43 protein-coding genes, 3 tRNA genes and 1 pseudogene are annotated in these 45,625 nt (G+C 71.7%); 16 read left to right on the top strand and 31 right to left on the bottom strand.

Annotated features, from left to right (window positions below; translation table 11 throughout):
- The first annotated feature begins 284 nt into the window (after window positions 1-284).
- Window positions 285-1,304 (top strand): adenosine deaminase, encoded by a 1,020-nt coding sequence (locus tag ACFY04_RS32450; RefSeq protein WP_030767260.1) that lies wholly within the window; start codon window positions 285-287, stop codon window positions 1,302-1,304.
- Here the strand turns inward: ACFY04_RS32450 and ACFY04_RS32445 are convergent.
- From ACFY04_RS32445 to ACFY04_RS32400, 10 genes are all read right to left on the bottom strand, one after another.
- Window positions 1,294-1,710 (bottom strand): hypothetical protein, encoded by a 417-nt coding sequence (locus ACFY04_RS32445; RefSeq protein WP_030011236.1) that lies wholly within the window; start codon window positions 1,708-1,710, stop codon window positions 1,294-1,296. The two genes, ACFY04_RS32450 and ACFY04_RS32445, sit on opposite strands and share 11 nt — an antisense overlap.
- Before the next feature lie 16 nt (window positions 1,711-1,726).
- Window positions 1,727-2,866 carry a UDP-N-acetylmuramate dehydrogenase gene (locus ACFY04_RS32440; RefSeq protein ID WP_389122292.1) on the bottom strand — a complete coding sequence of 380 codons (1,140 nt, stop codon included), beginning with the start codon at window positions 2,864-2,866 and terminating at the stop codon, window positions 1,727-1,729.
- A complete protein-coding gene (locus tag ACFY04_RS32435; protein WP_389122268.1) occupies window positions 2,863-3,261 on the bottom strand; it encodes a DUF3291 domain-containing protein in 399 nt (132 codons plus the stop codon). The genes ACFY04_RS32440 and ACFY04_RS32435 overlap by 4 nt, the downstream gene beginning before the upstream one ends.
- A gap of 41 nt (window positions 3,262-3,302) precedes the next feature.
- Window positions 3,303-4,748 carry an MFS transporter gene (locus ACFY04_RS32430; RefSeq protein WP_389122290.1) on the bottom strand — a complete coding sequence of 482 codons (1,446 nt, stop codon included), beginning with the start codon at window positions 4,746-4,748 and terminating at the stop codon, window positions 3,303-3,305.
- 78 nt (window positions 4,749-4,826) lie between these two features.
- Entirely contained in the window at window positions 4,827-5,396 is a 570-nt protein-coding gene (locus ACFY04_RS32425; protein ID WP_389122266.1) for a TetR/AcrR family transcriptional regulator, read from the bottom strand.
- 218 nt (window positions 5,397-5,614) lie between these two features.
- Window positions 5,615-6,043, bottom strand: coding sequence for a MaoC family dehydratase (locus tag ACFY04_RS32420; RefSeq protein WP_389122263.1), 429 nt, complete (start codon window positions 6,041-6,043; stop codon window positions 5,615-5,617).
- A gap of 1 nt (window position 6,044) precedes the next feature.
- Window positions 6,045-6,497, bottom strand: a complete 453-nt coding sequence (locus ACFY04_RS32415) for a MaoC family dehydratase N-terminal domain-containing protein (RefSeq protein ID WP_189733406.1) — start codon at window positions 6,495-6,497, stop codon at window positions 6,045-6,047.
- Window positions 6,498-6,634: 137 nt separating this feature from the next.
- Window positions 6,635-6,799 (bottom strand): 50S ribosomal protein L33, encoded by a 165-nt coding sequence (gene rpmG / locus ACFY04_RS32410; protein ID WP_003956487.1) that lies wholly within the window; start codon window positions 6,797-6,799, stop codon window positions 6,635-6,637.
- A gap of 88 nt (window positions 6,800-6,887) precedes the next feature.
- Window positions 6,888-6,960: transfer RNA gene (locus ACFY04_RS32405), tRNA-Met, on the bottom strand.
- A 47-nt stretch (window positions 6,961-7,007) separates the two neighbouring features.
- Window positions 7,008-7,080, bottom strand: a tRNA-Thr gene (locus tag ACFY04_RS32400).
- Between the two features lie 344 nt (window positions 7,081-7,424).
- Here ACFY04_RS32400 and ACFY04_RS32395 point away from each other — a divergent pair.
- Entirely contained in the window at window positions 7,425-8,693 is a 1,269-nt protein-coding gene (locus ACFY04_RS32395; protein WP_389122260.1) for an amidohydrolase family protein, read from the top strand.
- A 53-nt stretch (window positions 8,694-8,746) separates the two neighbouring features.
- Complete coding sequence (locus ACFY04_RS32390; RefSeq protein WP_389122258.1) at window positions 8,747-9,403, top strand: SDR family oxidoreductase; 657 nt, start codon at window positions 8,747-8,749, stop codon at window positions 9,401-9,403.
- Between the two features lie 66 nt (window positions 9,404-9,469).
- Here the strand turns inward: ACFY04_RS32390 and ACFY04_RS32385 are convergent, their stop codons facing one another.
- From ACFY04_RS32385 to ACFY04_RS32375, 3 genes are all read right to left on the bottom strand, one after another.
- Entirely contained in the window at window positions 9,470-9,892 is a 423-nt protein-coding gene (locus ACFY04_RS32385) for a DUF3574 domain-containing protein (RefSeq protein WP_389122255.1), read from the bottom strand.
- Between the two features lie 169 nt (window positions 9,893-10,061).
- On the bottom strand, window positions 10,062-11,027 hold the full coding sequence (locus ACFY04_RS32380; protein ID WP_389122253.1) for a hypothetical protein: 966 nt from the start codon (window positions 11,025-11,027) through the stop codon (window positions 10,062-10,064).
- Window positions 11,028-11,300: 273 nt separating this feature from the next.
- Window positions 11,301-11,382 (bottom strand) — tRNA-Tyr (locus ACFY04_RS32375).
- Between the two features lie 200 nt (window positions 11,383-11,582).
- Here ACFY04_RS32375 and ACFY04_RS32370 point away from each other — a divergent pair.
- From ACFY04_RS32370 to ACFY04_RS32360, 3 genes are all read left to right on the top strand, one after another.
- A complete protein-coding gene (locus tag ACFY04_RS32370; protein WP_030009008.1) occupies window positions 11,583-12,071 on the top strand; it encodes a YajQ family cyclic di-GMP-binding protein in 489 nt (162 codons plus the stop codon).
- Between the two features lie 204 nt (window positions 12,072-12,275).
- Window positions 12,276-13,703, top strand: a complete 1,428-nt coding sequence (locus ACFY04_RS32365; protein ID WP_389122251.1) for a SulP family inorganic anion transporter — start codon at window positions 12,276-12,278, stop codon at window positions 13,701-13,703.
- An 18-nt stretch (window positions 13,704-13,721) separates the two neighbouring features.
- Window positions 13,722-14,957, top strand: a complete 1,236-nt coding sequence (locus tag ACFY04_RS32360) for an APC family permease (RefSeq protein ID WP_389122248.1) — start codon at window positions 13,722-13,724, stop codon at window positions 14,955-14,957.
- Here ACFY04_RS32360 and ACFY04_RS32355 read toward each other — a convergent pair.
- The 13 genes from ACFY04_RS32355 to ACFY04_RS32295 form a co-directional block, all read right to left on the bottom strand.
- Window positions 14,941-15,474 (bottom strand): SMI1/KNR4 family protein, encoded by a 534-nt coding sequence (locus ACFY04_RS32355; RefSeq protein WP_389122246.1) that lies wholly within the window; start codon window positions 15,472-15,474, stop codon window positions 14,941-14,943. The two genes, ACFY04_RS32360 and ACFY04_RS32355, sit on opposite strands and share 17 nt — an antisense overlap.
- A 120-nt stretch (window positions 15,475-15,594) precedes the next feature.
- Complete coding sequence (locus tag ACFY04_RS32350; RefSeq protein ID WP_030009012.1) at window positions 15,595-15,987, bottom strand: YccF domain-containing protein; 393 nt, start codon at window positions 15,985-15,987, stop codon at window positions 15,595-15,597.
- Window positions 15,984-16,847: a zinc metalloprotease HtpX gene (gene htpX, locus ACFY04_RS32345; protein ID WP_389122288.1), complete on the bottom strand. Its 864-nt coding sequence runs from the start codon at window positions 16,845-16,847 to the stop codon at window positions 15,984-15,986. Before htpX ends, ACFY04_RS32350 begins: the two co-directional genes overlap by 4 nt.
- A 201-nt stretch (window positions 16,848-17,048) precedes the next feature.
- Window positions 17,049-18,581 (bottom strand): NADH-quinone oxidoreductase subunit N, encoded by a 1,533-nt coding sequence (locus tag ACFY04_RS32340; protein WP_389122243.1) that lies wholly within the window; start codon window positions 18,579-18,581, stop codon window positions 17,049-17,051.
- Window positions 18,578-20,131 carry a NuoM family protein gene (locus ACFY04_RS32335; protein WP_389122286.1) on the bottom strand — a complete coding sequence of 518 codons (1,554 nt, stop codon included), beginning with the start codon at window positions 20,129-20,131 and terminating at the stop codon, window positions 18,578-18,580. The genes ACFY04_RS32340 and ACFY04_RS32335 overlap by 4 nt, the downstream gene beginning before the upstream one ends.
- Before the next feature lie 38 nt (window positions 20,132-20,169).
- Window positions 20,170-22,197, bottom strand: a complete 2,028-nt coding sequence (locus tag ACFY04_RS32330; RefSeq protein ID WP_389122241.1) for an NADH-quinone oxidoreductase subunit L — start codon at window positions 22,195-22,197, stop codon at window positions 20,170-20,172.
- Window positions 22,194-22,541, bottom strand: coding sequence for an NADH-quinone oxidoreductase subunit NuoK (nuoK, locus tag ACFY04_RS32325; RefSeq protein WP_389122238.1), 348 nt, complete (start codon window positions 22,539-22,541; stop codon window positions 22,194-22,196). Before nuoK ends, ACFY04_RS32330 begins: the two co-directional genes overlap by 4 nt.
- On the bottom strand, window positions 22,541-23,149 hold the full coding sequence (locus ACFY04_RS32320; RefSeq protein ID WP_389122236.1) for an NADH-quinone oxidoreductase subunit J: 609 nt from the start codon (window positions 23,147-23,149) through the stop codon (window positions 22,541-22,543). Before ACFY04_RS32320 ends, nuoK begins: the two co-directional genes overlap by 1 nt.
- On the bottom strand, window positions 23,146-23,751 hold the full coding sequence (locus ACFY04_RS32315) for a NuoI/complex I 23 kDa subunit family protein (protein WP_389122233.1): 606 nt from the start codon (window positions 23,749-23,751) through the stop codon (window positions 23,146-23,148). Before ACFY04_RS32315 ends, ACFY04_RS32320 begins: the two co-directional genes overlap by 4 nt.
- A complete protein-coding gene (locus ACFY04_RS32310; RefSeq protein ID WP_389122230.1) occupies window positions 23,751-24,716 on the bottom strand; it encodes an NADH-quinone oxidoreductase subunit H in 966 nt (321 codons plus the stop codon). The genes ACFY04_RS32315 and ACFY04_RS32310 overlap by 1 nt, the downstream gene beginning before the upstream one ends.
- Complete coding sequence (locus ACFY04_RS32305; RefSeq protein WP_389122228.1) at window positions 24,713-26,074, bottom strand: NADH-quinone oxidoreductase subunit C; 1,362 nt, start codon at window positions 26,072-26,074, stop codon at window positions 24,713-24,715. The genes ACFY04_RS32310 and ACFY04_RS32305 overlap by 4 nt, the downstream gene beginning before the upstream one ends.
- On the bottom strand, window positions 26,071-26,679 hold the full coding sequence (locus ACFY04_RS32300) for an NADH-quinone oxidoreductase subunit B (protein ID WP_189733430.1): 609 nt from the start codon (window positions 26,677-26,679) through the stop codon (window positions 26,071-26,073). Before ACFY04_RS32300 ends, ACFY04_RS32305 begins: the two co-directional genes overlap by 4 nt.
- Entirely contained in the window at window positions 26,670-27,077 is a 408-nt protein-coding gene (locus ACFY04_RS32295) for an NADH-quinone oxidoreductase subunit A (RefSeq protein ID WP_030012240.1), read from the bottom strand. Before ACFY04_RS32295 ends, ACFY04_RS32300 begins: the two co-directional genes overlap by 10 nt.
- Before the next feature lie 147 nt (window positions 27,078-27,224).
- Here ACFY04_RS32295 and ACFY04_RS32290 point away from each other — a divergent pair, with 147 nt between their 5' ends.
- The 7 genes from ACFY04_RS32290 to ACFY04_RS32260 all read left to right on the top strand — a co-directional run bounded on the left by ACFY04_RS32290 (window position 27,225) and on the right by ACFY04_RS32260 (window position 37,022).
- Entirely contained in the window at window positions 27,225-28,439 is a 1,215-nt protein-coding gene (locus ACFY04_RS32290; protein ID WP_389122225.1) for a sensor histidine kinase, read from the top strand.
- 447 nt (window positions 28,440-28,886) lie between these two features.
- Complete coding sequence (locus ACFY04_RS32285) at window positions 28,887-30,188, top strand: sensor histidine kinase (RefSeq protein ID WP_389122223.1); 1,302 nt, start codon at window positions 28,887-28,889, stop codon at window positions 30,186-30,188.
- A gap of 249 nt (window positions 30,189-30,437) precedes the next feature.
- Complete coding sequence (locus ACFY04_RS32280; RefSeq protein WP_373042948.1) at window positions 30,438-31,097, top strand: LuxR C-terminal-related transcriptional regulator; 660 nt, start codon at window positions 30,438-30,440, stop codon at window positions 31,095-31,097.
- Window positions 31,098-31,248: 151 nt separating this feature from the next.
- A complete protein-coding gene (locus ACFY04_RS32275) occupies window positions 31,249-33,192 on the top strand; it encodes a 2-oxoacid:acceptor oxidoreductase subunit alpha (protein ID WP_389122221.1) in 1,944 nt (647 codons plus the stop codon).
- Complete coding sequence (locus ACFY04_RS32270; RefSeq protein ID WP_389122218.1) at window positions 33,185-34,255, top strand: 2-oxoacid:ferredoxin oxidoreductase subunit beta; 1,071 nt, start codon at window positions 33,185-33,187, stop codon at window positions 34,253-34,255. Before ACFY04_RS32275 ends, ACFY04_RS32270 begins: the two co-directional genes overlap by 8 nt.
- A 254-nt stretch (window positions 34,256-34,509) precedes the next feature.
- Entirely contained in the window at window positions 34,510-35,457 is a 948-nt protein-coding gene (rarD, locus tag ACFY04_RS32265; protein WP_389122217.1) for an EamA family transporter RarD, read from the top strand.
- A 248-nt stretch (window positions 35,458-35,705) separates the two neighbouring features.
- On the top strand, window positions 35,706-37,022 hold the full coding sequence (locus ACFY04_RS32260; RefSeq protein WP_389122215.1) for a M28 family metallopeptidase: 1,317 nt from the start codon (window positions 35,706-35,708) through the stop codon (window positions 37,020-37,022).
- Between the two features lie 30 nt (window positions 37,023-37,052).
- Here ACFY04_RS32260 and ACFY04_RS32255 read toward each other — a convergent pair whose 3' ends face one another.
- The 4 genes from ACFY04_RS32255 to ACFY04_RS32240 all read right to left on the bottom strand — a co-directional run bounded on the left by ACFY04_RS32255 (window position 37,053) and on the right by ACFY04_RS32240 (window position 40,223).
- Window positions 37,053-37,469: a hypothetical protein gene (locus ACFY04_RS32255; RefSeq protein ID WP_389122212.1), complete on the bottom strand. Its 417-nt coding sequence runs from the start codon at window positions 37,467-37,469 to the stop codon at window positions 37,053-37,055.
- Entirely contained in the window at window positions 37,466-37,669 is a 204-nt protein-coding gene (locus ACFY04_RS32250) for a ribbon-helix-helix domain-containing protein (protein ID WP_223835884.1), read from the bottom strand. The genes ACFY04_RS32255 and ACFY04_RS32250 overlap by 4 nt, the downstream gene beginning before the upstream one ends.
- Window positions 37,670-37,775: 106 nt before the next feature.
- The gene (locus ACFY04_RS32245) at window positions 37,776-38,990 is read right to left on the bottom strand and encodes an outer membrane lipoprotein carrier protein LolA (RefSeq protein WP_389122210.1); all 1,215 of its coding nucleotides are present in this window, start codon (window positions 38,988-38,990) and stop codon (window positions 37,776-37,778) included.
- A gap of 222 nt (window positions 38,991-39,212) precedes the next feature.
- Window positions 39,213-40,223 (bottom strand): polyprenyl synthetase family protein, encoded by a 1,011-nt coding sequence (locus tag ACFY04_RS32240; protein ID WP_373042855.1) that lies wholly within the window; start codon window positions 40,221-40,223, stop codon window positions 39,213-39,215.
- A 211-nt stretch (window positions 40,224-40,434) separates the two neighbouring features.
- On the opposite strand from ACFY04_RS32240, the pseudogene ACFY04_RS32235 reads away from it, so the two are divergent.
- Window positions 40,435-40,789 (top strand): annotated as a pseudogene (locus ACFY04_RS32235) (MFS transporter); the annotation flags it as partial.
- Window positions 40,790-40,964: 175 nt separating this feature from the next.
- Entirely contained in the window at window positions 40,965-42,968 is a 2,004-nt protein-coding gene (locus ACFY04_RS32230) for a CocE/NonD family hydrolase (protein ID WP_389122207.1), read from the top strand.
- A gap of 152 nt (window positions 42,969-43,120) precedes the next feature.
- Here the strand turns inward: ACFY04_RS32230 and ACFY04_RS32225 are convergent, their stop codons facing one another.
- Window positions 43,121-43,939: a Cof-type HAD-IIB family hydrolase gene (locus ACFY04_RS32225; RefSeq protein ID WP_389122205.1), complete on the bottom strand. Its 819-nt coding sequence runs from the start codon at window positions 43,937-43,939 to the stop codon at window positions 43,121-43,123.
- Window positions 43,940-44,278: 339 nt separating this feature from the next.
- Here ACFY04_RS32225 and fahA point away from each other — a divergent pair, with 339 nt between their 5' ends.
- Complete coding sequence (gene fahA / locus ACFY04_RS32220; RefSeq protein WP_389122203.1) at window positions 44,279-45,502, top strand: fumarylacetoacetase; 1,224 nt, start codon at window positions 44,279-44,281, stop codon at window positions 45,500-45,502.
- The last annotated feature ends 123 nt before the right edge of the window (window positions 45,503-45,625 follow it).

Here is a 45,625-nt window from a genome sequence, read left to right as displayed (position 1 = left end):
AGCCCCGCCGGCGATCGAGGCGCGGGGTCCGGGGCGGAGCCCCAATCCTTCGGCCCCGCCGCCACCTCCAGCCCCGCCGGCGATCGAGGCGCGGGGTCCGGGGCGGAGCCCCAATCCTTCGGCCCCGCCGCCACCTCCAGCCCCGCCGGCGATCGAGGCGCGGGTCCGCGCAGCGCCCGGAGGGCTCCCGCGCAGCGGCCCCGGCCCCCGCTCACGCGTTCGCGCAAGCCCCCGATCGGTAAAACCCCCTCCCGCCGAGCGCAGCGGTACGGCAGGATCACCAGATGGAGCACGCACGCGATCTCACGCTTCTGCCCAAGGCCCACCTCCACCTGCACTTCACCGGGTCGATGCGGCCATCGACCCTGCTGGAGCTCGCCGACAAGTACGGCGTGCGCCTCCCCGACGCCCTCACGGCCGGGGAGCCGCCCAAGCTCCGCGCCACCGACGAGCGCGGCTGGTTCCGCTTCCAGCGGCTCTACGACGCCGCCCGCTCCTGCCTGCGCGAGCCCGACGACATCCGGCGCCTGGTCCGCGAGGCCGCGGAGGAGGACGTACGGGACGGCAGCGGCTGGCTGGAGATCCAGGTGGATCCCACCTCCTACGCCCCCCTGCTCGGCGGGATGATCCCGGCCGTCGAGATCATCCTCGACGCCGTCGACGCGGCCTCCCGTGAGACCGGCCTCGGCATGCGGGTCCTCATCGCGGCCAACCGCATGAAGCACCCCCTCGACGCCCGCACCCTCGCGCGCCTCGCCGTCCGCTACGCCGACCGCGGCATCGTCGGCTTCGGTCTCTCCAACGACGAGCGCCGCGGCATGGCCCGCGACTTCGACCGGGCCTTCGCCATCGCCCGCGAGGGCGGCCTCCTCGCCGCACCGCACGGCGGTGAGCTCACCGGTCCGTCCTCCGTCCGCGACTGCCTCGACGATCTGCACGCCTCCCGCATCGGGCACGGGGTGCGGGCCGCCGAGGATCCCCGGCTGCTCAAGCGGCTCGCCGACCGGCAGATCACCTGCGAGGTCTGCCCGGCCTCCAACGTCGCCCTCGGGGTCTACGAGCGGCCCGAGGACGTCCCGCTGCGCACCCTCTTCGAGGCCGGGGTCCCCATGGCGCTGGGCGCCGACGACCCGCTGCTCTTCGGGTCCCGGCTCGCGGCCCAGTACGAGATCGCCCGCCGCCACCACGCCTTCACGGACGCGGAGCTCGCCGAGCTGGCCCGCCAGTCGGTGCGCGGCAGCGCGGCGCCCGAGGAGGTGCAGGCCAAGCTGCTGGCGGGGATCGACCACTGGCTCACCGGGTGAGCCGCAGGTCCCCCTCGTAGCAGTCGGCGCGTACCCGCCCGCCGTCCAGGAAGCCGATCTCCAGGTGGGTGCGGCCCTGCTCGGGCAGGGCGAACTCGGCGACCGAGGCGACGGTCTCGCCAAGGTGCCGCAGGAAGGGGTGGTCGCCGAGGTCCTCACCGACCTCGATGCGGCCCCACTCCCCCATGTCGTACGCCGCGTGCGGGGTGGCGGACTCGACGATGAGGCACTGGTCGGATCCGGTGGTGATCCGGATGGTGTCGCCGATGCTGTCGATCAGCCAGACGTCGAGGGGCGCCTCGGAACGTTCACCGTCGCTGATGTGCCAGGACGCGACGACTCGGCTGAGCGTGCGCCCCACGAGACGGGTGGGGTCCGTACCGGCCCCGTGCAGGGGACAGAGCATGGGCGGCCGGGGCTCCTCAGATGCTGACGCCGACCGTCACCGGCTCGTTGACCAGGGTGACGCCGAAGGCCGCGTGGACGCCCGCGACGACCTCGCGGGCCAGGGTGAGGAGGTCCTCGGTGGTGGCCTCGCCACGGTTGGTGAGGGCGAGGGTGTGTTTGGTGGAGATGCGCGCCGGGCCGGTGCCGTAGCCCTTGGTGAAACCGGCCTTGTCGATCAGCCAGGCCGCGCTGGTCTTCGTACGGCCGTCGCCGGCGGGGTACGCGGGCGGGGCGGTGTCGGGGCCGAGGCGGTCCTGGGCGCGGGCGAGGAAGGCGGCGTAGGCCTCGTCGGTCAGGATCGGGTTGTGGAAGAAGGAGCCGGCCGACCAGGTGTCGTGGTCGGCGGGGTCGAGGACCATGCCCTTGCCGGCGCGCAGCCGCAGCACCGTCTCGCGGGCGGTGGCGGCGGGGACCCGGTCGCCGGCCTCGACGCCGAGGGCGCGGGCGGTCTCGGGGTACTTGATCGGCGCGGACAGGCCGCCGGCGTCCTCCAGGGCGAAGCGAACGCGCAGGACGACGTAGCGGTCGGGCTGATCCTTGAAGGTGCTGTTGCGGTACCGGAAGGCGCACTCGGCGGCGCTCAGAGTGACCGTTTCGCCTGTGGTGCGGTCGTAGGCGACGACCTCGGTGATCGTGTCGCAGACCTCCTGGCCGTACGCACCGACGTTCTGGATCGGGGTGGCGCCGGCCGAGCCGGGGATGCCCGCGAGGCACTCGATGCCGGCGAGGCCGGCTTCGACGGCGCGGGCGACGGCGTCGCTCCAGTTCTCGCCCGCGGCGACCTCCAGCCGCGTCCCGTCCAGGTCGAAGCCGGTGGTCGCGATGCGCAGGGCGATGCCGTCGAAGCCCCGGTCTCCGATGACCAGGTTGCTGCCGCCGCCGATGACCAGGAGCGGGGTGCCGCTCTCGTCCGCGGCGCGCACGGTGGCGACGACCTCGGCGTCGGTGGTCGCGGTGACCAGGCGGGCGGCGGGACCACCGAGACGGAAGGTGGTCAGCGGGGCGAGGGGGGCATCGTGGAGTTCCTGCACGTGGACAAGAGTACGGTCCGTGCCCCTCGCATCCCTGCGGGGCCACGGACCGTACTCACTCGTCCCCCGTACCGGCCGGGTCAGTAGCCCGTCTTCTGCTCGGCGAGGCGGCGTTCTGCCTCGGCCCAGGTGAGGGGGAGCTCGTCGGCCCGCACGGTCCAGTAGGTGAAGGCCGATTCCTTCATGTACGCGCTGGCGGCGCGGGAGCTGGCGCGGTGGGGCTCGCTGCGGGCGAAGCGGTAGAGCGCGTCCCGGTCCTCCCAGGCGGAGAGGGTGAGGAAGGTACGGCTGAAGACGCGGGCGCGCAGGGCGACACCGTGGGCACCGGGGGCCTTGCGGAGCTGCAGGATGATGCCGGGCGCCTTGAGGAAGAACCTGACGGCGCCGGCGAGCGTGGCGGTCTCGAAGCGGGAGGCCATGACGTAGACCTCGGCGTCGGGGGCGGCCTGGGTGGGCGTGGACCAGGGGATGTCGGGCATGGCGGGCGCTCCTTGGCGGTCTGGGTCGGGTCTGGGCGGGGTCAGCCGGCGGCGGGGACCTTCTCCGGGACGGGAGTGGTCCCGCTCGCGAGCACCGGGGCGGCCTTGGCCTTGCGGGGCACGAGCAGGGCCAGGGCGGCGGCGAGGGCGACCGCGCCGGCGCCGATCCACAGGGCGGGGATGGTGCCGTCGGTGAAGGCCTGCGGGGATTCGTAGCCGCCCTGGGAGGAGAAGACGGAGGCCAGGACCGCGACGCCGAGGGCTCCGCCGACCTCGCGCAGCGCGTTGTTGGTGCCGGAGGCCTTGCCCTGGTCGGCCGGGGCGACGGTGGACATCAGGACGTTGGCCGCGGGGGCGAAGTAGAGGGCCATACCGATCCCGCTGAGGATCAGCGGCGGGAGCTGGGCCGCGTACGAGACGTCCGCGCTCAGGATCGCCGCGAACCAGCCGAGACCGAGGGCCTGGAAGGCGAGCCCGGCGGCGACGACGGGGCGGCCGCCGATGCGGTCGGAGAGGATCCCGGCCAGCGGGGCGATGATCATCGGCATTCCGGTCCAGGGGAGCATGCGCAGACCGGCCTCGGTGGGCGAGTAACCGGCGACGCCCTGGAGGAACTGGCTGAGCAGGAAGATCGAGCCGAACATGCCGAGGAACATGAGCAGGCTGGCCAGGTTGATCCCGAGGAAGCCGCGGTCACGGAAGAGCCGCATGGGGAGCATGGGGTTGGCGTTGTTGAAGCCGTGGTGGATGAAGCCGCCGACGAGCGCGCTGCCGACGATCAGGCCGGTCAGGACGGGGGCGCTGGTCCAGCCCTCGGAGTTGGCGTTGACCAGGGCGTAGACGATGCCGAAGAGGCCGCCGCTGATGAGCAGGGTGCCCGGGATGTCGAGGCGCGCGCCGGGGGCGGTGGACTCGGCGAGGCGCAGGCGGGCGAGCGGGATCAGGGCGAGGCCTATCGGCACGTTGAGCCAGAAGATCCACTGCCAGGAGATGTGCTCGGTGAGGCTGCCGCCGATGAGGGGGCCGCTGGCGACGGCGAGGCCGGTGACGGCGCCGTAGATCCCGAGGGCCATGCCGCGGCGTGCGGCCGGAACGGCGGCGGTGAGCAGGGTGAGCGTGAGCGGCATCATGATCGCCGCGCCGACGCCCTGCACGGCGCGGGCGGCGATGAGCGCGTCGATGCCGGGCGAGAGAGCGGCCGCGGCGGAGGCGCCGGTGAAGACCGCGAGGCCCGCGATGAACAGCCGGCGGCGGCCGAAGCGGTCCCCGAGGGCGGCACCGAACATGAGGAGGACGGCGAAGGTGAGTGTGTACGCGTTCACCGTCCACTCCAGGTCCTCCAGCTTGCCGCCGAGGTCCTCACGGATGGCGGGGAGGGCCGTGGTGACGACCAGGTTGTCGAGTGCGGCCATGAAGCTGGCCACGCCGGTGAGGACGAGGGCCCAGACGGCGGGCCCCCGGAGCTTGGTGTCTTGCGTCTGCACGATGTCCCCCTGCGAATTGTTAGTTATTGCTGACTAACTTTCATGGCCATGAAAATGCGCGCGAGCAGATCGCGCGCGCCCTCACTTCTCCAGACGGCGCTTGGCGCGCGCCGTCGGATAGAGCCCCTCCCAGACCCGGTGCTCGGGCGGGAAGCCCATGGCGGCAAGGGTGTTGATCAGCATTCCGTACGCCATGAAGGTCGTGGTCTCGCCGATGTCCCCGCCGAAGGGCACGTGGACCGTGTCCCAGAGCTCCATCCAGCCCTTGCGCACGAGCTCGCCGAGCTCGTGGTCCCCGGCCGCCTCGGCGGCGGCGACGGTGACGTACATCTGGAGCTGCATCTGGAGCTTGTCGGGATCCTCGGCGATCAGCCGGGTGTAGGCGTTCGCCATCGCCTGCGTGGCTTCCTCCCCCTGCAGCCCTTCGGCGGCGGCGGCGAAGAGGTCGCGCGTCTCCCTCAGGCAACGCTCGGCAGCGGCCAGGAAGATGGCCTGCTTACTGGGGAAGAGCCGGAAGAGATACGGCTGCGAGACACCCACCCGCCTGGCGATCGCCTCGGTGGAGGTCCCGTAGTAACCCCCACGCGCGAACTCATGCACCGCCGCGCGAATGACGCTCTCACGCCGCTCGTCTGCGCTCATCCTGACCATGAGGCAAAGTTAGTGCTCAATCACTAACTATGTCAAGGGGTGAGGTCGGGGCGGGGGTGGGGCGGGCGGGTCTCCCGACCCCGCCCGGCCGACTCCCCACACCCGCAGCCCCGTCACACCTCCCGACACCGCCCGCTCCCCCACCCCCGACCCCGCCCAGCAAAAAGGGCGGAGGCGCCATCCAGGTGCCCCCGCCCCGCCTGCTTCGCTTCGTCGGCTCAGGCCAGTTCGACCACCGCGCGGGACATGCCCAGGACCTTCTGGCCCGCGCTCGTGGCCGTCAGGTCGACCCGGACGCGGTTGTCGTCCAGCTTCGCGGCGACCTTCGCGGCGACCTCGATCAGCCCGCCCTGGTCGTCGTTGGGGACCACGACCGGCCTGGTGAAGCGCACGCCGTACTCGACCACCGCGCCCGGGTCGCCAACCCAGTCGGTGACCACGCGGATCGCCTCGGCCATCGTGAACATGCCGTGCGCGATCACGTCCGGCAGTCCGACCTCCTTGGCGAACTTCTCGTTCCAGTGGATCGGGTTGAAGTCGCCCGAGGCGCCCGCGTACTGGACGAGCGTGGCGCGCGTCACGGGGAAGGACGCCGCCGGCAGCTCGGTGCCGACCTCGACGTCGGAGTACTGGATCTGCGCTGCCATGTCAGGCCTCCTCGGGGGCGCGGGAGACGAGCTTCGTCCACGCCGTCACCACGTGCTCGCCGGTCTCGTCGTGGACCTCGCCGCGGATGTCGATGACGTCATTGCCCGCGAGCGATTTCACGGACTCGATGGTGGAGACCACCGACAGCCGGTCACCGGCACGCACGGGGCGGGAGTACGCGAACTTCTGGTCACCGTGCACGACGCGGCTGTAGTCCAGTCCCAACTGCGGGTCTTCGACGACCTGGCCGGCGGCCTTGAAAGTGATCGCAAACACGAAAGTCGGCGGAGCGATCACATCGGGGTAGCCGTACGACTTCGCGGCCTCGGGATCGCTGTAGACGGGATTGGTGTCACCCACCGCAGCCGCGAATTCGCGGATCTTCTCCCGGCCGACCTCGTACGGATCGGTGGGCGGGTAGCTCCGCCCCACGAAGGACTGGTCGAGAGCCATGACTCACTACCTCCTGTTGAAGGGACACGAATGACGCAAGAACAAAGACAGGAACGGGCACGGAAACGACACAAGGCCGCCCCCCAATGAAGGGGACGACCTCATGACGGTGCCTGTTATTCGAGACTTCGCTAGGGTCAGCGGGTCTCGCGGTGCGCGGTGTGCGAGTTGCAGCGCGGGCAGTGCTTCTTCATCTCAAGACGGTCCGGGTTGTTACGCCGGTTCTTCTTGGTGATGTAGTTCCGCTCCTTGCACTCCACGCAGGCCAGCGTGATCTTCGGGCGGACGTCGGTGGCAGCCACGTGAGTGCTCCTTGACGGAAATTGGGACGGATGAACGCATACAAGAGTAGCCGACCGGGAGACCGACCCCGCAATCGGCTACTGTGTGTAGCGGCGACCGGACTTGAACCGGTGACACAGCGATTATGAGCCGCTTGCTCTACCGACTGAGCTACGCCGCTTTGATGTGATCAGCTCCCACCCGAGGGTGGGGAACCTCTCTCACCAGAGCCCCAATGCGGAATCGAACCGCAGACCTTCTCCTTACCATGGAGACGCTCTACCGACTGAGCTATTGGGGCGAGCGATGAAGACATTACACGGTTGCCTGCCGATCGCCCAAATCCTTTGCGGGGACAGGGCTCCGAGGGGGTTCGCGCGCCGCTCTCGATCAACCCACCGATCACTTCCGCCCCACTTCTCGGGCGGATTGTGGGCGGGCTCACACTCCGGCGCCCGCCGATCGGAGCCCTGGAGCCCGTCGGGGCGCACGCGCGGGCGCTCCGGCGCGTGGCACCACAACCGGTACGACTATTGCGCTCTTCCGCGAAGCGGGGTGCGCCGCGCCCTAGGCTCTGAGCACGCTGCGTGATCTTGGGCCGCGGGCCACGGCTCCAGGAACCGCCCGAGCCACCGCAGGAGCGCGATGTCCGACAGCCAGCCGCAGCAGCCGTTCCAGTCCCCCCGCGGCGGAAACGGCAACGCGGCCGCAGCCGAGGCCACCACCCTGCTGCTCGCCGGGGCGCGCCTCACCGACGGCCGTACCGTCGACGTCCGTCTCGGCGGCGGCCGGATCCAGGCCGTCGGCACCACCGGCAGCCTCCCGTCCCCCGCGCCGGCCAGGGTGGACCTGACCGGCTACCTGCTGCTCCCCGCCCCCGCCGAGCCGCACGCCCACGGGGACACCGCGCTGACCGCCGATGCCGAGGGGCCCGTCTCGTACGCCCCCGACGAGGTCCAGCGCCGGGCCACCGAAGCCGCCCTGCTCCAGCTCGGCCACGGCGCCACCGCGGTCCGCTCCCACGTCCGCATCGGCGACGTGCACGGCCTCGGCCCCATGGAAGCCGTGCTCCAGGCCCGCCGCTCCCTGCGCGGGCTCGCCGACCTCACCGCCGTGGCCGTACCCCGGCTGCTGACCGGGGTGGCCGGCGCGGACGGGCTGGCCATGCTGCGGGACGCGGTCAAGATGGGCGCCTCCGTGATCGGCGGCTGCCCGGACCTGGACCCGGACCCGACGGGCTTCCTCGAGGCCGTCCTGGAGCTCGCCGACGAGCACGGCTGCCCCGTGGACCTGCACACGGACGGTGACGACCCGGGCCGCCTCGCCCGGCTCGCGGCGATGGCCGGCGGGCTGCGCCCCGGAGTGACCATCGGACCCTGCGGCGGGCTGTCCCGGCTCCCGATGGACGTGGCCGCCCGCGCCGCCGACCAGCTGGCCGCGGCCGGCGTGCGGGTCACCTGCCTGCCCCAGGGCGACTGCGCGGCCCTGGAACGCCGCGGCCTGCGCACCGCCCCCGTCCGGCTGCTGCGGGCGGCCGGGGTGCGCGTCGCGGCCGGCAGCGGGGCGCTGCGGGACGCCGGGAACCCCGTCGGCCGCGGGGATCCGCTGGAGGCCGCGTACCTGCTGGCCTCCCAGGGAGGGCTCCGGGCGGCCGAGGCGTACGAGTCCGTCAGCGGCTGCGCCCGCGAGGCCATGGGCCTGCCGCAGGTCCGGGTGGAGGCCGGGTTCCCGGCGGAGCTGCTCGCCGTACGCGGGGACCGGATCGCGGGCGTGCTGTCCCTCGCCTACAGCCGGATCGTGATCCACCGCGGGCGCGTGGTAGCCCGTACGAGTGCCGTACGGGAGTACTGCGACTCCGCCGTCGCGGTGGCTCTGGACCTGCCCCGGCAGGGCCGTACGGAGGCGGGGCCCTGAAGTTCGGCGTCCGCTCGCGGGCGTCGGCGCCCGGCTCGTCGTACGGTCGGGTCATGCGCATCGTCATCGCGGGTGGACACGGTCAGATCGCGCTGCGGCTGGAGCGCCTGCTCGCCGCGCGCGGGTACGAGGTCGCGGGCATCGTCCGCGACCCGGCACAGGGCGACGACCTGAGGCAGGCGGGCGCCGAGCCGGTGCTCTGCGATCTGGAATCGGCCTCGGTGGAGCACGTGGCGGGGATTCTGCAGGGCGCGGACGTGGCGGTGTTCGCGGCCGGTGCGGGCCCCGGCAGCGGGATTGGGCGGAAGGACACCGTGGACCGGGGCGCGGCCGTGCTGTTCGCCGACGCCGCCGAACGGGCCCGCGTACGGCGCTTCCTGATGGTCTCTTCGATGGGCGCGGACGCGCACCACGGGGGCGACGAGGTCTTCGACGCGTACCTGCGGGCCAAGGGCGATGCCGATGACCACGTACGGACCCGGCTGGGCCTGGAGTGGACCGTCCTGCGCCCTGGTTCGCTGATCGACGACGCCGGGACGGGCCTGGTGCGTCTGGAGGCGCAGACGGGCCGCGGGGCCGTCCCGCGCGACGACGTGGCGGCGGTGCTGGCCGAGCTGATCGAGACGCCGGCGACGGCGGGCCTGACCCTGGAGCTGGTCTCCGGTTCTACGCCGGTACAGGTGGCCGTGAAGGACGTGGCGGGCAACTGAGTCCGAGGCCCCGGCAGTCCGGCGGCCCGGCAGTCACGCGCCCCGGCGGCCGGGCGGCCCGGCCGTTCAGAACCCGGCGCTGACCTTGTCGTCGGACCGGCCGACGGAGTCCTGCTGGTACCGGTCCTCGTACGCCTGCCGGATCCGCTCGATGCGCGTGCTGCGCTCGTCGGCCTCCTTCTCGGGGTAGAGCAGGACCACCTCGTAGGAGGTCTCGTGGACGATCTTGCCGTCCTGGCCGCGCCACTGGCCGTACCCGTCGTGGAGGGTCAGCCCCTCGGGGAAGGCGGGGGTGATCTCCAGGTCCAGGAACCGCATGAACTCGCGTTCCTCGACCGGGTCGCGGCCGTCGGCCCGCTGGGTGCCGAAGTACAGCCGGGTCTCCTGGTAGGGCTCCCCCACGTCCGTGTGGAGGGCCGCTCCCACCAGAGCCGGAATCCCTGCGCCGAGCAGGGCCATGAGCACCCCGCCGCCGACCTTCCCGCGCATGTCAGATGTCCATTTCACCCCTGGTGAACGAACAGGAGCCGCCGACGTTGCGGCCGTGGTCGGTGCGTCGTCGGGCGATGGCGGGCGACGGCGGGAAGCCCGCCCGTCCGTGGTGGCGGGCGGGACGGGCTTCCGGTCGGTGCTGTGGTGCGGCAGTGCGGAGGTGCGGCTACCAGTAGATGACCACGTAGCCGTCGCCGCCGTCCTTGCCACGGGAGCCGGAGTTGCCGATGGCCCGGTTGGTGCCGCCGCCGCGGCCGCCGTCGCCGCCCACGGCCGTGCCGTCCGGGAGCTGGACGATGCCGTCCGCGGTGCCGCCGCCGGTGCCGTCGGCGTTGCCCGGGTCACCGTTGCGGTTGACGCCGCCCGAGGAGCACGTTCCGCTGCCGCCCAGGCCGGGCGTGCCGGGCTCGCCGGGACCGCGGTCCGCGGCGCCGCCGCCCCCGCCGCCGGTGCCACCGGTGGCGGTGAGGAGCACGGTGTTGGTCGACGCCACGGTCAGCGACGTGGTGGTGCCCGCGGTGCCGGCGGTGCCGTTGGCACCCGGTGCGCCGCCGAGGCCGTTGGCGCCTCCGGTGCCGACGTCCACTCCGTAGTCGGCCAGGGGGGTGACCGGGATGACGCACCAGGTGAAGCCGCCGCCACCGCCGCCACCGCCGTGGCCACCGGTGTTGTTGCGCGCGGCGGCGGCACCGTCCGCGTCCGCGGTGCCATCGGCCCCTGTGGCCGGGGCGTTCGGGTTGTTCGGGTTGTTCGGGTTGCCACCGCCGCCACCGTTGTTGCGCGCGGAGCCGCCGCCACCGCCGCCGCCACCGCCGGCGCCCCATGCCTGGACGAACACCGACGTGACGCCCGGCGGCGGGGTGAAGGTGTTGTCCGAGGTGAACTGCCGCAGGCCGTGGATGACCAGGGGGGCGTGCTTCTTGTGCTTGTCGTGCTCCGACAGCGCGTGCTTCTTGCTGTCGGCGGGCTTCGTGTTCTGGTGACCCGCCGGCTTGGGCCCGTCCGCAGACGCGGCCGGAGCCAACGCGATCAACTGGCCGGTGAGGGCGGCCGCAGCGGCGATGGAGGCGAGCAGAACCCGGGAACGCCCCCGGGGCCGTTGAATCGTCGCCGACTGATGGTTCAGGTTCATGGCTTCCTTACCCGCCGGTGCCGAGGGCTGCCGCGGGATGCGATGGGAGGGGTGCGTGCGTCACGCGCCGCCCATCCGACCTGGCCACGGCCTCGCCGTGGCGATGGCACGGCCGGGGCTGTGACCCAGTCAGGTGAGTAGTTCATCTGACCGGAGCAATTTCGAGGAGCGGTCCCGCCCCGTGTCCGGGCCGCGGTCGCGGGCACGGTGGCCCGGGAACGAAAGAACCCCCGCTCACTGTGATTCCACAGATGAACGGGGGTTCCACTCGCGTGGCGGCGCCAGGGTTCGAACCTGGGTAGGCTGAGCCGGCAGATTTACAGTCTGCTCCCTTTGGCCACTCGGGCACACCGCCAAGATTTGCTGCCATTTTTTCCGCCTTGCGGCGGCGCTCCCTGGCAACGACGTAAACGATACCTGATGACCGGGGGTGCTTCACCACCGGATTGATCAGCGCTGCGGGTGGGCGCGGTGGCTAGGCTTTGCCGAGCGGGCCGGGCATGTCCGGCCGCGCCCTCCGGGGTGATCACAACCGATTTCAAGGAGCCACAGCACATGGCCGACTCCAGTTTCGACATCGTCTCGAAGGTCGAGCGGCAGGAGGTCGACAACGCCCTCAACCAGGCCGCCAAGGAGCTCTCGCAGCGCTACGACTTCAAGGGAACCGGCGCCACCATCGCCTGGTCCGGCGAGAAGATCCTGATGGAGGCGAACTCCGAGGAGCGCGTGAAGGCCGTCCTCGACGTCTTCGAGACCAAGCTGGTCAAGCGCGGGATCTCGCTGAAGGCGCTGGACGCCGGGGAGCCGCAGCTGTCCGGCAAGGAGTACAAGATCTTCGCCACGATCGAGGAGGGCATCTCCCAGGAGAACGCCAAGAAGGTCGCGAAGATCATCCGGGACGAGGGTCCCAAGGGCGTCAAGGCCCAGGTCCAGGGCGAGGAGCTGCGCGTCAGCTCCAAGAGCCGTGACGACCTCCAGGAGGTCCAGGCGCTGCTCAAGGGCAAGGACCTGGACTTCGCGATCCAGTTCGTGAACTACCGCTGACCCTGTTCCGCGACACCTGCGAGCTGCCCCACGCCGGCCCGGCGGTCTTCACCGACCGCCGGGCCGCGGCGGTTGTGAAAGGGGTGTGTGCGGGGCGTGTGCGGCGCACGCGCCACCGCTGACTTCTGTGGGCACTTGGGGCGCGATGAGTGCGCCCACCACGCTGGATGTCATCACATCACCGCGTGGCAGGGGGGTTCTCGCATGCCTTGGGCCGGCACGTTTCGTGATGACTTCGGGGCGTCCGTGGTCGTCGCGCTGGTCGCTCTACCCCTGTGCGTCGGGGTGGCGGTCGCCTCCGGAGTGCCGGCCGAGCTGGGGATCGTCACCGGGGTGGTCGGCGGGCTGGTCACCGGGTGGTTCCGCGGGAGCTCCCTCCAGGTGAGCGGGCCCGCGGCCGGTCTCACCGTACTCGTCTACGAGGCGGTGCAGGCCTACGGTCTGCCCGCGCTCGGGGTGCTGGTCCTGGCCGCCGGGGTGGTGCAGCTGGGCATGGGGATGCTGCGGCTCGGGCGGTGGTTCCGGGCGATCTCCGTCGCCGTCGTGCACGGGATGCTGGCCGGGATCGGGCTGGTGCTGATCTCCGGGCAGCTGTACGCCCTGGGCGGTGTGGAGGCTCCGGGGCAGACCCTGGCGAAGTTGCGCGGGGTGCACGAGCTCGGGGCGCAGGCCGACTTGGCCGCCGTGCTGCTCGGGGTCGGGACGATCGCCGCCGTGGTCGCCTGGCGCCGGGTGCCCGCCCGGCTGCGGATCGTGCCCGGGGCGCTCGTCGGGGTGGCTGCCGCCACCGCCGCGGCCGTCCTGCTGCGGCTGCCCGTCGAGAAGGTGCGGGTGACGGGCGTACTGGAGGCCGTGTCCCCGCCGGGCTGGGGCGACTTCGGGGTGCTGGCCTCGGTCGGCGCGGCCGGGACCGTGGTCGCGCTGGCGCTGATCGCCTCCGCCGAGACGCTGTTCAGCGCGGCCGCCGTGGACCGCATGCACGACGGGCCGAGGACGGAGTACGACAAGGAACTCATCGCCCAGGGCGTGGGCAACAGTGTGTGCGGGCTGCTCGGCGCGCTGCCGATGACCGCGGTCATCGTGCGCAGCGCCGCCAATGTGGAGGCCGGGGCGCGGACCCGCGCGGCCAGGGTGCTGCACGGTGGCTGGCTGCTGCTCTTCGCGGTGGCGTTTCCCCGCCTTCTGGAGAGCGTGCCGCTGGCCGCGCTGGCCGGGGTGCTGCTGCACGCGGGCTGGAAGCTGCTGCCGGCCAGGGCGGTGGCCGCGTTGTGGCGGACGCACCGGGGCGAGGCGGTGGTGCTGGTGGTCACGGCCTCGGCGATCGTGGTCACCAATCTCTTCGAGGGGGTGCTGATCGGGCTGGGGCTCGCCGTCGCCAAGGCGGCCTGGGAGACCTCCCACGTGCACATCGAGGAGGTGTGGGAGGACGAGGAGCTGTGCGTGCAGGTCTTGGGGAACGCCAGTTTCCTGCGGCTTCCCAAGCTGCTCGACGCCCTGGACGCGCTGCCGCACGGGCAGCCGGTGCGGCTGGATCTGAGCGGGCTGCGCCACCTGGACCACGCCTGTCTGACCGCTCTGGAGGGCTGGGAGCGCACGCGGGCGCCACTGACCGGCCGGGAGGGCGTCATCTAGCGGGGTTACCCTCCGCCCGTGGAAAACGAGTTGAAGCGCACTCTGGGGGTGTCCGACGCCGTCGTCGTCGGACTCGGCGCGATGGTGGGCGCCGGTATCTTCGCCGCCCTGGCTCCCGCGGCGCAGGCGGCGGGTGGCGCCCTGCTCGCCGCTCTGGGCGTGGCGGGTCTCGTGGCCTACTGCAACGCCCACTCCTCGGCGCGGCTGGCCGCCCGCTACCCGGCCTCCGGCGGCACGTACGTCTACGGGCGCGAGCGGCTCGGGCCCTTCTGGGGATATCTGGCCGGCTGGGGATTCGTGATCGGCAAGACCGCGTCCTGCGCGGCCATGGCCCTGACGGTGGGGGCGTACCTGTGGCCGGGGCAGCAGCACGCCGTGGCCGTCGCTGCGGTGGTGGCGCTGACGGCCTCGAGCTACGGCGGCGTGCAGAAGTCGGCCCGCATCGCCCGGCTGATCGTGGCGGCGGTGCTGTCGGTGCTGGCCGGGGTGGTCGTGGTGTGCCTGTCCTCCGGGGCGGCCGACCCGGGACGGCTGGGCGGATCCGACCGGGGTGTCTTCGGCCTGTTGCAGGGTGCGGGTCTGCTGTTCTTCGCCTTCGCCGGCTACGCCCGGATCACCACCCTGGGTGAGGAGGTGCGCGACCCGGAACGGACGATCCCGCGGGCGGTGCCGATCGCGCTGGGGATCGCGCTGCTCGTGTACGCCGCGGTGGCGGTGGCGGCGCTGTCGGTGCTCGGTGCGGAGGGGCTGGCGCAGTCGTCGGCCCCGCTCGCCGACGCGGTGCGGGCGGCCGGGCGGCCCGGACTGGCCCCGGTGGTCCGGGTGGGCGCGGCCCTGGCCGCGCTGGGCTCGCTGCTGGCGCTCGTGCTCGGGGTTTCGCGGACGGTCCTGGCGATGGCCCGGGACGGGCATCTGCCGCGCGCCCTGGCGGCCGTACATCCCCGGCATCAGGTGCCGCACCATGCGGAGCTGGCAGTGGGTGCGGTCGTCGCGGTGCTGGCGGCCACCGCCGATCTGCGGGGCGCGATCGGTTTCTCCTCCTTCGGGGTGCTCGCCTACTACGCGATCGCGAACGCCTCCGCGTGGACTCTCGATTCAGCTGTCAAGGATCGGGCCGTGGCAGTGGCCGGGCTGTCCGGCTGTGTGGTGCTGGCGTGTGCGCTGCCCCTCGCGTCGGTGGCCTGGGGGGCGGCGGTGCTGGCGGTGGGCGTCCTGGTCTACGGGGTGCGGGGGCGGCTCAGATCCGGGATCTGAATCCGTCCCAGGGCGTCGGCTCCAGGTCGTACTCCTCCCCCGCCGGCGACTCGTCGCAGTACCAGGCGGTGCCGTCGAGCCAGCCGCGCAGCCAGCCGGCCAGGCTCGGGGTGTCGATGGACCAGGCGAGCTCCGGCTCCCCCGGATTCGGGTCGAACAGCAGGACCTGGGCGGCGTCGGACCGGCAGTCCACGCAGGCGTCCATTCCGCAGCCGAAGTCGGCCACGGGCAGTACGCCTTCGGGCCAGCGCCACCCGGAGGACCGCCGTTCCTCGTACGCGAGGACTGTCTGACGCAGCGACAGCAGCCCCTGGCCGGGGCCGAACCCGCCGTCGCCGACGCGTGTGTAGAGCGAGGCGAGCAGGGGCGGCAGGGCGAAGCCGAGTATGACTTCGGCGCGGGTGATCGCCCCTGTGTCCAGCGGCTCCGGCAAGGTCCTTCCCTGCCGCTCGTACCTGCGTGCGGAGTTGCGCACGCGGTCCGTGACTTGCTCCAGCAACTGCTCGGTCTCGTTCATGCCTTCATGGTGACGCACCCCACCGACAGCCGCCCGGGCCTGTGGACAACTCCGCCCGCAGGCCGATCCGGTCGGCTTGCGGGCGGGTGTGTATCGGCGTCCACGACGCCGGCGGCCGGGTCAGCGCGAGGCGAACGGCGCGTCCGTCGGGACGATCTCGCGGCCCAGCGGGAGCAGGGAGAGCGGGACCATCTTGAAGTTGGCGATGCCGAACGGGATGCCGATGATCGTGATGCAGAGCGCGATGCCCGTGACGATGTGGCCGAGGGCGAGCCACCAGCCCGCCAGGACCAGCCACAGGACGTTGCCGATGCAGGACGGGGCGCCCGCGTCGTGGCGCTCGACCGTGGTGTAGCCGAAGGGCCAGAGGGCGTAGACGGCGATGCGGAAGGCGGCGATGCCGAACGGGATACCGATGATGGTGATGCAGAGCAGCACGCCCGCGAGGAGGTAGCCCAGGAACAGCCAGATGCCGCTGAGGATGAGCCAAATGATGTTGAGGATTGTCTTCATTGGCGGCGGCCTGCCATCTGTTCGAGCCGGGCGATGCGCTCGGCCATCGGAGGGTGTGTGGAGAACATCTTAGAAAGGCCCGCACCCGGACGGAACGGGTTGGCGATCATCATGTGACTCGCCGCCTCCAGCCGGGGTTCCGGGGGCAGCGGGAGCTGTTTGGTGCCCGCGTCGAGCTTGCGCAGGGCGCTGGCCAGGGCGAGCGGGTCCCCGGTGAGCTGGGCGCCGGAGGCGTCGGCCTCGTACTCGCGGGAGCGGCTGATGGCCAGCTGGATCACGGAGGCGGCCAGTGGGCCCAGGATCATGATCAGCAGCATGCCGAGGAGGCCGGGGCCCTCGTCGTCGTTCGACCGGCCGATCGGGATCAGCCAGGCGAAGTTGACCAGGAACAGGATCACCGAGGCGAGGGCGCCGGCCACCGAGGAGATCAGGATGTCGCGGTTGTAGACGTGGCTGAGCTCGTGGCCGATGACCCCGCGCAACTCGCGCTCGTCGAGGATGCGCAGGATGCCCTCGGTGCAGCAGACCGCGGCGTTGCGCGGGTTGCGGCCGGTGGCGAAGGCGTTGGGGGCCTCGGTGGGTGAGATGTACAGGCGTGGCATGGGCTGGCGCGCGGACGTGGAGAGCTCGCGCACCATGCGGTAGAGCTGGGGAGCCTCGAACTCGCTCACGGGGCGGGCGCGCATCGCGCGTAGAGCCAGCTTGTCGCTGTTCCAGTACGCGTAGGCGTTCGTCCCGAGGGCGACGAGGACGGCGATGATCAGGCCGCCCCGTCCGAAGAAGCTTCCGATGAGGATGATGAGTGCGGACAGCCCGCCGAGGAGTACGGCGGTCTTCAGCCCGTTGTGCCGGCGGTGCACGGTACGCCCTCCAGGTGGTGCGGCAGGGGAGCCCGTCATGGATTTGAGGGTCTACGGTCCAGTGGACCCTCCCTTCCTGGTCAACGCGAGGTGAGGGCGTCTGGTTCCCAGGGCGCGGCGGGGCGGCCGCCCGCCGCCGCCCCTTCCCGTGGGGCGGCGGGGCAGCGGCGGGCGTTGCTCCGTACGGGTTACACGCGCCGGTTACTGCGCGAAGAGGCTGCCCGAGGTGACGCGCAGGATGAGTTCCGGGGCGCCCGAGACGACGACCGCCGTGATCGCGGTGACGACGATGGCCGCCGCCACCGGCCAGGGGGCGCGCGTACGGGTCTGCGCTCCCTCGGGGGTGCGGAAGAGCAGGGCCGTCCAGCGCAGGTAGTAGTACAGGGCGATGACGACGTTGATCGCCATGACCACGGCCAGCCAGCCCAGGCCCGCGTCGACCGCGGACTGGAAGACGGTGACCTTGGCGAAGAGCCCGATGATGCCCGGCGGCAGGCCCGCCAGGCAGAGCAGGAAGAAGCCCAGGGAGAGGGCGGCCAGCGGGCGCTCGGCGTAGAGCCCGCGGTAGTCGCTGATCCGGTGGAGCGGCTTGGTGCGGGCGACCAGGGCGGCCACGGCGAAGGCACCGAGGTTCACGACGGCGTACATGAGGGCGTAGGCGACGGTGGAGCCGATCTGGTCGCGCCCGGAGTACGCGGCCGCGGCGATCGGGACCAGCAGGTATCCGGCCTGGCCGACCGATGACCAGGCGAGCAGCCGTACGGCGCTGTTCGGGCGGTCCGGGGACTGCCGCAGGGCGGCGGCGTTGCCCAGGGTCATGGTGAGTGCGGCGAGGACGGCCAGGGCCGGGCCCCAGATGTCGGAGTACGCCGGGAAGGCGATCACCGTGACGAGGATGAGGCCGGTGAAGCCGACGGCCTTGCCGATCACCGAGAGGTAGCCGGCGATGGGCAGGGGGGCGCCGACGTAGGTGTCGGGGACCCAGAAGTGGAAGGGGACGGCCGCGGTCTTGAAGGCGAAGCCGACGAGGGTGAGCGCGACACCGGCCACGGCGAGGGTGTCGAGCTGCCCGGGGACGTCTTCGAGACGGTCGGCGACCTGGGTGAGGTGCAGGGAGCCGGTGGCGGCGTAGACGAAGCTGACGCCCATCAGCGACACGGCGGTGGCGGTGACGGAGGACAGGAAGAACTTCAGGGCGGCCTCGGAGGAGAGCCGGTCGCCGCGGCGCATGCCGACGAGGGCGAAGGCGGGCAGCGAGGCGACTTCGAGCGCGACGATCAGGGTGGCGAGGTCGCGGGAGGCGGGCAGCAGGGCCGCGCCGGCGGCGGAGGAGAGCAGCAGGAACCAGTACTCGCCGGCCGGCATGCGGGTGTCGCGGACGGCGGTGACCGACACCAGGGCGGTGACCAGGGCGCCGGCCAGCACCAGGAACTGGATGACGAGTGTGAAGCGGTCGGCGACGTAGCTGCAGGCCGCCGGGTCGCCGGTGAGGCAGAAGGTGGCGCGGTCACCGGCGCGCAGGGGCAGCAGGGTGGCGGTCGCGGCGGCGAGGCCGGCGACCGAGATCCAGCCGAGGACCGGCTTGTGGCGCTCGGCGAGGAACAGGTCGGCGACGAGGACGGCCAGGCCGACGACGGCGGTGATCAGCACGGGTGCGATGGCGAGCCAGTCGACGGACTGGACCAGGCTCGGGGCCTCGGCGGAGAGGACCGTCAGGGTCGTCATGGCCGTCATGAGTTGCCTCCTGCGAGGAGCTTCTGGACGGCCGGGTCGGTGAGGCCGAGGAGGACCGCGGGCCACAGGCCGGCGAGGACGGTGAGGGCGACGAGCGGGGTCCAGGCGGCGAACTCGTAGCGCTGGATGTCCGCGACGGCGAGCTCGGGACCGGCTTTCGGGTCTCCCATGCAGACGCGCCTTACGACGATCAGGAGGTAGGCGGCGGTGAGCAGGGTGCCGAGCGCGCCGACGGCCACGTACGTGAGGAACGCGGGGCGGGAGAGGCCCTCGGCGGGGTCGAAGGCGCCGAAGAGGGCCAGCATCTCGCCCCAGAAGCCGGCCAGGCCCGGCAGGCCCAGGGAGGCGACGGCGGCGAAGGCGAGGAATGCGCCGAAGCGGGGGGCGCGGCCGTAGAGGGCGGCGCCGGTGGCTCCGGCGAGGGTGTCGAGGTCGGCGGTGCCGTAGCGGTCCTTGAGGGCGCCGACCATGAAGAAGAGGAGGCCGGTGATCAGGCCGTGGGCGATGTTGGCGAAGAGCGCGCCGTTGACGCCGGTGGGGGTCATGCTCGCGATGCCGAGGAGGACGAAGCCCATGTGGCCGACGGAGGAGTAGGCGATGAGGCGCTTGAGGTCGCCCTTGTTCCCCTTGCGGGCCAGCGCGAGGCAGGCGAGCGATCCGTAGACGATGCCGACGGCGGCGAAGGCGCCCAGGTAGGGGGCGAAGGTGGCCATGCCGTCGGGGGTGATGGGGAGCAGGATGCGGACGAACCCGTACGTGCCCATCTTGAGCAGGACGCCGGCCAGCAGGACGGATCCGACGGTGGGCGCGGCGGTGTGGGCGTCCGGCAGCCAGCTGTGCAGCGGCCACATCGGGGTCTTCACGGCGAGGCCGATACCGATGGCGAGAACGGCCAGGAGCTGGGTGGTGTGGGACAGTTCGCGGCCATTGTCAGAGGCCAGTGTCACCATGTCGAAAGTGCCGCTGTTCAGTCCGATCAGGAGCAGACCGAGCAGCATCACAACGGAGCCGAGGAGCGTGTAGAGGATGAACTTCCAGGCGGCGGCCTGCCGCTGAGCACCGCCCCAGCGGGCGATGAGGAAGTACATCGGGATGAGGACCATCTCGAAGGCGAGGAAGAAGAGCAGCAGGTCGAGGACGGCGAAGGTCGCGAGGGTGCCGGACTCCAGGACGAGGAGCAGTGCGACGAAGGCCTTCGGGGAGGGGCCTGCGGGGAGCTTGAAGTAGCTGTAGAGCGCGCAGAGGAAGAACAGCAGCGCGGTCATCAGGAGGAGGGGGAGCGAGATGCCGTCGACGCCGAGGTGGATCCGGACGTTCAGCGCCTGGATCCAGCTGATGTCCGTCGTCGCCTGGATGCGGGACGGGGTGTCGTGGTCGAAGCCCAGGGTGAGGGCGATGGCCGCGGCGAGGATCACGCCGGTCACGGTCACGCCGTGGCGGAGCACGGCCTGTTCGGGGCTCTTGCCCTTGAGGCCGGGCGGGGCCGGCAGGAGCGCCGCGGCGGAGCCGAGGAGCGGTGCGGCCACGATGAACGCCAGAAGGAACTGCATCACGGACGGGCTGATATCAATCACGGCTGACTCACGGCTCACGATCCGGCGTTGACGTTGGCGAGGACGGCGGTGGCGATCGCCAGGACCACGGCGCCGGCGAGCAGGGCGCTCAGGTAGCTCTGCACGTTGCCGGTCTGGGCACGGCGTACGAGGCTGCCGAGCAGCTGGGTGCCGGTGCCCGCGCCGCGGACGTACGTGTCCACGACCTCGCGGTCGAGGAAGCGGACGAGGCTCGCGGCGGCCTGGACGGGCCGGACGAACAGCCGGTCGTAGACGGCGTCGAGGTGGAAGCCGACGGCCGCGTGGCGGTGCAGCGGGCCGAGGAACGCCTTGCCGGGGTCGGCGGCGGGGCCGGCCGGGACGGCGGGGTGATCGTGGGTCACCTCGGCCACCTCGGGGGCTTCCGCGGCGGATTCGGCGGCGGCAGCGGCAGCGGCGGTGGGCACTCCGGCTGCGGCACCGTCTCCGGGGCCGGCGGCGGTCGCGAGGACGGCCTTGGCCGAGGCGCGCTGCCAGAGGGCGTAGGTGAGCATCGCGCCGATGGCCGCGGCGCCCGTGCCGAGGACCGAGGTGACGAGCGTCGGGGTGAGTTCCCCGCCGTCGAACCAGTCGGAGATGGGGCCGGCCGCGAGGCCGAAGCCGATCGACGGGATCGCCAGCAGCCACAGCACGCCGGTCATGGCGAGGGGCTCCTTGCCGTGGTCGGGGGCGGCAGCGCCCCGGCCGCGGAAGGCCATCAGCCACAGCCGGGTGGCGTAGGCGGCGGTGAGCAGGGCGGTCAGCAGACCGGCGACGAGCACCAGCCAGCCGGCGGCGCTGGGCGCGAACTCCGAGTGGCCGGTCGCGGTGTGCTCGGCGGCGACGAGGACGGCTTCCTTGGAGAAGAAGCCTGCGAAGGGCGGGACCGCGGCGAGCGCGAGCAGCGCGATCGTCATCGTCCAGAAGGCGTCGGGGATGCGCTTGGCCAGGCCGTCCATCCGGGACATGACGCCCAGGGAGTTCGTACCGGCGGCGTGGATGATCACGCCGGCGCCGAGGAAGAGGAGCGCCTTGAAGGCGCCGTGGGACAGGAGGTGGAACACGGCGGCGCCGCGGTCACCGACGGCCAGGGCGCCGACCATGTAGCCGAGCTGACCGATCGTGGAGTAGGCGAGCACCCGCTTGATGTCGTCCTGGGCGATGGCGGCCAGGCCGGAGCCGACCATCGTGACGGCCGCCATCACGGCCATGACCACCAGCGCGGCCTGGGAGGCCGCGAAGACGGGCAGGAGGCGGGCGATGAAGTAGACACCGGCGGCGACCATGGTCGCGGCGTGGATCAGCGCCGAGACCGGGGTGGGGCCCGCCATGGCGTCGGGGAGCCAGGTGTGCAGGGGGAACTGCGCGGACTTGCCCGCGACACCGGCGAGCAGGAGCAGCGCGATCAGTGTCGGGTGGTCGAGTCCGCCCGCGGCGACGGTGCCCAGGATCTTCGGGATCTCGAACGAACCGGCGTCGGCGGCGAGCGCGAACAGGCCGATCAGGAAGGGGACGTCGCCGAGCTTGGTGACGAGGAAGGCCTTCAGGGAGGCGGAGCGGGCCGCTTCGGTCTCCCAGTAGTGGCCGACCAGGAAGTACGAGCAGATGCCCATGATCTCCCAGCCGACCAGCAGCACCATCAGGTCGCCGGAGTAGACGACGAGCAGCATGGCGGAGGTGAACAGTGAGACGAGAGCGGCATACGACGGGTAGCGCGGGTCCTCACGGAGGTACGCCGTCGAGTAGACCTGTACGCAGGTGGCGACCACCCCGACCAGGACGGCGACCAGTGCGGCGAAGCCGTCGATGTAGAGCGAGAGGTCGATCGGCACCGAGCCGGTCGGGGTCAGCTCGGTCGCGGCGCTGATCGTCTCGCCGCCGCCCTGGCGGATGGCGACGAGTACGGCCAGTACGGCGGCGCCGAGCGTCGGCAGGATCGCGAGCGGCCGGACGAACCCGGGTGCGCTGCGGCCGAGCAGCAGTCCCGCCACCGCGCCCAGGAAGGGGAGCAGCGGGACGAGGACGGCGAGGGTCGTGGTGCTCACGCGGTGACCTCGCTCTGGTTGTTCGCGGCGGGCTCGTAGCCCTCGGCGGTGTCGCGCAGCCGGTCGACGTCGGAGGTGCCCCGGTTGCGGTACACCATCAGCACGATCGCGAGGCCGATGCCGATCTCGGCGGCGGCGATCGCGATGGTGAAGAGGGTGAGGGCCTGGCCGGCGTGCAGGGCGTCGCGCAGCCAGACGTCGAAGGCCACCAGGTTGAGGTTGACGGCGTTGAGCATCAGCTCGACGGACATCAGGACCAGGATGGCGTTGCGGCGGGCGAGTACGCCGTACAGGCCCGTGCAGAAGAGGAGCGCCGCGAGTACGGCGGGGTAGGCGAGGTGCATCAGCGCCGGCCCTTCTTCTCGCCGGGGCCGGCCGGGGTGGCGGGGTCGGCGGGGTCGTTCCTGCGGGACAGCACGATGGCCCCGATCAGGGCTGCGAGGAGGAGGACGGAGAGCGCCTCGAACGGCAGCACCCAGTGCTGGAAGAGGATCTCGCCGGAGACCTTGGTGGAGCCCTGGACCGGTCCGTCGAGGTCGATCCAGGTGGTGCGGAAGGCGTCGACGACCACCCAGACCAGCGACACGGCCGCGACGACGGCGACGCCGAGCGCGATCCAGCGGTTGCCGGAGTCCGCGTCCGGGGAGCGGCCGATGGGGGCCTTGGTGAGCATCAGTCCGAAGAGGAGGAGGACGACCACGGAACCGAGGTAGATGAGGACCTGGACCCAGGCGATGAACTCGGCGGTCAGCAGCAGGTACTCGACGGCGATGCCGCCGAGCGCGACGACCAGCCACAGGGCGGCGTGCACCAGCTGCTTGGTGGTGACCGTGACGAGGGCCGCGCCGAGGGTGGCGAGTCCGACGAGGACGAAGGCGATCTCTACGCCGGTCGGGGAGAGGAAGCCGGGCCCGGTGGTGGCGGCTGCGGCCAGGGTGGCGGCGGGGCTCACGCGTCTCCCTCCGGGGTCGGGTCGGTCGGCGGTTCGGTCTCGGCCGCCTGGGCGGCGGCTCCGGCGGCGGCTGCCGCCGCGGCCGCGGCTTCGGCCTTCTCCACCGCCTTGCGGGCGGCGGCGATCTCCTTGGGCTCCTCGGCGGCCGGGTCCAGCGCGGGCGGCGCCGGGACGGTCCACATCCATTCGCGGAGCTTGTCGCGCTCGTGGGTCAGCTCGTGGATGTCGGTCTCCGCGTACTCGAACTCCGGCGACCAGAAGAGGGCGTCGAAGGGGCACACCTCGATGCAGATCCCGCAGTACATGCAGAGGGAGAAGTCGATGGCGAAGCGGTCGAGGACGTTGCGGCTGCGCTCGCGGCCACCGGGGGTGGACGCCGGGACCGTCTCCTTGTGGGAGTCGATGTAGATGCACCAGTCGGGGCATTCACGGGCGCAGAGCATGCAGACGGTGCAGTTCTCCTCGAACAGACCGATGACCCCGCGGGAGCGGGGCGGCAGTTCGGGCTGGACCTCGGGGTACTGGGCCGTGTGCGAGCGCTTCGTCATCGTGCGCAGCGTGACGGCCAGGCCCTTGGCCAGGCCGGATCCGGGGATGGGCATTACTGGATCGCCACCTTCACGATGCCGGTGAGCGCGATCTGGGCGAGCGCGAGCGGGATGAGTGTGGTCCAGGCGAGCTTCTGGAGCTGGTCCTCGCGCAGGCGCGGGTAGCTCACGCGGAGCCAGATCACGACGAAGGCGAGGATCGCGATCTTGAGCAGGGTCCAGACCCAGCCGAGGTCGTCGCCGAAGGGACCGTGCCAGCCGCCGAGGAACAGGACGGTGGTCAGGGCGCAGAGGACGACGATGCCGGCGTACTCGGCGAGGAGGAACAGGGCGAAGCGCAGGCCGGTGTACTCGGTGTACGCGCCGAAGATGATCTCGGAGTCGGCGACGGGCATGTCGAAGGGGGGCCGCTGCAGTTCGGCGAGGCCGGCGGTGAAGAAGACGAGTGCGCCGACGATCTGCCAGGGCAGCCACCACCACTCGAAGGCCTCGACGATCCCGGGGAGGGAGACCGTACCGGCCGCCATGGCGACGGAGGCGGCGGCGAGCAGCATCGGGAGCTCGTAGGCGAGCAGCTGGGCGGCCGTGCGCAGGCCGCCGAGCATGGAGAACTTGTTCGCGGAGGCCCAGCCGGCCATCAGGGAGCCGAGGACTCCGACACCCATGACGGCGAGCGCGAAGAACAGGCCCGCGTCGATGACCTGGCCGACGGCGCCCTCGCCCGGTCCGATGGGGATGGCCAGGAGGACCAGGAGGTACGGCAGCAGGGCGACGGCGGGGGCGAGCTGGAAGATCCGGCGGTCGGCGCCCGCCGGGACGATGTCTTCCTTCTGCGCGAACTTCACGCCGTCGGCGACGAGCTGGGCCCAGCCGTGGAAGCCGCCGGCGTACATGGGGCCGAGGCGGCCCTGCATGTGGGCCATCACCTTGTGCTCGGTCTGCCCGACGACGAGCGGGAGCACGAGGAAGACGGCGAAGACGACGATCAGCCGCAGGGCGACGTCGAGGACGTCGTTCACGCGTCGCCTCCGTTGTCGGGGTCGGGGGTGGGGTCGGTGGTGGGGCGGGTCCCGTCGCCCGCGGCGGGCCCGGCTTTCGGGTCGTCCTTCGGGTCGTCCTTCGGGTCGGCCTTGGGTTCGGCCTTCGGGTCGGCCTTGGGTCCGGCCTTAGGTTCGGCCTCCGGGGCCGGCTCGGGTCCGGCCTTCGGGGCCAGCTCGGGTCCAGCCTCCGGGGCCGGCTCGGGTCCGGCCTCCGGCTCTGCCTTGGGAGTCGGCCCGGGAGCCGGTTCCTCGAAGGCGGGCTTCGGGTCGTGCCAGGGGGCGTCCGAGCTGCGCGGTGCCGGGCGGCGTGGCGCGGCCGCCGCCTCCCCTGTCTCCGGGGCGGCGCCCGCGGCGGCTTCGTCCGGGGCCGGGGCCGGGGCCGGGGCCGGGGCCGGGGCCGGGGCCAGGGCCGGGGCCGGGGCCAGGGCCGGGGCCGGAGTCTGGCTCACCGAGCCGTCGGCGACGGAGCGGGTGCGGCGGGGCGGGCGCGGGGTGCTTTCCGCGGGCGTCTCGGTGATCGCGTCGGCCGGGGCCGACTGGCTTGCCGAGCCCTCCGACACCGAGCGGGTGCGGCGCGGCGGGCGGGGGGTGGACTCCCCGGTCGCCTCGGTGGCCGCGTCCGCCGGGGGCTGGGTGGCCGAGCCCTCGGTGACCGAGCGGGTACGGCGGACCGGGGCGCCCTCGCGCGGGGTGCGCGCGGCGGCGCCCGCCGCGCCGGCCGCACGCGGGGTGCGGGCCGGACGGGACGGGGCCGGCGGGAGCTGGCCCTTCATCGGGCCCCAGTCGTTGGGGTCCGGTACGCCCGGCGGGAGCATCTGGCGGCGCTTGGGCGCGTCCGGGTCGTGCGCCTCGCCGGGCTCCTTGGCACCGGGCCAGGCCTTGGCGACGCGCGCGGCCAGGACGAAGTCCTTGCGCAGCGGGTGGCCCTCGAAGTTCTCCGGCAGGAGGAGGGGGACGAGGTGCGGGTGGTCGGTGAAGATCACCCCGAACATCTCGAACGTCTCGCGCTCGTGCCATTCCGCCCCCGCGTAGACGGCGACCGCGGACGGCAGGGAGGGGGCGCTGTGCGGGACGGTCGTGCGCAGCAGCAGCCGGCGCACCCGGTGGTTCTCCAGCGACGCGACGTGCGCGCAGATCCGGAAGCCGGTGCCGGGCTCGTCCACCGCGCTCAGCCAGTCGAAGTACGTGCAGCCCAGCTTGTCCCGGGCGATTTCGAGGGCGGAGATCCAGCTGCCGACGGGCACGTCCACCGTGAGGACGTCGTACGAGAACTCGGCGACGGCCTCGGCCCCGAAGACCGTCGGCGCCGCGTCGGGAAGGGAGTCGTAGAGGTTCACGCGCCGGCCCCCTGCGCGGGTGCCGGCGGGGGCGTGACCAGGCCGCTCGTCAGCTGGGACACGGACGGCCCGGCCGCGTAACGCTCGGCCAGCGACTCGCGGGCGATCTTCTCCTGGAGCTTGAGGATGCCCTGGAGGAGGGCTTCGGGGCGCGGCGGGCAGCCCGGCACGTAGACGTCGACCGGGATGATCTGGTCGACGCCCTTCGTCACCGAGTACGAGTCCCAGTAGGGGCCGCCGCAGTTGGAGCAGGCGCCGAAGGAGATGACGTACTTCGGCTCCGGCATCTGCTCGTAGAGCCGCTTCACCGCCGGGGCCATCTTGTCCGTGACGGTGCCCGAGACGATCATGAGGTCTGCCTGGCGGGGGCCCGGCGCGAAGGGGATCACACCGAGCCGGATGAAGTCGTGCCGGGCCATGGACGCGGCGATGAACTCGATCGCGCAGCAGGCCAGGCCGAAGTTGAAGACCCACAGGCTGTACCGGCGGCCCCAGTTCAGGACCACCTTCATCGGTTCCGGGGCCAGGCGGGAGAGGACTCCGAGGCGCTTGGGCTCCGGGAGCAGCACGCCCTCGGTCGGCGTCACAGCCGGTGTCACGTCCATTCGAGGACGCCCTTCTTGTACGCATAGAGCAGGCCGACGGCCAGGAAGCCCAGGAAGATGAACATCTCGACCAGGGTCGTGGCGCCGTAACCGGCGGCGGCGAACACCGTCGCCCACGGGAACAGGAAGATCGAGTCGACGGCGAAGATGACGTAGAGGAACGCGTAGACGTAGTAGCGGACCTGGGTGTGCGCCCAGCCCTCGCCGACCGGGTCCACACCGCATTCGTAGGTCAGCAGCTTCTCGGGGGTCGGGACGACGGGCCGCAGCAGGCGGCCCGCGCCGAAGGCGACGGCCACGAAAAGCACACCGAGGGCGGCGAGCAGACCGACGACCGAATAACTCCGGAAGTAGTCCGCCGCGAGCACGGTTACGGTCGATACCGTCGGTTCAGGCACGTCCGTTCCTCGCTCCTCGGTCACTGTCGACGATCTGGTACGGACGGGAGTCTAGGGCCTGCCTCACACGGGGTGGGGTTATCCCCCGTTCACAGCACCCCGGCCACCCCATGGCATCAGCGGGTCGTACTTGACAGGGTGTGGCGCATGACCATGAGCCATGCCGTACCCGACAACGATCGGCCTCCCCCCGTACGCGCCGTCTTCAGCGCCGTGACGTGGAAGGAGATCGCCTATCTGGTGAGCAACCTGCCGTTGGCGATCGTCGGTTTTGTTTGCGCGGTTGTCATGGTTTCCACGGCCGGCGGTCTTTCCGTGACCGCGGTCGGAATTCCCCTGCTCGCGTGTGGTCTGTATCTGTCTCGGCAATTGGGACGGCTGGACCGGGCACGCGCCCGCGGGCTGCTGGGCGTACGGGTGGACGAGCCGACCCCGATCCCCGGTCCGAAGCGGACCGGCGGATTCTTCCCCTGGCTGTGGACGAGCATCAAGGACCCGGTCGGCTGGCGGACGGTGCTGTACCAGCTGATCCGGTTGCCGTGGGGAGTACTCACCTTCACGGTAGCGCTGACCGGCCTGTTCGTGCTGTGGCCGGTGCTTCCGTACCTGGTCCGGCTGATGGCGAACGTGGACCGGGCGATGGTACGGGGGCTGCTGTCGCCCTCCGACGACCTGGAGCGGCGGATCGCGGAGCTGGAATCCGACCGGGGGGTCGTGGTGGACACGGCGGCGGCCGACCTGCGGCGCATCGAACGGGATCTGCACGACGGGGCGCAGGCCCGGCTGGTGGCGCTGGCGATGGGGCTGGGCCTGGCGAAGGAGAAGCTGCTGGAGGACCCGGAGGGCGCGGCGGCGATGGTCGACGAGGCGCACGGGGAGGTGAAGCTGGCCCTCCAGGAGCTGCGGGACCTCGCGCGGGGGATCCACCCGGCCGTGCTGACGGACCGGGGGCTGGACGCGGCGCTGTCGTCGGTGGCGGCGCGGTGCGTGGTGCCGGTGAAGGTGGCGGTGGATCTGCCGGGGGATCCGTCGGCGGATCCGTCGGCTGCACGACTGGCGGCGCGGCCGGCGGAGGCGATCGAGGGGATCGCGTACTTCGTGGTGTCCGAGCTGCTGCAGAACGTGAGCAAGCACGCGGGGCCGGGGGCGCGGGGCGCGACGGTGGAGGTGTGGCGGGCGGGGACGAGGCTGATGATCCGGGTGTCGGACGACGGGCGGGGCGGTGCGAGTCCCTCCGGGGGGAGCGGGCTGGCGGGGCTCGCGGAGCGGTTGGGGGCGGTGGACGGGGTGCTGGTGGTGGACTCGCCCGTGGGGGTGGGGACCGTGGTCACGGCCGAGCTGCCGTGGCGGGACCGGGGGTAGGCCCCGGGCCCCTTGTCGTTGCTGGTGAGCGGGACTCCCGTCCGGGGTGGGCGGGGGTCCCGCTCGTATGTCCGCCGCCGTGCGCCTCGCCGGCGGGGCTGCGGGGATGGGCCGCGTCCCGTACGGGGTCCGCTGCGGCGCCGTTTCCCAGGGCTCCGCCCCGGACCCCGCGCCTCAAACGCCGGCGGGGCTGGATGTGGCGGCGCCGTCTCGAAGGCACCTGCGGGGTTGGGTGGGGGCGCCTCAAACGCCGGCGGGGCTGACTTTGGCAGCGCCGCCCCGAAAGCACCGGCCGGGCTGGATGTGGCGGCAGCGGCTCGGATGGGGCCGGGGTGAGGGGGTGGGGTTAACCCCCCGGTGGAGATGCCGACCCGCCGCATGGTTGTGGGGGGTCGGGGGGCGGCAGGGTGGGGGTGAAGCGGAGGACCGGAAGGGTGGGTCGGGATCATGGGCAACGGCAGAGGCACGGGCGGCGGGATCGGCGCGGTGCTGCGGGCTCCGGTCGAGGGTCGGACCTGGCGGGAGTTGGGGTACCTGCTGATCGGGCTGCCGCTGAGCACGCTGTACTTCTCGCTCGCCATCGCCGGCGTGAGCCTCGGCGCCGGACTGCTCGTCACCTTCCTCGGCGTTCCGGTTCTCGCCGGTGTGCTCGCCATGTGCCGCGGCTTCGGGCAGGTGGAGCGGGCCCGGGTGCGCGCGCTGCTCGGGACGGACATCGCCGCCCCCGCGCCGATCCGGGCGAAGAAGGCCGGGCCGCTGGCCGCCATGGGTGCGCTGCTCAAGAGCGGGAGCGCCTGGCGCCACGCGCTGTACTCGGTCATCCACTTCCCGTGGGCGGTGTTCTCCTTCTGCCTGTCCCTGGTGCTCTGGGCGTGCGGGTGGGCCTACCTGCTGTACCCGCTCTGGTTCTGGGTCTTCCCGGCCTACACCGACCAGCCCGGCCTGCAGCTCTTCCAGAACGACGACTACACCTTCTACCTCGACTCACCGGTCATGATCGCCCTCACCAGCCTCATCGGGCTGGCCATCACCCTCGCCACCCCGTGGGTGATCCGCGCCCTGGCCACCGTCGACCGGGTCATGGTCGGCGGGCTGCTCGGGGCGTCCAGCCTGGCCACCCGCGTCAGCGAGCTGGAGTCCGACCGCGGGGTGGTCGTGGACACCGCCGCCGCCGACCTGCGGCGCATCGAGCGGGACCTGCACGACGGGGCGCAGGCCCGGCTGGTGGCGCTGGCGATGGATCTGGGGCTGGCGAAGGAGAAGCTGACCGAGGATCCGCAGGCCGCCGCCCGGATGGTGGACGAGGCGCACGGTGAGGTGAAGATCGCCCTCCAGGAGCTGCGCGACCTGGCCCGCGGGATCCACCCGGCCGTGCTGACCGACCGGGGGCTGGACGCGGCGCTGTCCTCGGTTGCCTCGCGGTGCGCGGTGCCGGTACGGGTGGCCGTGGATCTGCCGGCCCGGCCCGCGGCGGCGATCGAGGGGATCGCGTACTTCACGGTCTCGGAGCTGCTGCAGAACGTCAGCAAGCACGCGCTGGCCCGGTCGGCCTCGGTGGACGTGTGGAAGTCCGGGAAGCGGCTGCTGATCCAGGTCGCCGACGACGGCCGGGGCGGGGCCGGGCCGTGGGAGGGCACGGGGCTGGCGGGGCTGACCGAGCGGCTGGACGCCGTGGACGGGGTGCTGGTCGTCGACTCCCCCGCCGGGGGCGGGACGACCGTCACCGCCGAGCTGCCCTGGCGCCCCTAGCCCGACGGCCCGACGGCCCGACGGAGCTGCCGACGCAAGGGCCGGGCCGGATGGTCCGGCCCTTCGCAACTCCCGGCGCGCGCGGCGCCCATTTGCGGTATGCGACCGTCCAGTACTCGAAAACTCCCCCCGTACGACGACGTGTTGTCGCGGCTCTGCCTTCACCGGGACCCAAGGCTGGGATGCTTGGCTGAGTCAGGTAGTGCGTGAACGAGTGGACGCGGGAGCTGCTGAGTCGTGGAAGACAGGGTGCGGGTGGTCATCGCCGAGGATTCAGTGCTGCTGCGTGAGGGCCTGACCCGGTTGCTGACCGACCGGGGGCATGACGTCGTGGCGGGCGTCGGGGACGCAGAGGCCCTGATCAAGACGGTGGCGGACCTGGCGGCCGAGGGGGCGCTGCCGGATGTGGTGGTGGCGGACGTGCGGATGCCGCCGACCCACACGGACGAGGGGGTACGGGCTGCGGTGCGGCTGCGCCGCGACTACCCCGGGATAGGCGTGCTCGTGCTGTCCCAGTACGTGGAGGAGCAGTACGCCACCGAACTGCTGGCCGGTTCCAGCACCGGGGTGGGGTATCTGCTCAAGGACCGGGTGGCCGAGGTCCGCGAGTTCCTGGACGCGGTGGTGCGGGTGGCCCGGGGCGGTACGGCCCTGGACCCCGAGGTCGTCGCCCAGCTGCTCGGTCGCAGCCGGAAGCAGGACGTACTGGCGGGCCTGACCCCGCGCGAGCGCGAGGTGCTCGGGCTGATGGCCGAGGGCCGGACGAATTCCGCCGTGGCGAAGCAGCTGGTCGTGAGCGACGGAGCGGTGGAAAAGCACGTCAGCAACATCTTCATGAAGCTGGGCCTTTCGCCGAGTGACGGGGATCACCGGCGAGTACTGGCCGTTCTCACCTATCTGAAATCTTGATCGACTGACACTCTGTCAGATATGGCATACCGGCAGGGCCGTCTCAAGGGGCGGTCCTACGGTCCAGAATGTGGTCACTCCTGGGGGCCTGATCCCTACCGACGTAGGGTTGGTTCCGGGGGTGCTCACGCCTCGAAGGAGGTCCAGTTCAGTGACCAGCCAGGTCAGCAGCCCAGCCGAGCAGGCCGACGGGGCCGGGGGTGCGGTTGTCGGTGGACAGCGCACCCCGGAGAGTCCGGGCGGCAAGGAAGTGCGCCGCCTCGATCGTGTGATCATCCGATTCGCGGGTGACTCCGGTGACGGTATGCAGCTCACCGGTGACCGCTTCACCTCGGAAACGGCGTCCTTCGGGAACGACCTGTCGACGCTGCCGAACTTCCCCGCCGAGATCCGCGCCCCCGCCGGAACCCTCCCGGGCGTCTCCTCCTTCCAGCTCCACTTCGCCGACCACGACATCCTCACGCCGGGCGACGCCCCGAACGTGCTGGTGGCGATGAACCCGGCGGCCCTGAAGGCGAACATCGCGGACCTGCCGCGCGGCGCGGAGATCATCATCAACACGGATGAGTTCACCAAGCGCCCCATGGCCAAGGTCGGCTACGCCACCTCGCCGCTGGAGGACGGCTCCCTCGACGCCTACAGCCTGCACCCGGTGCCGCTGACCACCCTGACGGTCGAGGCGCTGAAGGACTTCGGCCTCTCCCGCAAGGAGGCCGAGCGCAGCAAGAACATGTTCGCGCTGGGCCTGCTGTCGTGGATGTACCACCGGCCCACCGAGGGCACCGAGAACTTCCTGCGGCAGAAGTTCGCGAAGAAGCCCGAGATCGCCGAGGCGAACGTCGTCGCCTTCCGGGCGGGCTGGAACTTCGGGGAGACGACCGAGGACTTCGCGGTCTCCTACGAGGTCGCCCCGGCCACCCGCGCCTTCCCCACCGGCACCTACCGCAACATCTCCGGGAACCTGGCGCTCTCCTACGGTCTCGTCGCCGCGAGCCAGCAGGCCGACCTGCCCCTCTACCTGGGCTCCTACCCGATCACCCCGGCCTCGGACATCCTGCACGAGCTGTCGAAGCACAAGAACTTCGGCGTGCGGACCTTCCAGGCCGAGGACGAGATCGCCGGCATCGGCGCGGCGCTCGGCGCGGCCTTCGGCGGCGCGCTCGGGGTGACCACCACCTCCGGGCCCGGTGTGGCGCTCAAGTCGGAGACGATCGGCCTCGCGGTGTCGCTGGAGCTTCCGCTGCTGATCGTGGACATCCAGCGCGGCGGCCCCTCCACCGGACTGCCGACCAAGACGGAGCAGGCGGACCTCCTCCAGGCCATGTTCGGCCGCAACGGTGAGGCCCCCGTGCCCATCGTGGCGCCGCGGACCCCCGCGGACTGCTTCGACGCCGCCCTCGACGCGGCCCGGATCGCGCTCACCTACCGGACCCCGGTCTTCCTGCTCTCCGACGGCTACCTGGCCAACGGGTCCGAGCCCTGGCGGATCCCGGAGGTCGCCGACCTGCCCGACCTGAAGGTCAAGTTCGCCACCGGTGCGAACCACACCCTGTCCGACGGCACCGAGGTGTTCTGGCCGTACAAACGGGACCCGGAGACCCTCGCCCGGCCCTGGGCCATCCCCGGCACCCCCGGCCTCGAACACCGCATCGGCGGTATCGAGAAGCAGGACGGCACCGGCAACATCTCCTACGACCCGGCCAACCACGACCTCATGGTCCGCACCCGCCAGGCCAAGATCGACGGCATCCAGGTGCCCGACATCGACGTCGACGACCCGGACGGCGCCACCACTCTGGTCCTGGGCTGGGGTTCCACCTACGGCCCCATCACGGCGGCCGTCCGCCGGCTGCGGAACGCCGGACTCCCCATCGCCCAGGCCCACCTGCGCCACCTCAACCCCTTCCCCAGGAATCTCGGCGAGGTCCTGGAGCGTTACGAGAAGGTAGTGGTGCCGGAGATGAACCTCGGGCAGCTCGCCACCCTGATCCGGGCGAAATACCTGGTCGACGCGCAGTCGTACAACCAGGTCAACGGAATGCCGTTCAAGGCGGAGCAGCTCGCCACGGTTCTCAAGGAGGCCATCGATGACTGAGGTGACCGAAGGGGAGCGGACGCTGCTCTCGCTGGTACCGAAGGCCGAGAGCAAGCAGTCGATGAAGGACTTCAAGTCGGACCAGGAGGTCCGCTGGTGCCCCGGATGCGGTGACTACGCCGTGCTGGCCGCGGTTCAGGGCTTCATGCCCGAGCTGGGCCTCGCGAAGGAGAACATCGTCTTCGTCTCGGGCATCGGCTGCTCCTCCCGCTTCCCGTACTACATGAACACGTACGGGATGCACTCGATCCACGGCCGCGCCCCGGCCATCGCCACCGGCCTCGCCACCTCCCGCCGCGACCTGTCCGTCTGGGTGGTCACGGGCGACGGCGACGCGCTGTCCATCGGCGGCAACCACCTCATCCACGCCCTGCGCCGCAACGTCAACCTGAAGATCCTGCTGTTCAACAACCGGATCTACGGGCTGACCAAGGGCCAGTACTCCCCCACCTCCGAGGTCGGCAAGATCACCAAGTCGACGCCGATGGGCTCGCTGGACGCGCCCTTCAACCCGGTGTCGCTGGCGATCGGAGCCGAAGCCTCCTTCGTCGCCCGGACCGTCGACTCCGACCGCAAACACCTCACCGAGGTACTCCGCCAGGCCGCCGACCACCAGGGCACGGCGCTCGTGGAGATCTACCAGAACTGCAACATCTTCAACGACGGCGCCTTCGAGGTCCTCAAGGACAAGGACCAGGCCCTGGAAGCCGTGATCCGGCTGGAGGACGGGCAGCCGATCCGCTTCGGCGCGGACGGCGCGAAGGGTGTCGTACGCAACCCGGCCACCGGAGAACTGGAGGTCGTCGAGGTCACCGCGGCCGACGAGGCGCGGATCCTGGTGCACGACGCGAAGAACGCCAGCGCCACCACCGCGTTCGCGCTCTCCCGTCTCGCCGACCCCGACACCCTGCACCACACCCCGATCGGGGTGTTCCGCAGCGTGGAGCGGCCCGTCTACGACACCCTCATGGCCGACCAGCTCGACGCGGCCATCGACCGCAGCGGCAAGGGCGACCTCGGGGCGCTGCTGGCCGGCAGCGACACCTGGACGGTCGTCGGGTAGCGCGCGCACCGCCCGCCCGCGAACGGAGCCCGGATCCTGCCCAGGATCCGGGCTCCGTCGCGTCCGGCGCGGCCCGGGGCCTTAGGCCGTCTCTTCCGGATCTTGCCGGATGAGCCCGGGTCGTCCGGAAAGATCCGGAAGAGACGGCCTAAGGCCCCGAAAGATGTCATGAGTATCTCCCGATTACGGGCATGACATCTGAGCCGTACGGCGATACCGTCGTGAAGTTGGCTGGAAGTCGTACAGGAGGCCCCGTGAAGGCAGAGAACGAGCAGCGCACGGGTTTGCTCTACGGATTCGGCGCATACGGGATGTGGGGGCTGGTCCCCCTCTTCTGGCCGCTCCTCAAGCCCTCCGGGGCGATCGAGATCCTCGCCCACCGCATGGTGTGGTCCCTGGCCGTGGTCGGTCTGGCGCTGCTCGCCCTGCGCCGCTGGGGCTGGATACGCGAGCTGCTCCGCCAGCCCCGCAAGCTGGGCCTGACCGCCCTGGCCGCCGCGGTGATCAGCGTGAACTGGGGCCTGTACATCTGGGCCGTCAACAACGAGCACGTCGTCGAGGCGAGCCTCGGCTACTTCATCAATCCCCTGGTCAGCATCGCCATCGGCGTGCTGGTGCTCGGTGAGCGGCTGCGCCGCGCGCAGTGGGTGGCGGTCGGCCTCAGCTTCGTCGCCGTGCTGGTGCTCGCCATCGGCTACGGGCGGCCGCCGTGGATCTCGCTGATCCTCGCCTTCTCCTTCGCCACGTACGGGCTGATCAAGAAGAAGCTCAACATGGGCGGCCTGGAGTCGCTGACCGCCGAGACGGCCGTGCTGTTCCTGCCCGCCCTGGGATACGTCCTGTGGCTCGGCGCGCAGGGCCAGTCCACCTTCGCCTCGCACGGTGTCGCCCACTCGCTCCTGCTGGCCGCGACCGGGCTGGTCACGGCGATCCCGCTGGTGTTCTTCGGGATGGCCGCGATCCGGGTCCCGCTGTCCACCCTCGGGCTGCTCCAGTACATGGCCCCGGTCTTCCAGTTCGGGCTCGGCGTCCTGTACTTCCACGAGGCCATGCCGCCCGAGCGCTGGGCGGGCTTCTCCCTGGTGTGGGCCGCGCTCGTGATCCTCACCTGGGACGCGCTGCGTACGGCGCGGCGGTCCCGGGTCAGGCTGGAGGCGGCGGCGCCGGCCGTCCTGGCGACGCCGGCCCGCGAGCCCGCGTAACGCCGCCCGAGAGACGCGCGGCACGGAGCCCCGCGGGGCTCGCAGCGGCAAACCCTTCACACCCTCGATCCCCGGTACGGGCCACCCGTACCGGGGATCGTCCGTTTTCCGAACCGCCCTGACCGAATTGTGGTCTTGACGGACAGTCATACTCTCGCTGAACATCAGGCTCGCACTGACGCACTAACGCTCACCTGCTCTATCGCCACTCGTTCCGTCATATCCCCGCGGAATCCCGGAGCCCCCACATGAGCCTGTCCGTCTCCCGGCGCCTTGCTGCCGTGACCGCGTTCGCGGTCGCCGGCCTGTTCGCCTCCGCCGCCCCCGCCGCACTCGCCGCCCCCACGGCGGTCGCCGCGGCGCCGACACCGCCCGACATACCGCTGGCCAACGTCAAGGCCCATCTGTCGCAGCTCTCGACCATCGCCGCCAACAACGGCGGCAACCGCGCCCACGGCAGGGCCGGCTACAAGGCCTCGATCGACTACGTGAAGGGCAAGCTCGACGCGGCCGGCTTCACGACCACCCTGCAGACCTTCACCTCCAGCGGCGCCACTGGCTACAACCTGATCGCCGACTGGCCGGGCGGCGACCCGAACTCGGTCCTGATGGCCGGTTCGCACCTGGACTCGGTGACCTCGGGCGCGGGCATCAACGACAACGGCTCCGGCAGCGCGGCCGTCCTGGAAACGGCCCTCGCCGTCTCCCGGGCCGGTCTGCAGCCCACCAAGCACCTGCGCTTCGGCTGGTGGGGCGCGGAGGAGCTGGGCCTGATCGGCTCGAAGTACTACGTCAACAACCTGCCGGCGGCCGAGAAGGCGAAGATCTCCGGCTACCTGAACTTCGACATGATCGGCTCACCGAACCCGGGCTACTTCGTCTACGACGACGACCCGACGATCGAGCAGACCTTCAAGAACTACTACACCGGCCTCGGCATCCCGACCGAGATCGAGACCGAGGGCGACGGCCGCTCCGACCACGCGCCCTTCAAGAGCGCGGGCATCCCCGTCGGCGGCCTGTTCTCCGGCGCCGACTACACCAAGACGGCGGCCCAGGCGCAGAAGTGGGGCGGCACCTCCGGTCAGGCCTTCGACCGCTGCTACCACTCCTCCTGCGACAGCCTGACGAACATCAACGACACCGCCCTGGACCGCAACTCCGACGCCGTCGCCTACGCGATCTGGACGCTCGGGGCGGCCACTCCGGTCCCGCCGGGCCCGTCCTTCGAGAACACGGCGGACGTGAACATCCCGGACTCCCCCGCGGCGGCGGTGTCCTCGCCGATCACGGTCTCCGGTGTGACGGGCAACGCGCCCGCGACCACCAAGGTCGACGTGAACATCGTCCACACCTACCGCGGTGACCTGGTGGTCGACCTGCTCGCCCCCGACGGCACCGTCTACAACCTGCACAACCGCAGTGGCGGCAGCGCCGACAACCTCGTCCAGACGTACACCGTCAACGCCTCCGGCGAGGTGGCCAACGGTGTCTGGAAGCTCCGGGTCAAGGACTCGGCCGCGCAGGACGTCGGCTACATCAACAGCTGGAAGATCACCTTCTAGGCCTTCCGCCCTGCTGGTCCGGTTCCCGGCTCAGGCGTCCTCGGCACGAGCCTGCGAGGACGCCTGGAGCGGGTCCTGGATGCGGGCGCGCAGCTCCTCGGCCACGGCTGCGATGTCCGCGCGGCCCAGCTTCGCCGCCTCCACCAGGTCGCCGAGCTCCTCGGGCGAGGGCAGCTGCTTCGCCCCGGCCACCCGCAGGTACGAGCGGGTGGCGGCGGCCGCGTAGAACTCGTTCATCGGGGATTCCAGCGCGGGGCACACCGCGAGGGTGTGCAAAAACGCGGCGGCCCGCCACGCGGTGTCCGGGGCGGGCTGTTCGGGCACGAGGACGAGGTCGTTCTGGTGCCGGGCGACCGCGGCGGCCACCCCGGAGGGATCCCACACGGCGGGATCGGACGGGAGATGGTGGGCCAGAGCCGTCCAGGCCCACTCCATGGTGATCTTCAATTGCCGAACCGCTGCTGGAAGTAACCCCAGTGGTCGGCGAACTCCTCTATGCCGGAGAGGAAGTTCTTCCGGTCCTCGTCGAGTTCGCGCTCCGTGACCTCGGTGATCAGCGCGGTGACCGTCGTCCCCAGTGCCGCCGCACGTGCCTTCAGGCGTTCGTGGAACTCTTCGTCCAGGCGGATGGTGACGTGTCTCGACATGTCCAACACCGTACAGCGGGTGTGCTGTACGCGGAGCGGGAATGACGCAAGGGTGGGCAGGGACACAGTCCCGGCCCACCCTTGCGGCGGTCCGTCCGGCTGCCGACTACTTGTTGGCGTCGGCCGCCTTGACCAGCGCGTCCTTGGTGACCGCGCCGACGTAGACCTTGCCGTCGTCCGTGATCAGGGCGTTGACCAGGCGGGTCGACAGGACCCGGCCCTCACCGAACTTCCCGGTGACCTTGTCCCCGAGGGAGTCGAGGAACTGCTTGGCCTCCTTCGGGGTGTTCTTGTCGTTCTCCAGGTCCTTCAGGTTCCGGTTCATGCCCGAGTCGATCCGGGCGATGGTCGACCAGCCCTCGCCGAGCACCTTCACGTCGCCCTTGTCGCCCGCGCCGCCGGTCAGACCGCCGAGGCCCGGGAAGGACTCCAGCGCCTTCCAGTGCTCGTCCGCGCCGCCCTTGCCCGCCCCGTCCACGCCCTCGGTCACCTTGGCGCCCTTGGGCGCGGTGAAGGAGAAGGTGTCGGCGGCCGGCTTGGCGAAGTCGACCTTGGTGAAGCCCGCGTCCACGATCGGCTTGCCGCCCTGGGCGGACAGCAGCTGCACGCGCAGCGGCACGCCGTTCTTGGCGTCCACCGCGATCTGGACCGAGCCGACCGTGGAGCCGGTCTGCTTGGGCTTCAGCACCAGCTGGTAGGCGTCCCGCCCGGCCACCTGCGCGGTGTCGCCCACGCTGACGTCCGTGGTGGGGCCGGCGGCCTTCAGGATCTCCTCGGCCAGCTTCTGCGGGGAGGCGGCCAGGCGGTCGCCGGTCTTGTGCTCCTTGCCGCCGTCCTTGCCCTTGCCCTGTCCGGCCCCGGCGTTCTTCTCGTGGAAGACCTCGTTCGACTTGGAGTCGTAGCCCCACACGTCGTCGCCGTTGTGGATGAGGCTGTACTCGTCCTTGCCGTCGAGGAAGGTCAGCCGCTGGCGGTCCGGGCCGTCGGCCGCGACGCGCAGGGTGTGGCTGCCGTTCGCCAGCTGAGCGACCTTGTCCTCCGGGTTGGCGGAGCCGCCCGCGACGCCGCCGCCGCCGAGCAGCCCGCTCGCGATCTTCGGCAGCCCCAGGTCGGTGGTGATCCGGGCGGTGCCGGACAGCTGCTGCACGTCCGAGGCCGCGACCTTCTCGATGAGCTGCTGCGCCGTCACCTTCGGCAGGTCGGGCCCGCCGGCGTTGGCGAAGGCCGGGACCATCGCAACGGTCGCCGCGGCCACGCCCGCCACCGCTACCGGTACGGCGTACCGGGCGGCCTTGCGGGAAGTCTTGGTGTTCGGTGCCATGTCAGTGCCCTGCCCTCTGTGTCGACTGCGGTGACCACCGTGTCGCCGCGCTCACCCGATCTGGTGGGGTTTGATGACTCCATCTGACCAAATCGGCGGCCCCGGGGCGTCAGTCCCCGGACGCAACTCGGCGTACGCCCGTGGGATGACATGGAACGGGCCCTCCTGCCCCGACCCGTAGGGGTCGCTGGGGCGGAAGGGCCCGTTCCGCAAGCGTGGCCGTCACCCGGCGCGGTGCACCACCGCGTCGCAGAGCTCTTCGAGCGCCGACTTGGCGAAGCACTCCGGCAGCGGGGCCAGCATGGCCCGCGCGTCCTCGGCGTACTGGATGGTGTCGCGGCGGGCCCGCTCCAGGGCGGGGTGCGCCCGCAGCCGGGTGAGCACCTCGGCGTGGCGGGCGTCGTCCGTCAAGTCGCCGTCCAGGAGCTGGACGAGCTCCAGGTCCGCCGGGTCGCCGCCCTGGGCCGCCATCTCGCGCAGCCGCAGCACGGGCAGCGTCGGGATGCCCTCGCGCAGGTCGGTGCCCGGGGTCTTGCCGGACTCGTGCGCGTCGGAGGCGATGTCGAGGACGTCGTCGGCGAGCTGGAAGGCGGTGCCGAGCCGCTCGCCGTACTGGGTCAGGATGTCGACGACCGACTCGTCGGCGCCGGACATCAGCGCGCCGAAGCGGCCGGAGACCGCGATCAGCGAGCCGGTCTTGCCGGCGATGACGTCGAGGTAGTGGGCGACGGGGTCGCGGCCGTCGCGCGGGCCGGCCGTCTCCAGGATCTGCCCCGTCACGAGCCGCTCGAAGGCCTCGGCCTGGACGCGTACGGCCTCCGGCCCGAGGTCGGCCAGGATGTGCGAGGCACGGGCGAACAGGAAGTCACCCGTGAGGACCGCCACCGAGTTGCCCCAGCGGGCGTTGGCGCTCTCCACCCCGCGGCGGACGTCCGCCTCGTCCATGACGTCGTCGTGGTAGAGCGTCGCGAGGTGCGTGAGCTCGACCACGACGGCGGACGGCACGATGCCGGGCGCGTAGGGATCACCGAAACGGGACGCGAGCATCACCAGCAGCGGCCGGAACCGCTTGCCTCCGGCCCGGACCAGGTGCTGTGCGGCCTCGGTGATGAAGGGGACTTCGCTCTTGGTGGCTTCCAGCAGACCCGCCTCGACGGCGGCCAGTCCGGCCTGGACATCGGTCTCAAGAGCCTGGTCCCGCACGCTCAGTCCGAACGGCCCGACGACGGTCACGAGGGGTACTCCTGTCTGCTGACGATCACGCTGACGATCACATGGATTGTCGATGTGTCGCTGCCATCACTCAAGCCAGCGTATCGGGTCTGTTTTCGATCACCGAGAGCGCCTTCCCGGCCACCACCCGCGCACTGCCCGATGAGCACCGGTATGTTCTGAAGGAGACGAAACAACCGGAGAATGCATTTTGCCCAGAAATGCGACCGATATGGACGAGCCCGCGGATCCGGAGGCCGACCGGCCACCGTCCCGGGACGACCATGCCTTCCCCGGCCGTCCCAGGGGCCTCGCCACGCCCTCCGGACCGGAGGTCCGGGAGCGTTTCTCGTTCCTGGGCATGCAGGCCATCCTCGTCCTCTGCTTCGCGGAGACGGTGGCGAACGGCGGCCCGGGGACGGACCCGGGCACCGCCGCCTCCGTCCCGGCGGCCTACGGGACCATGGTCCACCTCGTCTCCGTCGCCGGCGGATGGCTCGCCGACCGCATCCCCGGTTCGTACCGGGCCGTGCTCCGGGGCGGCATCCTGATCGCCTGCGGCCACTGCGCCATGGCGGTGCCGAAGCACCAGGGCCGGCACCGGGGCTTCTCCACCGCCGCGGTGGCGGTGGGCGTGGCCGTGATGGCGATGGCGCCGTGGCTGCGGCGCACGATGCACCCCGTCCACCGAGCACCCCGTCCACTGAGGCCGGGCCCGAGGGCCCGAGGGATACGTCCGAGGCGATTGGCGGCTGAGACCAGATGATCATCCGTACCGACTTCCCGTACGGCACCACCCACGAGGATGTCCGGATCCCGCTGCCCGACGGTGTCGAGCTGTACGCCCGGATCTGGCGCCCGGTGACGGACGAGCCGGTTCCGGCCCTGCTGGAGTACCTCCCGTACCGGCTCACCGACTGGACCGCGCCGCGCGACCAGCAGCGCCACCCCTGGTACGCGGGGCACGGCTACGCCTCCGTACGGGTGGACGTGCGCGGGCACGGCTGCAGCGGGGGCCGGCCGGGCGACGAGTACGACGCCCGCGAGCTGGCCGACGGGGTCGCGGTGGTGGAGTGGCTGGCGGCGCAGCCGTGGTGCACGGGGTCGGTGGGGATGTTCGGGATCTCCTGGGGCGGGTTCAACTCCCTCCAGATCGCCGCCCTGGCCCCGGAGCCGCTGAAGGCGGTCGTGACCGTCTGCTCGACGGACGACCGGTACGACAACGACGTGCACTACATGGGCGGCTCGGTGCTCGCCGTGGACATGCACGCGTGGGCGGCGACCATGCTGGCCTTCGCCTCCCGCCCGCCCGACCCGCAGTTCGCCGGCGACGACTGGCGCCGGATGTGGCTGGACCGGCTGGAGGCGGTGGAACCGCTCGTCCACATCTGGCTCTCCCACCAGACGCGCGACGCCTACTGGCGCCACGGCAGCGTCTGCGAGGACTACACGGCGATCGGCGCGGCCGTGCTCGCGGTCGGCGGCTGGCACGACCCGTACCGGGACACCGTGCTGCGGCTGGTCGAGCACCTGCCGCCGGCCCGCGTGCGGGGCCTGATCGGGCCCTGGTCGCACCAGTACCCGGACCGCGGCCTGCCGCCGGGACCGGCCATCGGCTTCCTGCAGGAGACCCTGCGCTGGTGGGACCACTGGCTGAAGGGCGCGGACAACGGGGTGATGCAGGAGCCGCTGCTGCGCACCTGGATCAGCGACTCGCACCCGCCCGCGACGGTGTACGAGGAGCTCCCGGGCCGCTGGGTCGGCGAGAAGTCCTGGCCGTCGGCGTCCGTCATCCCCGTGCCGTACGTGTTCCAGGGCGCGCCGGTGGACGTCGCCTCCCCGCAGCACACCGGGCTGGACGCGGGCCGCTTCTACCCCTTCGGCAACGACGCAGACCTGCCGCCGGACCAGCGGGAGGAGGACGCGAAGTCGGCCTGCTTCGAGTTCCCGGTGGGGCGCGAGGAGCCGGTGGAGATCCTGGGACGGCCGTCGGTCACCCTGCGGCTGCGGCTCGACGTGCCGTACGGGCAGGTGGTCGCCCGGCTGTGCGACGTGGCCCCGGACGGCTCCTCGACGCTGGTCACGCGGGGCGCGCTGAACCTCTCCGCGCGCCGCGGCCGCGACCGGGCACTCCCCTGGCCGGTGGGCTCGTACGAGGACGTCACCTTCCAGCTGAACGGCATCGGGCACGCCTTCGCGCCGGGTCACCGGATCCGGCTCGCCGTGTCCTCCGCGTACTGGCCGTGGATCTGGCCGCGGGCCGGGTCCGAGGCCGGCTGGACCCTGGACCCGGCGGGCAGCGCGCTGACCCTGCCGGTCCGGGCGGGCTCCGCGGCGGACGGCGGGATCGTCTTCGAGGCCCCGGAGCAGGCGGAGCCGCTGGGTGTGGTCTTCCCGGCGACGCTGGACGAACCGCGTCCGGAACGGCTGGTCGTACGGGACGTCGCCCGCGGAACGTGGCGGCTGGAGGTGGACCCGCGGTACGGGGGCACCCGGGTGTACCCGGACGGCCTGGAGTACGGCGAGGACGCGGAGGAGGTGTACGAGATCCAGGACGCGGACGCGTTGTCGGCGCGCGCGTTCTCGCGGTGGCGGATCCGGCTCCACCGGCCGGAACTGGGCTGGGACGCGCGGGTGGAGACGCGCTCGGAGATCCGCTGCGACGAGGGCGGTTTCCTGACGACGAACGAGGTGGTGTGCCGGGAGGGGGACGAGGTGGTCTTCCACCGGACGTGGGAACGCCGGCTGCCGCGCGCGGCGGGCTGAACAGGTCGCGCGCTGAGCGGGTCGCGGGCTGAGCGGGTCGCGGGCTGAGCGGGTCGCGGGCTGAGCGGTCGAACCGCCCTGGCGGGCGGCCCCGGGGCGCCGCCCCGGATCCCGCGCCTCAAACGCCGGCGAGGCTGAGACGGACACGGCGGTCAGCCGAACAGCCGCTCCAGGACCACCGCGATGCCGTCCGCCTCGTTCGACAGGGTGATCTCGTCGGCGACCGCCACCAGCTCGTGGTGGGAGTTGGCCATCGCCACCCCGTGGGCCGCCCACGCGAACATCGGGATGTCGTTCGGCATGTCCCCGAAGGCGATCGTCCCCGACGGGGAGACGTCGAGGACTTCCGCCGCCCGCGCGAGCCCGCTGGCCTTGTCGATGCCCGGCGGCTGGAGTTCCACCGTGTGTTCGCCCGCCATCGTGACGTTCACCAGGTGGCCGACCACCGACCGCGCCACCCGGGTCAGCTCGTCGTCGTCCAGCTCCGGGTGCTGGAGCAGCACCTTGTTGATCGGCGCCGACCACAGGTCGCAGCGGCGCGGGACGCGGACCGTCGGCAGGTGGGGGTGCCACATCCGGTAGCCCGGCCCTATCAGCATCTCCGCGTCCACGCCCTCCTGGTTGACCGCCGCGTAGACCTCGCCGATCTCCGCCTCGATCTTGCCGAGGGCCACCTCGGCCAGCTCCCGGTCCATGGACACGGAGTGCAGCAGGCGCCCGCGCGCCGCGTCGTACACCTGCGCGCCCTGCCCGCACACTGCGAGCCCCGTGTAGCCGAGCCGGTCCAGGACGTGTCGGACCTGGGGAACGGGGCGTCCGGTGACGATGATGTGCTGGGCGCCGGCCGCGCGCGCTCTCGCGAGCGCCTCGTACGAGCGGGCGGAGACGGTGTCCCCGGCTTGCAGCAGAGTCCCGTCCAGGTCTGTGGCGATCAAGGCATAGGGAAGGGCCGGAGGTGGGGCGGAAGTCACGGCGCCTAGGATACGGACCCCTTTGGACAAGTCCTACAAATAGAGCCCGAATCCGGCCTCCCCCACGTCCCATCCGTCACTTTGACGCGCTCCAGCGCCGAGCGGGGCACGGGCGGGGCAGGGAAGTGCACAACCCCGACCGTAGAGCCCCCGATCGACAGCACGCACCAAAAGATCAGATATGACCGGAACTGTGGATACCTGACCACAGCCGTCGTCCCGGGGTGTGTTTCATCTCCGACCGGGTACCCGCGCGTTCCCGCGGGATCCTGAGTAGCGTGTCCCGCACCGTGTCTACCGGGACACCCCCGGACCGCGTCGAAAGCGAGGCAGTACCCCATGCCCCAGCAGAGCCCCCTCGATGTCCCCGAGGGCGACCCGTTCGGGCCGCACAACCTCCCCTACGGCGTCTTCTCGACCGCAGCGGACGACCGGCGGCGGGTCGGTGTGCGCATCGGCGGATTCGTCCTCGACGCGGGGGCGGCCGCGGCCGCGCTCGGCTCACCGTTCGCGGGACTGCTCGGACAGTCCTCCCTCAACCCGCTGCTCGGCGCCGGCCACACCGCCTGGCGCGACGTACGCCGCGCGCTGACCGCCTGGGTCACCGACCCCGGCCACCGCCCCACCGTCGAGCCGCACCTGGTGCCGCTCGACGAGGTCACCCTGCACCTGCCGTACGAGGTCGCCGACTACGTCGACTTCTACGCGAGCGAGCACCACGCCACCAACGTCGGGAAGATGTTCCGCCCGGACGGCGACGCGCTGACGCCCAACTGGAAGCACCTCCCCATCGGTTACCACGGCCGCTCCGGCACCATCGTGGTCTCCGGCACCGACGTCGTACGCCCCTCCGGCCAGCGCAAGGCGCCCACCGACCCGGCGCCCGTCTTCGGCCCCTCCGTCAAGCTCGACATCGAGGCCGAGGTCGGCTTCGTCGTCGGCACCCCCTCCGAGCTGGGCCGGCCGGTGGCGCTGGGCGACTTCGAGGAGCACGTCTTCGGGCTGTTCCTGCTCAACGACTGGTCGGCGCGCGACATCCAGGCCTGGGAGTACGTGCCGCTCGGCCCCTTCCTCGGCAAGTCCTTCGCCACCTCCGTCTCCGCCTGGGTCACCCCGCTGGAGGCCCTGGACGCGGCCCGCGTCGCCCCGCCCGCCCGGGACTTCCCGCTCCAGCCCTACCTGGACGACGCCGCCCTCGACCGCCCCGGCGGCTTCGACCTGCGCATCACCGTCTCCATCAACGGGCAGGAGGTGGCGCAGCCGCCCTTCGCCACCATGTACTGGACGGCGGCCCAGCAGCTCGCCCACATGACCGTCAACGGCGCCTCCCTGCGCACCGGCGACGTCTTCGGCTCCGGCACCGTCAGCGGTCCCGAGGTCGGCCAGCGCGGCTCGCTGCTGGAGCTCACCTGGAACGGCCGCGACGCCATCGAGCTCACCGACGGCAAGCGCACCTTCCTGGAGGACGGGGACACCGTCACCCTCACCGCCTGGGCCCCCGGCCCGGACGGCACGCGCGTCGGCCTCGGCGAGGTCACCGGCCGCATCGTGGGCTCGCGCTAGTCCGACGTCGGCGGCAAACACAGCCGGCGGGGTGGCGGATCTTCCCGCCACCCCGCCGAAACCGCAGCTCAGAGCTCTGCGGAAGCGCCATCAGGTGGCGCACCACTGCGGCAACACCACGGG

It is taken from the genome of Streptomyces sp. NPDC001549, assembly GCF_042894025.1.
GTDB classification, from domain to species: domain Bacteria; phylum Actinomycetota; class Actinomycetes; order Streptomycetales; family Streptomycetaceae; genus Streptomyces; species Streptomyces kutzneri.
The sequence above is the reverse complement of the archived record's forward strand: the minus strand, read 5'-3'. Positions and strand labels throughout refer to the sequence as shown.

What these genes read in the sequence shown, in the direction of transcription:
- ACFY04_RS32450 (WP_030767260.1), top strand. Translation starts at nt 285, where the DNA reads ATGGAGCACGCACGCGATCTCACGCTTCTGCCCAAGGCCCACCTCCAC.
- ACFY04_RS32445 (WP_030011236.1), bottom strand. Translation starts at nt 1,710, where the DNA reads ATGCTCTGTCCCCTGCACGGGGCCGGTACGGACCCCACCCGTCTCGTG.
- ACFY04_RS32435 (WP_389122268.1), bottom strand. Translation starts at nt 3,261, where the DNA reads ATGCCCGACATCCCCTGGTCCACGCCCACCCAGGCCGCCCCCGACGCC.
- ACFY04_RS32425 (WP_389122266.1), bottom strand. Translation starts at nt 5,396, where the DNA reads ATGGTCAGGATGAGCGCAGACGAGCGGCGTGAGAGCGTCATTCGCGCG.
- ACFY04_RS32420 (WP_389122263.1), bottom strand. Translation starts at nt 6,043, where the DNA reads ATGGCAGCGCAGATCCAGTACTCCGACGTCGAGGTCGGCACCGAGCTG.
- ACFY04_RS32415 (WP_189733406.1), bottom strand. Translation starts at nt 6,497, where the DNA reads ATGGCTCTCGACCAGTCCTTCGTGGGGCGGAGCTACCCGCCCACCGAT.
- ACFY04_RS32395 (WP_389122260.1), top strand. Translation starts at nt 7,425, where the DNA reads ATGTCCGACAGCCAGCCGCAGCAGCCGTTCCAGTCCCCCCGCGGCGGA.
- ACFY04_RS32390 (WP_389122258.1), top strand. Translation starts at nt 8,747, where the DNA reads ATGCGCATCGTCATCGCGGGTGGACACGGTCAGATCGCGCTGCGGCTG.
- ACFY04_RS32385 (WP_389122255.1), bottom strand. Translation starts at nt 9,892, where the DNA reads ATGCGCGGGAAGGTCGGCGGCGGGGTGCTCATGGCCCTGCTCGGCGCA.
- ACFY04_RS32380 (WP_389122253.1), bottom strand. Translation starts at nt 11,027, where the DNA reads ATGAACCTGAACCATCAGTCGGCGACGATTCAACGGCCCCGGGGGCGT.
- ACFY04_RS32370 (WP_030009008.1), top strand. Translation starts at nt 11,583, where the DNA reads ATGGCCGACTCCAGTTTCGACATCGTCTCGAAGGTCGAGCGGCAGGAG.
- ACFY04_RS32365 (WP_389122251.1), top strand. Translation starts at nt 12,276, where the DNA reads ATGCCTTGGGCCGGCACGTTTCGTGATGACTTCGGGGCGTCCGTGGTC.
- ACFY04_RS32355 (WP_389122246.1), bottom strand. Translation starts at nt 15,474, where the DNA reads ATGAACGAGACCGAGCAGTTGCTGGAGCAAGTCACGGACCGCGTGCGC.
- ACFY04_RS32350 (WP_030009012.1), bottom strand. Translation starts at nt 15,987, where the DNA reads ATGAAGACAATCCTCAACATCATTTGGCTCATCCTCAGCGGCATCTGG.
- ACFY04_RS32340 (WP_389122243.1), bottom strand. Translation starts at nt 18,581, where the DNA reads ATGACGGCCATGACGACCCTGACGGTCCTCTCCGCCGAGGCCCCGAGC.
- ACFY04_RS32335 (WP_389122286.1), bottom strand. Translation starts at nt 20,131, where the DNA reads ATGCAGTTCCTTCTGGCGTTCATCGTGGCCGCACCGCTCCTCGGCTCC.
- nuoK (WP_389122238.1), bottom strand. Translation starts at nt 22,541, where the DNA reads ATGCACCTCGCCTACCCCGCCGTACTCGCGGCGCTCCTCTTCTGCACG.
- ACFY04_RS32315 (WP_389122233.1), bottom strand. Translation starts at nt 23,751, where the DNA reads ATGCCCATCCCCGGATCCGGCCTGGCCAAGGGCCTGGCCGTCACGCTG.
- ACFY04_RS32300 (WP_189733430.1), bottom strand. Translation starts at nt 26,679, where the DNA reads ATGGACGTGACACCGGCTGTGACGCCGACCGAGGGCGTGCTGCTCCCG.
- ACFY04_RS32290 (WP_389122225.1), top strand. Translation starts at nt 27,225, where the DNA reads ATGACCATGAGCCATGCCGTACCCGACAACGATCGGCCTCCCCCCGTA.
- ACFY04_RS32285 (WP_389122223.1), top strand. Translation starts at nt 28,887, where the DNA reads ATGGGCAACGGCAGAGGCACGGGCGGCGGGATCGGCGCGGTGCTGCGG.
- ACFY04_RS32270 (WP_389122218.1), top strand. Translation starts at nt 33,185, where the DNA reads ATGACTGAGGTGACCGAAGGGGAGCGGACGCTGCTCTCGCTGGTACCG.
- ACFY04_RS32260 (WP_389122215.1), top strand. Translation starts at nt 35,706, where the DNA reads ATGAGCCTGTCCGTCTCCCGGCGCCTTGCTGCCGTGACCGCGTTCGCG.
- ACFY04_RS32250 (WP_223835884.1), bottom strand. Translation starts at nt 37,669, where the DNA reads ATGTCGAGACACGTCACCATCCGCCTGGACGAAGAGTTCCACGAACGC.
- ACFY04_RS32245 (WP_389122210.1), bottom strand. Translation starts at nt 38,990, where the DNA reads ATGGCACCGAACACCAAGACTTCCCGCAAGGCCGCCCGGTACGCCGTA.
- ACFY04_RS32230 (WP_389122207.1), top strand. Translation starts at nt 40,965, where the DNA reads ATGATCATCCGTACCGACTTCCCGTACGGCACCACCCACGAGGATGTC.
- fahA (WP_389122203.1), top strand. Translation starts at nt 44,279, where the DNA reads ATGCCCCAGCAGAGCCCCCTCGATGTCCCCGAGGGCGACCCGTTCGGG.